Source organism: Arenibacter sp. F20364 (assembly GCF_023015905.1).
GTDB lineage: Bacteria > Bacteroidota > Bacteroidia > Flavobacteriales > Flavobacteriaceae > Arenibacter.
On the sequence record NZ_JALKBD010000019.1, the window covers coordinates 1 to 57,671 of the forward strand.

The 57,671-nt window shown below is 40.0% G+C and carries 49 protein-coding genes (1 of these 49 running past the window's edge); 28 read left to right on the top strand and 21 right to left on the bottom strand.

The features are described 5' to 3' along the window. Positions 1-1,004: 1,004 nt before the first annotated feature. Positions 1,005-4,898 carry a PVC-type heme-binding CxxCH protein gene (locus MWU84_RS15530; RefSeq protein WP_246903130.1) on the top strand — a complete coding sequence of 1,298 codons (3,894 nt, stop codon included), beginning with the start codon at positions 1,005-1,007 and terminating at the stop codon, positions 4,896-4,898. Between the two features lie 360 nt (positions 4,899-5,258). Here the strand turns inward: MWU84_RS15530 and MWU84_RS15535 are convergent, their stop codons facing one another. From MWU84_RS15535 to MWU84_RS15570, 9 genes are all read right to left on the bottom strand, one after another. Then, positions 5,259-5,975 carry a 3-ketoacyl-ACP reductase gene (locus tag MWU84_RS15535; RefSeq protein WP_246903132.1) on the bottom strand — a complete coding sequence of 239 codons (717 nt, stop codon included), beginning with the start codon at positions 5,973-5,975 and terminating at the stop codon, positions 5,259-5,261. A gap of 77 nt (positions 5,976-6,052) precedes the next feature. After that, positions 6,053-7,576, bottom strand: a complete 1,524-nt coding sequence (locus MWU84_RS15540; RefSeq protein ID WP_246903134.1) for a Dabb family protein — start codon at positions 7,574-7,576, stop codon at positions 6,053-6,055. 33 nt (positions 7,577-7,609) lie between these two features. Beyond that, positions 7,610-8,104 (bottom strand): heme-binding protein, encoded by a 495-nt coding sequence (locus MWU84_RS15545; RefSeq protein ID WP_246903136.1) that lies wholly within the window; start codon positions 8,102-8,104, stop codon positions 7,610-7,612. A gap of 77 nt (positions 8,105-8,181) precedes the next feature. After that, the gene (locus MWU84_RS15550) at positions 8,182-8,757 is read right to left on the bottom strand and encodes a Crp/Fnr family transcriptional regulator (RefSeq protein WP_246903138.1); all 576 of its coding nucleotides are present in this window, start codon (positions 8,755-8,757) and stop codon (positions 8,182-8,184) included. Between the two features lie 496 nt (positions 8,758-9,253). Then, complete coding sequence (locus MWU84_RS15555) at positions 9,254-10,339, bottom strand: amidohydrolase family protein (RefSeq protein WP_246903140.1); 1,086 nt, start codon at positions 10,337-10,339, stop codon at positions 9,254-9,256. A 36-nt stretch (positions 10,340-10,375) separates the two neighbouring features. Beyond that, entirely contained in the window at positions 10,376-10,501 is a 126-nt protein-coding gene (locus MWU84_RS24330) for a hypothetical protein (protein WP_281502568.1), read from the bottom strand. 40 nt (positions 10,502-10,541) lie between these two features. Then, entirely contained in the window at positions 10,542-11,846 is a 1,305-nt protein-coding gene (locus tag MWU84_RS15560) for a nucleoside permease (RefSeq protein WP_246903143.1), read from the bottom strand. Positions 11,847-11,977: 131 nt separating this feature from the next. Further along, complete coding sequence (locus tag MWU84_RS15565; RefSeq protein ID WP_246903145.1) at positions 11,978-12,757, bottom strand: DUF1080 domain-containing protein; 780 nt, start codon at positions 12,755-12,757, stop codon at positions 11,978-11,980. A 143-nt stretch (positions 12,758-12,900) separates the two neighbouring features. Further along, a complete protein-coding gene (locus MWU84_RS15570) occupies positions 12,901-14,208 on the bottom strand; it encodes a Gfo/Idh/MocA family oxidoreductase (RefSeq protein WP_246903147.1) in 1,308 nt (435 codons plus the stop codon). Positions 14,209-15,066: 858 nt separating this feature from the next. On the opposite strand from MWU84_RS15570, the gene MWU84_RS15575 reads away from it, so the two are divergent. From MWU84_RS15575 to MWU84_RS15585, 3 genes are all read left to right on the top strand, one after another. Next, on the top strand, positions 15,067-15,990 hold the full coding sequence (locus MWU84_RS15575; RefSeq protein WP_246903150.1) for a Gfo/Idh/MocA family oxidoreductase: 924 nt from the start codon (positions 15,067-15,069) through the stop codon (positions 15,988-15,990). 406 nt (positions 15,991-16,396) lie between these two features. Next, positions 16,397-18,646, top strand: coding sequence for a hypothetical protein (locus MWU84_RS15580; protein ID WP_246903152.1), 2,250 nt, complete (start codon positions 16,397-16,399; stop codon positions 18,644-18,646). Between the two features lie 127 nt (positions 18,647-18,773). Further along, the gene (locus tag MWU84_RS15585; RefSeq protein WP_246903153.1) at positions 18,774-19,589 is read left to right on the top strand and encodes a hypothetical protein; all 816 of its coding nucleotides are present in this window, start codon (positions 18,774-18,776) and stop codon (positions 19,587-19,589) included. Between the two features lie 67 nt (positions 19,590-19,656). Here the strand turns inward: MWU84_RS15585 and MWU84_RS15590 are convergent, their stop codons facing one another. Further along, positions 19,657-20,121: a heme-binding domain-containing protein gene (locus MWU84_RS15590; RefSeq protein ID WP_348647877.1), complete on the bottom strand. Its 465-nt coding sequence runs from the start codon at positions 20,119-20,121 to the stop codon at positions 19,657-19,659. Between the two features lie 225 nt (positions 20,122-20,346). Here MWU84_RS15590 and MWU84_RS15595 point away from each other — a divergent pair, with 225 nt between their 5' ends. Further along, on the top strand, positions 20,347-20,718 hold the full coding sequence (locus MWU84_RS15595; RefSeq protein ID WP_246903157.1) for a DUF3316 domain-containing protein: 372 nt from the start codon (positions 20,347-20,349) through the stop codon (positions 20,716-20,718). A 684-nt stretch (positions 20,719-21,402) separates the two neighbouring features. Further along, positions 21,403-22,827: a dienelactone hydrolase family protein gene (locus MWU84_RS15600; RefSeq protein WP_246903159.1), complete on the top strand. Its 1,425-nt coding sequence runs from the start codon at positions 21,403-21,405 to the stop codon at positions 22,825-22,827. A gap of 88 nt (positions 22,828-22,915) precedes the next feature. On the opposite strand, the gene MWU84_RS15605 is transcribed toward MWU84_RS15600, so the two are convergent. Further along, positions 22,916-24,232 carry a hypothetical protein gene (locus tag MWU84_RS15605; RefSeq protein ID WP_246903161.1) on the bottom strand — a complete coding sequence of 439 codons (1,317 nt, stop codon included), beginning with the start codon at positions 24,230-24,232 and terminating at the stop codon, positions 22,916-22,918. Between the two features lie 287 nt (positions 24,233-24,519). On the opposite strand from MWU84_RS15605, the gene MWU84_RS15610 reads away from it, so the two are divergent. After that, positions 24,520-25,929, top strand: a complete 1,410-nt coding sequence (locus tag MWU84_RS15610; protein WP_246903163.1) for a HAMP domain-containing sensor histidine kinase — start codon at positions 24,520-24,522, stop codon at positions 25,927-25,929. An 82-nt stretch (positions 25,930-26,011) separates the two neighbouring features. On the opposite strand, the gene MWU84_RS15615 is transcribed toward MWU84_RS15610, so the two are convergent. Both MWU84_RS15615 and MWU84_RS15620 read right to left on the bottom strand, forming a co-directional pair. After that, positions 26,012-26,194 carry a hypothetical protein gene (locus tag MWU84_RS15615; RefSeq protein WP_093979542.1) on the bottom strand — a complete coding sequence of 61 codons (183 nt, stop codon included), beginning with the start codon at positions 26,192-26,194 and terminating at the stop codon, positions 26,012-26,014. A 69-nt stretch (positions 26,195-26,263) separates the two neighbouring features. Then, positions 26,264-27,478, bottom strand: coding sequence for a Tm-1-like ATP-binding domain-containing protein (locus tag MWU84_RS15620; protein WP_246903165.1), 1,215 nt, complete (start codon positions 27,476-27,478; stop codon positions 26,264-26,266). Between the two features lie 410 nt (positions 27,479-27,888). Between MWU84_RS15620 and MWU84_RS15625 the strand changes: the two genes are divergently transcribed. Further along, a complete protein-coding gene (locus tag MWU84_RS15625) occupies positions 27,889-28,179 on the top strand; it encodes a sigma-70 family RNA polymerase sigma factor (RefSeq protein WP_246903167.1) in 291 nt (96 codons plus the stop codon). Positions 28,180-28,211: 32 nt separating this feature from the next. Here MWU84_RS15625 and MWU84_RS15630 read toward each other — a convergent pair whose 3' ends face one another. Continuing rightward, positions 28,212-28,421 (bottom strand): hypothetical protein, encoded by a 210-nt coding sequence (locus tag MWU84_RS15630; RefSeq protein WP_246903169.1) that lies wholly within the window; start codon positions 28,419-28,421, stop codon positions 28,212-28,214. 436 nt (positions 28,422-28,857) lie between these two features. Here MWU84_RS15630 and MWU84_RS15635 point away from each other — a divergent pair, with 436 nt between their 5' ends. From MWU84_RS15635 to MWU84_RS15685, 11 genes are all read left to right on the top strand, one after another. Then, the gene (locus tag MWU84_RS15635; RefSeq protein ID WP_246903179.1) at positions 28,858-29,361 is read left to right on the top strand and encodes a hypothetical protein; all 504 of its coding nucleotides are present in this window, start codon (positions 28,858-28,860) and stop codon (positions 29,359-29,361) included. A gap of 76 nt (positions 29,362-29,437) precedes the next feature. Continuing rightward, a complete protein-coding gene (locus tag MWU84_RS15640) occupies positions 29,438-29,896 on the top strand; it encodes a hypothetical protein (RefSeq protein WP_246903181.1) in 459 nt (152 codons plus the stop codon). A gap of 185 nt (positions 29,897-30,081) precedes the next feature. Continuing rightward, positions 30,082-31,809, top strand: coding sequence for an amidohydrolase (locus MWU84_RS15645; RefSeq protein WP_246903190.1), 1,728 nt, complete (start codon positions 30,082-30,084; stop codon positions 31,807-31,809). 88 nt (positions 31,810-31,897) lie between these two features. Then, a complete protein-coding gene (locus MWU84_RS15650; RefSeq protein ID WP_246903191.1) occupies positions 31,898-32,233 on the top strand; it encodes a n-acetylglutamate synthase in 336 nt (111 codons plus the stop codon). A gap of 205 nt (positions 32,234-32,438) precedes the next feature. Next, positions 32,439-34,124, top strand: coding sequence for a response regulator (locus MWU84_RS15655; RefSeq protein WP_246903193.1), 1,686 nt, complete (start codon positions 32,439-32,441; stop codon positions 34,122-34,124). A 615-nt stretch (positions 34,125-34,739) separates the two neighbouring features. Further along, positions 34,740-37,376 (top strand): glucosidase, encoded by a 2,637-nt coding sequence (locus tag MWU84_RS15660; protein ID WP_246903195.1) that lies wholly within the window; start codon positions 34,740-34,742, stop codon positions 37,374-37,376. Positions 37,377-37,566: 190 nt separating this feature from the next. Next, positions 37,567-38,859 (top strand): acetylxylan esterase, encoded by a 1,293-nt coding sequence (locus MWU84_RS15665; RefSeq protein ID WP_246903197.1) that lies wholly within the window; start codon positions 37,567-37,569, stop codon positions 38,857-38,859. Between the two features lie 43 nt (positions 38,860-38,902). Next, on the top strand, positions 38,903-40,192 hold the full coding sequence (locus MWU84_RS15670; protein WP_246903199.1) for a Gfo/Idh/MocA family oxidoreductase: 1,290 nt from the start codon (positions 38,903-38,905) through the stop codon (positions 40,190-40,192). A 52-nt stretch (positions 40,193-40,244) separates the two neighbouring features. Beyond that, complete coding sequence (locus MWU84_RS15675) at positions 40,245-40,625, top strand: hypothetical protein (RefSeq protein ID WP_246903201.1); 381 nt, start codon at positions 40,245-40,247, stop codon at positions 40,623-40,625. 242 nt (positions 40,626-40,867) lie between these two features. Next, entirely contained in the window at positions 40,868-41,629 is a 762-nt protein-coding gene (locus MWU84_RS15680) for an SDR family oxidoreductase (RefSeq protein WP_246903202.1), read from the top strand. A 157-nt stretch (positions 41,630-41,786) separates the two neighbouring features. Then, positions 41,787-42,521, top strand: coding sequence for a peroxiredoxin (locus MWU84_RS15685; RefSeq protein WP_246903204.1), 735 nt, complete (start codon positions 41,787-41,789; stop codon positions 42,519-42,521). A gap of 68 nt (positions 42,522-42,589) precedes the next feature. Here MWU84_RS15685 and MWU84_RS15690 read toward each other — a convergent pair whose 3' ends face one another. Both MWU84_RS15690 and MWU84_RS15695 read right to left on the bottom strand, forming a co-directional pair. Continuing rightward, on the bottom strand, positions 42,590-43,174 hold the full coding sequence (locus tag MWU84_RS15690) for a DUF4494 domain-containing protein (protein WP_246903206.1): 585 nt from the start codon (positions 43,172-43,174) through the stop codon (positions 42,590-42,592). Positions 43,175-43,479: 305 nt separating this feature from the next. Beyond that, a complete protein-coding gene (locus MWU84_RS15695; RefSeq protein ID WP_246903208.1) occupies positions 43,480-44,664 on the bottom strand; it encodes a hypothetical protein in 1,185 nt (394 codons plus the stop codon). A gap of 199 nt (positions 44,665-44,863) precedes the next feature. Between MWU84_RS15695 and MWU84_RS15700 the strand changes: the two genes are divergently transcribed. The 6 genes from MWU84_RS15700 to MWU84_RS15725 are packed head-to-tail and all read left to right on the top strand — an operon-like array spanning position 44,864 to position 48,742. Next, complete coding sequence (locus tag MWU84_RS15700) at positions 44,864-45,169, top strand: metalloregulator ArsR/SmtB family transcription factor (RefSeq protein WP_246903210.1); 306 nt, start codon at positions 44,864-44,866, stop codon at positions 45,167-45,169. A gap of 51 nt (positions 45,170-45,220) precedes the next feature. After that, positions 45,221-45,457 (top strand): thioredoxin family protein, encoded by a 237-nt coding sequence (locus MWU84_RS15705; RefSeq protein WP_281502569.1) that lies wholly within the window; start codon positions 45,221-45,223, stop codon positions 45,455-45,457. A gap of 14 nt (positions 45,458-45,471) precedes the next feature. Beyond that, the gene (locus MWU84_RS15710) at positions 45,472-45,879 is read left to right on the top strand and encodes an OsmC family protein (RefSeq protein WP_246903215.1); all 408 of its coding nucleotides are present in this window, start codon (positions 45,472-45,474) and stop codon (positions 45,877-45,879) included. Then, a complete protein-coding gene (locus tag MWU84_RS15715) occupies positions 45,872-46,846 on the top strand; it encodes a permease (RefSeq protein ID WP_246903217.1) in 975 nt (324 codons plus the stop codon). Before MWU84_RS15710 ends, MWU84_RS15715 begins: the two co-directional genes overlap by 8 nt. A gap of 16 nt (positions 46,847-46,862) precedes the next feature. Then, a complete protein-coding gene (locus tag MWU84_RS15720) occupies positions 46,863-48,170 on the top strand; it encodes an FmdE family protein (RefSeq protein WP_246903219.1) in 1,308 nt (435 codons plus the stop codon). A gap of 17 nt (positions 48,171-48,187) precedes the next feature. Continuing rightward, entirely contained in the window at positions 48,188-48,742 is a 555-nt protein-coding gene (locus MWU84_RS15725) for a DsrE family protein (RefSeq protein WP_246903221.1), read from the top strand. A 177-nt stretch (positions 48,743-48,919) separates the two neighbouring features. On the opposite strand, the gene MWU84_RS15730 is transcribed toward MWU84_RS15725, so the two are convergent. From MWU84_RS15730 to MWU84_RS15745, 4 genes are all read right to left on the bottom strand, one after another. Beyond that, entirely contained in the window at positions 48,920-50,203 is a 1,284-nt protein-coding gene (locus tag MWU84_RS15730; protein WP_246903223.1) for a cation:proton antiporter, read from the bottom strand. 194 nt (positions 50,204-50,397) lie between these two features. Continuing rightward, complete coding sequence (locus MWU84_RS15735) at positions 50,398-51,222, bottom strand: universal stress protein (RefSeq protein WP_246903225.1); 825 nt, start codon at positions 51,220-51,222, stop codon at positions 50,398-50,400. Between the two features lie 98 nt (positions 51,223-51,320). After that, positions 51,321-52,160 carry a universal stress protein gene (locus tag MWU84_RS15740; protein ID WP_246903227.1) on the bottom strand — a complete coding sequence of 280 codons (840 nt, stop codon included), beginning with the start codon at positions 52,158-52,160 and terminating at the stop codon, positions 51,321-51,323. A gap of 304 nt (positions 52,161-52,464) precedes the next feature. Next, on the bottom strand, positions 52,465-53,712 hold the full coding sequence (locus MWU84_RS15745; protein ID WP_246903229.1) for an amino acid permease: 1,248 nt from the start codon (positions 53,710-53,712) through the stop codon (positions 52,465-52,467). Between the two features lie 420 nt (positions 53,713-54,132). Between MWU84_RS15745 and MWU84_RS15750 the strand changes: the two genes are divergently transcribed. Next, positions 54,133-54,810 (top strand): methyltransferase domain-containing protein, encoded by a 678-nt coding sequence (locus tag MWU84_RS15750; RefSeq protein WP_246903232.1) that lies wholly within the window; start codon positions 54,133-54,135, stop codon positions 54,808-54,810. Between the two features lie 217 nt (positions 54,811-55,027). Next, the gene (locus MWU84_RS15755) at positions 55,028-56,032 is read left to right on the top strand and encodes a DUF1080 domain-containing protein (protein ID WP_246903239.1); all 1,005 of its coding nucleotides are present in this window, start codon (positions 55,028-55,030) and stop codon (positions 56,030-56,032) included. 47 nt (positions 56,033-56,079) lie between these two features. Here MWU84_RS15755 and MWU84_RS15760 read toward each other — a convergent pair whose 3' ends face one another. Then, the gene (locus MWU84_RS15760; RefSeq protein ID WP_246903241.1) at positions 56,080-57,216 is read right to left on the bottom strand and encodes a hypothetical protein; all 1,137 of its coding nucleotides are present in this window, start codon (positions 57,214-57,216) and stop codon (positions 56,080-56,082) included. 313 nt (positions 57,217-57,529) lie between these two features. Here MWU84_RS15760 and MWU84_RS15765 point away from each other — a divergent pair, with 313 nt between their 5' ends. Next, on the top strand, positions 57,530-57,671 hold the beginning of the coding sequence (locus MWU84_RS15765; RefSeq protein WP_142189033.1) for a helix-turn-helix domain-containing protein. The gene runs 353 nt beyond the window's last position; only the first 142 of its 495 coding nucleotides appear in the window; it begins with the start codon at positions 57,530-57,532; its stop codon lies beyond the right edge, outside the window.

A 57,671-nucleotide genomic window follows, 5' to 3' on the forward strand; every position in this document is an offset into this window, starting at 1 on the left:
GTCACCTTTTCTCCCGACTCAAATGTCCCTTGCTTAGGGCTAATAGTTCCTCCTTCTACAGGTAATACATCTCCTGTAAAGTCATAAACGGTAATATCATCTTTTTTGGAGCAAGAACCAATTACAAACAAGAAGAGTGGAATTATGATAATTAAGGTAGATAATATTTTTTTCATTGCACGTTTGGTTAGATAGGTTATTAAACTACAATTCAATAAAAAATATTCTATTGGGGCAATGAATTCTAGGAGTTTGAAGATACTCAAAAATTGGCTAGCATACAATTAACTTTGATGTATTTTTAACAAAAGGATATAGATTTTTTTGCTACCTCCCTAATCTACCATATCAATTATTGATACGGAATGGGAATATTAATAAATACAGTTTATTTTGATTAAATTTTAGTGCTAATACAGTAAACTAACTCTGGGCAAGCCCACAAGGCATTAAAAGGAAATTCAATTTTGATTTCGACGCCCGCCTGAATGGATCGGGCAGGCCCGCCTGAATGGAACAGGCAAGCAAGCGTCGGAGCATTTAAATCTCGATTATCGAGTAAACGATTCCATAAACGTTTTTATAAAATAATATTAAGAACATATTAGAGGGCAATTAGCATTTTTTTCAACAATATAACCCTGGGATCAGGAGTTCAACTGTTGTTCTCGCTGCAAAACTTAAGATTATAAAAATCAACGGATTGCTTACTGCCAATCCGTTTTTTTATGCCTTCGATTTCCGCATCTATTACAATCACATAATTTTTTCAGAGTGTCAACTTTCTAAATTGATGATAGCACAATTTGCAGTAATCCGTACTTCCCAGTTAATAGATTAATCCACAACAAAAATATTGCAGTAACAATCCTAGGTTTATAAAAATAAACAGGACAATACTCATTTACTAATTTTAGTTAATCCACTTAAATTGAATATCTTGAAGATCCAATTGGATAATTGCATGACCCTTTTAAAACCAACCATTACATAAAAAGAAAACTATGCCAAGAATCTTAATAGTACTGATAGGAATTATATGTCTCCTGGCATGCAAGCCTAAGAAGGAAAAAGATGTAGCTCCAGCCGATGTAAAACAATCCAGTTTTCACATTGAACAGACCGATAATGAAATACGTATTGTTCCGGACGGTGGAAATGCTGCAGTGGTAACACAGAACACAAAACCCAATTTTCGTCCCTATATCCATCCCATTTTGGCCCCTGGCTCCAATACAGAACTTACAGAATACAGCCCGGGACATCATAAACACCAGACCGGTCTTTATTGGGGATTTACCCGCATAAACGGTACTGGAGCCGAACCTGAGGAATTAAAAGAATGGTTTTACAATCCTGACAAACCAATACATATCCAAAAAAAAATTGGCCGCGATTATTTTCACCATCCTGATGGGGGCTACTGGCAAAGAGAAGCAGCAGAAGTTCTAATCGCCGAAGGACAAGAGTTGAAATGGACCACAGTTTACCATATGTTGGATGAATCTAAAGCTCCTATCCTAAAAGAAACACAGACCTGGACCTTTACAGAAAAGGACAATAAATATTTATTGACATTGGAATGGCAAGGGGAAGCACTTATCGATCTAACTATCAATCAATTCGATTATGGAGGACTCTTTTTAAGAATGCCATGGAAACAAGGTAATAAGGGTGAAGTAATTAATGCCGCCCGACAAAAGAACGAAAAAGCGGATGGGCAACGAGCCATGTGGGTAGATGTTGGCATGGAAATTAAAGGCCTTGACCACTGGGGCCATATTGCAATTTTTGATCATAAAGATAATAAGGATTATCCGCAACCATGGAGAGTAGACGGGCAATTGGGCGTAGGCCCGGTCCCCGCCCGATTGGGCGATTGGCACATTAAAAAAGGGGAAACAAAAATTTTCCAACACCAAATAGTCGCTTATAGCGGTGAATTGGATGATATGGTGTTGGATGATCTTTGGGGGGACTATGTCGGTGATAAGGGCATGTACAATACGGCATCGCTTTGGGGCATTGCAAAGCAGGAAGGACGCGATGCCAAGCTTTTAAGCCCCAAAGAAGCTGTGGAAGCAATGGCGATCAAACCTGGCTATACGGTGAACAGCTTTGCCTCCGAACCAATGATTACGCAGCCCATGGCGTTTTGTTGGGACGACAAAGGAAGAATGTGGATTGCCGAAAACAGGGACTATGAGTCCCGATCCGAGGGATTTTCCAGTTCAGGGGATAGCCGTATTTTGATATTGGAAGATACCGATCGTGACGGTGTTGCGGACAGTAAAAAAGTATTTTTGGAAGGCATTCCATTCCCATCGGCCATTGCGGTCGGTCATGGTGGGGTATTTATAGGCGCACCACCAAATCTACTTTTCGTACCGGATAGAAATGCGGACGATAAGGCAGATGAAAAGGACACAAAAGTATTGTTGACGGGCTGGGGCATTCGTGACCGGCATGAGACCATCAACAGTTTCCACTGGGGTCCGGATGGTTGGCTGTATGGCCTAGAGGGATTTGCAACCCCTTCCAAAATAAGAAAGCCCAAAGGAGCGGGACGTATCTATAAGCATAGGGATGCTTTTCCAAACGACCTATTGGAAGCTGAAGGAGTAGATATCAACGGCGGAGTCTGGCGTTATCATCCCATAAAGGATAGGTTTGAGGTAGTTGCACACGGCTTTAGTAACCCTTGGGGCATCGATTATGATGCCAAGGGACAGTTGTTTATTACTGCCTGTGTTATCCCCCATATGTTCCACATCATCCAAGGTGGTATATATCACAGGCAGGGCGGCCAACACTTCAATCCATATGTCTATGAAGATATTAAAACTATAGTGGACCACCGCCATCGCTCGGCACACGGTGGGGCAAGGATTTACCAATCAGATGCCTTTCCTGCAGATCAACAAGGGCGACTATTCATGGCCAATATTCATGAACATGCCGTGCTCTCGGATATCCTAACACCTATCGGCTCAGGTTTTACGGCCAGTCACGGGGAAGATTTTATGATGGCAAACAATGCACAATGGGTAGGCTTTAGCATGGAAGTGGGACCAGCAGGCGACCTTTATGTCTTGGATTGGCATGATGCGGAAATATGTGGGGATGCCGTGATAAATAAAGATACGGGCAGGGTATATAGAATTATGCCTGCAGTGTCACAAGCAGTTGACTGGCCCGGAAGATTTGATGACCTCAGTAAAAAAAGTGATCGAGAACTAGTGGAATTGCAATTGAGCAAAAGTAATTGGCATGCACAACGAGCACGGGTCATTTTACAACACAGAGCCTCTAGGAAATCCCTGGACAGTGCAGCAATTTCCCGCCTGAAGGATATATTGGCTCAGCACAAAAACGAGGATATCCGACTACGTGCCCTATGGACCCTTCAAATAACAAACGGCATCAACGTCGACAGACTTACCCAACTCCTGGATGACAGAGACCAATATGTAAGGGGCTGGGCCATCCAGTTCCTGGTCGAAGATGGGCAGCCGTCGCAAAAAGCAATCCATAAGTTGACCGCTATGGCTAAAAATGAATCCTCCGCCGTGGTTCGCCGTTATCTTGCAGCGGCACTTCAACGAATCGCTGAAATTGACCGTTGGGCCATTGCTGAATCTTTGGTCCGTCTCCATGAAGATATAAACGATCCCAACATCCCACTGATGCTATGGTTCGGTATAGAGCCAATGGTCGCGAAGCAGCCAGAGAAAGCATTGATGCTAGCCATGGAAAGTAGAATTCCGTCTATTGCTCAAAAAATTGGGAGGCGACTAGTGGATGGGAACCAATTGGAAAAATTGACCGTTGCAGTAGGGCAAAAATCAGAAGTCCAATCGGATCTATTGCAAGGTATGCTGGCCGGCTTGGAAGGGAATATTGATGTAAAAGAGCCCATCAATTGGGCCAAGGTATATACATTGTTAAAAGAGGATTCCGGTTTATCCTCCATGGCGGATGCAATAGCTCATAAATTTGGGAATGCGGAAGCATCTAAAAAAATGTTGGCCATTATAAAAGATCAGAAGGCAGAACTGGAAGATAAAAGAAAGGGAATCCAGGGCTTGGCAGCGCAACAAAATCCAGCTTTACAAAATGAGCTACCAAAACTATTGGAAGACCCTCATTTGCGACTGCAGGCCATTAAGGCCATAGCAGCCTACGACAGTAAGGAATTGGGCAAGGTTTTGTTCAACCTATATGCAGATCTAACAAGGAAAGAAAAGGAAGAAGCTATAATGACGATGGCTTCAAGACCCATATATGGTCAAATTTTAGGGGATGCCCTAAAAAAGGGTATCATACCCAAATCGGACATTCCCGCCCACGTAGTACTTCAGTTGAGGGCTGTTCTGGGAAATGGTTTTGTGGAAATTTGGGGGCCTATTGATGATATATCCCAGACCTTACAAGTAGAGTACAAAAAATACCAAGGAATATTGACGGACGATGCCCTAAGCACGGCAAGCCCACTTAAAGGCAAGGAAATATTTAAACATACCTGCGCCACATGCCACATTCTGCACGGGGAGGGTGGTAAAATTGGCCCCGAACTTACTGGCTCCAACAGAACCAATATCACCTATTTGTTAAGCAACATATTAAACCCAAGTGGAGATGTACAGGAAGACTATAAACTGGTGGTCATAACCACTCAGGACGGCCGTAGCTATAGCGGAAATGTCATTGCTGAAAACAACAGAAGCGTAACTCTACGAATAGTGGGTCAAGACCCGATTATTATTAACAAATCCCAGATAAGGACAAGGGACGTTTCCGAAAAATCCATGATGCCGGAAGGGCTCTTGAACAACCTTAGTACGGAGGAAGTATTGGATTTGATGGCATATTTAAATAAAATGGAGCCACCCAGCTAAGCCCAAATAAAGTCTTAATTTTTTAAGCCCCTTGCTAGCCCCCTTGCTGGCACAAGTAAGATGTATTGTCCGGCTTAATTCTTTGGGCGTTCCCTCCTTCGTCGGTCGTGCCCTTGGCTATATCCCTTGCCTTGCTGCGGGGATGCCGCCGCGGTCACTAACGCAAATAAAAAAGGTTTATCTGACTATTGAAGTCATTATTTTTTTCCTTCAATGAAATGCCCAGTATTCATAAATACCACTTATAAACGATATACGAGCCTGTTAAAAAAGTATCCAAAAAAATCTAGGCGCCTTTAATATTTCAATACATCCATGCACTTTCCACATTCGCGCTGTCCGGACCGCTTTCATTTCTATTTACGGATTGGTAGTCCATAAGGCGGCACTTTTGAGCATTGCCCTTCTTGGAAGTTTTAGACCGGCTAGGATCAATTCCGCAAAATCTTCCGGTTGCAATACATTTTCTGAGCCTTTGCTTAACATGCCCAGTTCTATGGTCATTTCAGATTCTATGGTACTCGGCGTTAGGGTGATTACCCTAACATTGTTTTTGCGGACTTCCTTCATAAGCGATTCGGACATGCCTATAACAGCGAATTTTGATGCCGAATAGGCCGATACGTTCGCATTTCCGTTTAAACCTGCCGTAGAAGAGAGATTAATTATGTCCCCTTCATTCTTAGCTATTAGATGTGGCAAAACTTCTTTGGTAACATAATACATCCCCATCAGATTGGTCTGGATAATTTTACTCCACGTACCCACTTCCATTTCATTGAACGAGCCTATGGCCGCCATTCCCGCATTGTTGACCAAAATATCAACGGTCCCCAAGGTCTTTATTATGTTTTTGATACTCTTTTGCACTTCCTCATAATTACCTACATCAAATACCGAATAGATGGCCTTAACACCAAAGGTTTCCAATTCGGCAACGGTTTCCTTTAGTACTTTTTCATTCCTACCCGTAATGGCCAAATCTATGCCCTCTTTGGCAAATGCCAGGGCAGTTGCTTTTCCCAACCCTCTACCGCCTCCGGTTATAATGGCCTTTTTATTTCGTAAACTTTTCATTTTTAATCTTTTAATAGGTTCCTGTTCAAATTCTCGCTGCGGTTCACTGGAAATGAATTGACTGTTTTTTTGTACTACTACTCTTCCGTCCAATAATCCATCACCAAAACATCAGCTATTATGGGGCCTATTTTATTTACCAAGGCTATATGTGCCTCGTGAAAAAGGTAAATTTCCCTGGCGTGGTCGTCCTTGAAGGTTAGGGTAAAAGTATGGGTCAGACCTTTGCTGGCCCCTTCCTTACTATCGTTGACCCCCCACTCTATTTTCTCAATTTCTGGGATTTCGTTTTTAAGATTTTCAAAAACGCTAACGGCTTCATCAATTTGCACTTTGGTGGCTTCCTCCTTATACTTTAGGTTTACGATATGCCTTAATACTTTTTCGCCCCTATGTATTTTGGGCAAAACCTTGTAGGTGGCCACCTTCTTTAAATCGAACCTATTGGAGCCCGCAATAAGCAGGTTTACATCCTCTATTTGATGGGATCTTAGACCGTAGTAAATGGAGAACCCGGTTTCCAAATAATTTAAGGGTTTCAGCGTTCCGTTTTCGTCCAATTTGATAAGTTGAATACTGGCATCGTCCCTGGTACCCACTGCCAATACAGCTTCCTTGTCTGTTACAGAAACAATTTCAATTCTTGTTTGCCCTTGCAACTTGGTGTTTTCGTCATCTTTTAAAACAAAATGCGGTACCAAAGCTCCTTTTCTGTTTATTTTAAAAACACTTACCCCATCACCGTGGTATACAAAGTCCGTATTTTTAATAAAACCATTTCTCTCATAATACTTATGGTGTCTATGACCTACAATTACATAATAATTCTCTCCCAAATTTACTCCGGTCACCGGGTAGGCTCCGGTCAAATACCTATCGGTGGTATTGTCCCCAATATGGTTGATATTTTTGAAGGAACCGTTTTCATACACTCTAAAACTACTTACACCATTGTCCTGAAATCCTCCGGTATATAAGAATGTTCTTCCTTTAATTTTATGGGTATACATCCCAATGATACCGTCCGTGTAAATCTTGTCATTATCGGCCATGGATTGTACATGGGTCAGTTTTCCATCGGGCAGAATTTTAAAACTACTTAGGCCGGGTGTTTCTTCCAGGCCTCCAATAAAGAGATAGGACGCCTGTTGCATATGAACTAGTTGTAGGGTAATGGCAATACCAAGGTGGGTTTCATCGGTATCCATGGTTAGGGAAACCTGTTCCAGGGTTCCATTATCCAAGATCTTAAATGTCTCTATGGCGTTACCGTATTTATTGGCTACAAATAAAAAGTCCGTACCCTCAATACTGCCGGCAACCATTCCCCTGGCCGGTCCCTCTTGCTTATAGAGCTCTTGGGTACCTATGGACGTTAGTTTGCCTTCTTTGTCTAGGCTGAAGATATCAATCCCTCCAAAGCCGCCTGCATACACGTAATGGGAGCCGTCTTTTTCATAACTGGTTATGGTAACCGTATTATTGGCGGATACGCTCTTAAAATCCTGCAAATAAGGCATTACGTCATCTGAGCTTTGCGACCAACTAATTTGGAACAACAGTAGTGCAATGAAAACGACGGATATTTTTATGATGTTCATGATATTAAGCTTTTTTATAATGTATTAGATTGTTTAATCCAAGATGGCCATTGCTCCAACAATGGCAATGTCGTGATCTTGCTCTATAGTACCGCCGCTAACCCCAATGGCACCAATGATTTTTCCAGCTTCGTTTTTTATGGGAACTCCCCCTGGAAAGGTAACGAGTCCGTCATTGGAAAGTTCAATATTATAGATAATTCCCCCGGGTTGGGTAAGCTTGCCCAGATCGCCCGTATTGATGTCAAAATAGCGCGATGTTTTCGCTTTTTTGATCGCTACGTCTATGCTTCCCAAATAGGAACCATCCATACGGACAAAAGCCTTTAGGTTAGCTCCTGCATCGACCACTGCAATATTTACCAGCACATCCATTTGTTCCGCTTTTTTCTTAGCGGCCAATACGGCCTTTAAGGCATCCTCGTGTGGTATGTCGGTTACGGATTGCCCAAGAACTGCCCCTGTACTTAGTAGAATTAATAGAACTAAAAAGGTAATACTTTTTGATAATGGAATTTTATTTTTCATCGTTATTTACATTTTATGCAATGCAAATATCCCGAATGAAGATGGCAAAAAAGTTGAACAAGTTCAACTGGGGAATATTATTTTATATTTTTTTTGATCTTGCTTAAAAACTCGTGACTTATCCCCAGATAGCTGGCAATTTGTTTATCCATAAGTTTGGAGGAGATGTCCGGATAGGTCTGTATAAAATGGAAATATCGTTCTTTTGAAGTAAAGCTATGATTGCGCACCAGCCGTCTTTGCCACGAAACCAGTCCCTTTTGAAATATTATCCGAAAGAGTTTTTCCACTATGGGAAGCGATTCATAGAGCGCCATTTTATCCTGCCTATCAATTAAAAGAACCTTGCTGTCTTCCAAGGCCTGTATGTTCAGGTCAGAAGGGGTCTGATTCATAAAACTATCAATATCCATGAGCCACCAATCTTTGGCGGCAAAATATAGGGTGTTCTCATTTCCCTTTTTATCGAAGGTGAAAACTCTAAAACAGCCGTCCAATACAAAGCCCTCCATTTTACAGATACTGCCTTGGGTCAATAAAAATTCCTTTTTCCTTAAACCAGCAGGTTTAAAGTAGCTACAAATAAGGTCTAGATCTGCAGTGGACAGATCTACATGTTTCTTTAAGTTTTGTTTAAGTATATCGTAAGACATAGATTAATAATCTCTTAAACGCGTTAAGGCCGTGTTTTATCATTTAAACTTATAGCCCCTTCACAGGCTTAATTTTTAAAGATATTAAATTGAAAGTTAATTTGGGGCGGCATGGGCAAGTGGCCAAAAAAATAGTACCCCGCTACTCAAAGTCTCCCGACTTTGAGCACTGCTCTACTACCCTACCTCAATGTCTGACCCCTATTTCATCTGATATGCCCAAGGTGCGAACGTTAAAACTTTCAACTTTATAAAATTCAAACTAACTTCTTTGAACCTTGGACCTTGAACATTATAACTCCCCCTCCCGTTTGTCGGATAACCTGTATTTTGTTGATTAAGCAGATTCCAAAACCAATACTTCCTACTTTAGAAAGAGAGAAACAAACTCCTGGTTGTAGCACTCCCTCCGCTGCCTACCACAGAAAATTTTGATAGAATCGATGATATTAGAAATTTTCTTCTTTTTAAGTGGTTCACCGAACTGTTCAAAATATCAAATTCCATTTGTTGGAAACATCTTAAGCCATTTTTTTGCGTTTTGGAAATAAATTTTATCCACTGCCTCCTTAGGAAGTTTTAATCCCCTAAACTCTTCATTTACCAGATCACTGGCCATAAGCTCATCGGTAACGAAAAATCGCCAATCCGTAAGCCACATTTTATGCATATCCTTCTGCATTTCTCCGACATTTTTCTCGCCATCATCGGACAAATCGGTTGCATAGAGGAGCCGATCTTGGTACTTAATAAAAAAGGCACGTACCTTTTCCCTATTTTCTACAGTTTGATAAAAAACTTGCCCCATTCTGGCAGCGAGGTCTATGGACATATTGGGAAACTTGTCCAACCTTTTCGCCAATTCATCCACGCTCCACTCTAGACTCCCCATGTGTGCCCCAATAAACACAAGATCGGGGTGTTTTTCCAGCATACGATCCCGAGCGGCGATCTGTTCTTCATAAGAAGGTAGTTCCGGATGTTGGTACATATGGTATTGCGGATGTTCCGAAAAATATTTTCGATCGTTATTGGTTGTCATTTCATCTAGCGGAAGCCAACAGTTTTTTGGTTCTCCCAAATGACCTACCAATGGGATCTTTTTACTGGCCAAATAATCGAATATCGTATCCAGCTTGGGATTGTCGACCATTATTAGCTCGTTATCCTTATCACGAAAAACCATGCCAATGTTCTTCCAAACCTTTACAGCTATGGCCCCTTCTTCAAAACTCTTGTCCAACCAGGCAATGGTATTCTTTGTGAAGTCAGGGTTATCCCAATCCTCTATGGAAAAGGAGGTAGCGAACTCATAATCCTCAGGATGCCCTTTCTTTTGAGCTAAACAATAATCATATTGTTCTTTAATAAGTTCCTCGCCTTTTGAAAGGTCGACCATAATATTCAGCAAACGAAAATTGTCTTTTTTTGCTTGATTTACAAAACTGTTCCGATCAGCAAAAACATGAATGTGGGTATCAATTTTATCTACCTTGTCAAAATCGTCCAAAGTATAATATTCATTCTTTTCCACACAAGAAATCGTTAATAGTACTAATAAGGCAATCCACGGTTTTTTCATCTGTTTAATTTTTATAGTTTCTATCTGATATTGGTCTTAATTGGTATTCGGGTTAGTAGTTTTCAAAGCTGCTTTAAAATTGTGATAAGCCGTTCCAAGGGATGCGCCCATATTTCCAAACCCCATTACCAGAACAAGCACCGGACTGCTTTTATTGACCATAATATTAATGTTAAATTTTACCAGCACTTATTTTAGGGAATTAACTTTCTGTTTTTGGATCAGCGCTATCGGCCAAATCGCCCACCAAATCCTTTTGACCCCTATTGTCTGTATTAGGCAAAATGTGCGGCATCTTGTTGTCTACTTTTAAAGTTCCTACAAGTTTTTCCCTGAAGAAAAACATGAATAACAAACCCACCAATAAAGCAATTATTGCTGGAACCAGCCAAATGGATTCCCATTGGTAGCTCAATATGCCATTAATGTTGACGAGAAAATTATCGGTTACTGCTCCTGAGACAAATGAGCCAATAAACATTCCCACCCCATAAGTTGCAAAAGTGATAAGCCCCTGGGCGGAATTTCGAAAGGAGGGCTTGGACTTTTTATCAATATAGATCTGACCGGAAACAAAAAAGAAATCATAACATACACCATGTAATATAATTCCAAAATATAACATCCAAATTCCTGGACCTATATCCCCATAAGCAAACAAAAGATAACGTACTACCCAAGCAAAAATACCTATCAGCATCATTTTTTTAATTCCAAGCCTTCTAAAAGCAAGGGGCATCAATAACATGAATAAAAGTTCGGAAACCTGCCCCAAAGTCATTTTAGCGGCAGCATTTTCCATCCCTACGTCATTCAGAAAAGGATTGGCAAAGTTGTAATAAAAAGCCAATGGGATACAAACTAGAATAGAGCTGACAAAAAAAACAACAAATGATCTTTTCTTAAATAAAACCAAGGCATCCAGTCCCAATATGGCAGAAATACTTGCGCTTTTACCGGTAGGCGGGGTACTTGGCAGGAAGAAGCTTAAAATACCAAGCAACAAAGAACAATAGGCCGCAATGCGAAAGGTCATATATGAAGTCTCCAACTCCATAAACCCTATTAAAAGTCCCGCTGCTATCCAGCCCAAGGTTCCTAAAACCCTAATCCGTGGAAATTCCTTATCGGGATCCTCCATTAGCGAAAAGGAAATGGAGTTAACCAAGGACATCGTAGGCATATACAACAATGTGTATAGCAAAATCAACCACCAAAAAATTTGAAAATGCTCCACGGTACTTATAAAATATAAGGTGGCAGCACCCATTAAATGTAATGTTCCCAATACCTTTTGTGCGGAGAAAAATCGGTCAGCAACCAGTCCAACGAAAAAAGGAGAGATAATGGCTGCTATAGAAAGGTTTGCATATGCCGCCCCCACTTGTGTTGCATTTACCTCCAATGAGGACATCAGATAGGTGCCCATGGTAACATACCACGCTCCCCATATAAAATACTCCAAAAGCATTAGAACGGATAAACGTAATCTTACTGAGTTATTCATGGAGGTGGGTTGGTTGGTTATATTATTTTACGCAATGAATTTTAAGGGGTAAACTGAATATGCTTTGGAAACAACGGAAAACCTCACCTTTTAGAATCAGACTTGTTGTTACTCATCCATAGGGTTCACAACTATTTATTAAGCAGAGGAGCTATCTGCTCAGCACTAGTTACCCCTGGCGGTAATTCTATTACTTTTAGATTCCTGAAATGAATCTCCGCACCTTCAGATTCTAGACAGAAATAACCTTTCTTTTGAGTGGATTTAGAAATACCATTCACAAATTTGCCGTTAACAGAAAGTTTAATGACCCCATCTACGCATACTACGTCATAGGTATTCCATTCTCCCTTTCCCTTACATCTATTCTCTACGGACTTACTTCTTTCCCCTCGTGGATTATCTGGTAGGGTCACTACTCCCCCTACACCCCAAACTTCCCCATGAACATAGGCTATGGGTTGCTGAACACCATCTTTTGCATTTATGTTTACCCAGTCCAATTCCAACATCTGGATTTCCACACCGTCCGGCAATGGGGATTTCCCCTTTGGATCGGCACCGCTCCATGCAAATATTCCAGAATTGCCCCCAGCTTCCATATGTCGCCATTCTACGTGAAGAATAAAGTTTTCATATTGTTTCTCCGATCTTACTACCCCAATTGGATGGCCCAAGTTTACCAATACCCCATCTGGACCCACGGTCCAACCCTCTTTAACGGTATTCACATTGATCCATTTAATGGTAGATGCTTCTCCCGACTTCCCAGAAATCAAATTCTCCCAGGTATCCTCCTCGCCAAATTCAAATTCAAATGCTTCGTTCTGCGCCTCGGCCTGGTAGGCAATCATTATAATTAACAATACTGATAAAAGGGCAAATTTTCTATTAATCGAAATTTTCTTCATGTTTATATGGTTCAATTATTTATCAAAATAAAATGGCTGTTCAACAGATTACCGAACGTAGTTTTAGGTTACAGCAGAATAAAGTATTCCCCTAAAAATAGCAATTTTGAGGACTCTTCACCTCTAAAATGCTAAATCTTTAATTAGACCATTTTGGTGATGCCCGGAACCGCTATTCCTGGACCATCATATTTTAAATCCCAACTGTACTCATCGTTCTCGGGACCAAGGGATACGTTGGAGTTCATTGCCTCTTCCCAACTGATCGTTTGTCCGGAATAAGCAGCATCCCTAGCCATTATAGCCATCAAGGTACTATTGGCGGCCATTTCCCCATCGTTTATAGCACTTCCCATACGAATGGATTTGAACAATCCGTCGTGCTCACTTTGGTACATGTCGTTTGACTCCCCTTCATACTTCCATTCATTTTTGCCCCAAATCTCGTGCCTATTTCCCTGATAAAATGCATTTCCTGTTGTACCGGCGACCTCTACAGAGTTTCTGGACGAACCTCCACTGAGTTGCCTTGTGGAAACATTTCCTTTTAAACCACCCCCATAATCAAATTCTACTGCAAAGTGGTCATAAATATTCCCATACTTTTTATCTGTACGCCACTGCCTTCCACCTACCCCGGTTGCACTCAATGGCATTCTTTCTCCCATGGCCCAGGAAATCATGTCTGTACTATGTACGAACATTTCTACAATAAAATCCCCGCTAAGCCAATTGTAATAATACCAGTTGCGCATTTTATATTGCATATCGTTCCAATCCGATTGGCGTTCTTTATGCCAAAGTTCACCCCCATTTCTAACTGAGGAAATGGATTTTATTTCGCCTATATCTCCACCCAATACTTTTCCAAAAAGGGCCTGTTTTGGTAAATCATATCTAAAACAGAGGCCAGAAACTATGGAAAGGTTCTTTTCTTTGGCCCTTTTTGCAGCTCCCAAGACTTTACGTATCCCAGGCGCATCCACGGCAACGGGTTTTTCATAGAACACATGTTTACCAGCGTCTATGGCCGCACTAAAGTGTTTTGGCCTAAATCCCGGGGGCTCGGCCGAAAGCACAACATCTACACCGGAATCAATTAATTTCTGATAAGCGTCAAAACCAACAAATTGCATTTCTTGCTTCACATCTGCTCGTTGCCCATGTTCTTTCTTCAACAATTCCAAAGAACTGGTCAATCTATCCTCAAAAATATCGGCCATGGCATGCAGCACTGTATCCGGGTCTGCACTTAGTGCCTGTGCGGCCGCACCCGTACCTCTACCACCACAACCTATCAAGCCAACCTTTAATACTTTATTCTGCGTAAGGAATGGATTTGCAAGACCAGCGTTTAGGGTCGCTGCACTGAAAAGTGTAGCTGCCCCCGCCTTTTTTATGAAGGATCTTCGGTCTGAGCCTTCTAATGAAACAATACCTTTTTTAGTCATAATTTTTAATTTAAATAGCCCAGATTCTGGGTAATAACATTAATATTCATTTTATACCGGGGAACAAGCCCGCAATAATCCCAGTTTTAATTAAAATTAGCAACCGCTCCATAGGCTAACAATTTCCATTGACCGGAAACAGCCTCTTTATTGTAAATTTTCTTGGTCCACCCTGGTCTTTACATAACCGATTTTCCAACGATCAATATCATATAAGCTCAAACTCTCAAAAGCCAAATTCCTCATTCGTTCAGCTTATGTTCCATTTAGGGTGTCATTGTTATTCCAGACCTAATCTTTCTGTATAGGTTAAGGCCAGAATAGATATAACTATGGTTCAACTTTTTGGTATATGCCATTTCTTTGTAAGTCTGCTACTAACCAAATATAATAATTAATAGTGAACAAGTTGATGACCAATAAGTTATCGAAATAAAATATTTAGACGGCTCGGATGAAGATTATCTTCTCTTTGAACAATTCAATATTTATTGGTTTACTTTTACTAAAGATAGAATATTTGGATGTACCTGTAACTGCGTTTGCATTGGTTTTGCCAAACAATCAAACTTGCCTGGTCCAAAGCGAAATGGAATTAGGTAGCGTGCAACTATTAATAATACATTTATGAAAATATATTTATTTACGTTCATAATTTCAAGCCTGTTTTTGCTACCATGGCCCACTATGATGGGTCCGGTTAAAGGGTCGGTGCCGACCCGGTCCAACTTTCTTTTGCCCAAATAGTCGAACAACATGCTAACTACCAGGATTCATATTCGAATACCTTATCCAAAATAATTAAACCAAATACCACCGCTAATGTATAATCCAATTTAAATTCCTTAGATTCATTATATGTCAAATAAGCCCAAAATTAAAATCGCATTAATTGGATTAGGGAGGATTGCTCAAAAAGCCTATTTACCAATTTTAGCAAATCATTCAAAAGTAGATCCAATTCTTTGTACAAGAAATAATTATACTTTAAACAAACTTTCCAATGAATATAGAATACATAAAACCTGCTCAAGTTTGGATGAACTAATACTCTCAAAACCAGATGCAGCAATGGTTCACAGTTCAACTGAAAGTCATGTACTTATTATACCAAAATTGTTGGAAGCTAAAATTCCAGTTTTTGTAGACAAGCCCTTGAGCTATTCACAGGAAGAATCCGAAAGGATATTGGATATAGCCTCTAAAAATAAATTACCCCTGTATCTAGGATTTAACAGAAGGTTTGCTCCTCTAATAAAAACATTATCAGAAGTACCGAACCCTATTCAAATATCGTGGCAAAAGAATAGGGTTGACCTCGCAGGCAATCCGCGAATTTTTATTTTTGATGATTTCATCCATGTAATAGATAGTCTTCGTTTTTTAGGTAAAGGGCCTATTCGGAATATAAATGTTGTTTCTAGAGTTAAAGACGAAAAGCTAGAAAATATTCAGGTCCAATGGCAACAAGGGGAAACGCTACTACTTGGAGGAATGAATAGAATTAGTGGTATTACTGAAGAAAAGATCGATTTTTTTTCAGTGGGGAATAAATGGGTAATCAATAATTTAAATTCTGGTACCCATTTTACAAAAGAAGAAGAAAATACGTTGAAGTTTGGTGATTGGGAATCTACTTTATACAAACGAGGATTTGTAAATATGATTGAAGATTGGATTAATGTTTTGGAAGAAAGAAGCTATAATCCTGAATCAATAGAGGATATTTGGGAAACTCATCATTTATGCGAAACTATCTTGAACAAAGTATTAATTAGCTAAAGCTACGGGTCACATACCCGCTACGCAAATTCTCCGGACGTTGAGCCCTCCTCTACTTCCCGACCACAATGTCCAGCCCCTTTTTTATCTGGTATACCCAAGGTGCGAACTTTAAAACTTTCAACATTATAACATTCAACTCGTTCCACCCGTTTGTCGGATATAACCGTACTTCATCGATTAAGCAAATACCAAAACCAATATTTGCTAACTTAGAAGGTTAGAAACTAACTCTTGGTTGTAGTACTCCCCCCGCTGCCCACCCACGAAAATTGTATTGGATTTATAGGAATTATAGGACACTAGAAGGTATTTAGGTACTAGATGGTTGGCTTGTAGTTTCATAAAATGGGTATATAGTAATAAGTTACCATATCCGTACGTTGTCCTGCATTAAAAAAATTAAATGGAAGCATCTGAAATACTCTTAGAAAATGTTAAGGAAGAAGTCCCTTCCATTTTGATGAAAAAATTTGAAACATTCCAAATTCGTAGTCTTCAGGATGTGGTTTCAATTGACTTGAATAAGTTCAGTCAAAACCGAGGGATAGGAAGAGCTGTAATAGATCAACTTGCTCAATTTCAGTTGGACATTATTAACAATGTCGATCATTATACTGACCTGCAATTACAGAATACCAAGACGCATCTATTGCCTTTGGATGAAACAGTAGTCGCTACTTCAAATATTTTGGATTTGATATCCGAAATCCTTACTGACTATTTGAATCTACTTCCTAAGGATGAACATCGAGGTATTATTAATCATTTATACGGCTTAAAGGGTTCTGACATTTTCGATTTGGATGATTTATCTCATTATTATCCGCTTTCGAAAGAGCGAATCAGACAAATTAGACATTACCAATTACAAGAGATTAGAAGTCTTTTTTACGGAAATTACATCTCAAGTCTTAGATGTGAAATTCGCCCAGAGTTGGTTGAAGCTTTTTCAAACCTTCAAAAGCATATCGCTTCTAAGAGGGTGTTTGCATTTAACGAATTAGTTGAAACTTTCAAGGACAACTATGCATGTGAAAACGCATCAAGCCATTCCGCACTTATTAATTTTTTAATCGACTTATGGCAATTTTCAAAATGTGGAAAGGTTGAGTCAATTTTCACAAATGCAGATTTAATTGTTGTTGATGAATCCAATAGAGGCAGTTTTATAAAGGCAGCAGACAGAACTATTCGTATGCTTAAAAAGAAGATTATTCCACAGAACAAAATGCAAGCCATTATTGAGATAAAAAAGTCGAATAGATCCCTGCAAAACGCGAATATTCTGGATGCACTTAATGTTTTACCCGAAATTGAAATACTAGAATCTAATGATCAAACCTTTTATCAAATAAAGTTTGAACACCTTTCGAGTGCGGCTGATCGTGCGTACAGAATTTTACTGGAAAATGGTGACCCAATGTACATCGATGATATTGTCTCAGAGATCAACCATCGTCTTGCCCATACTAGCACATCAAAAATCTATGACAGACATAGTTTGGCGATTGCTGCTGATTCTCGTTTTGTTTCTATGGCCAAGACAGGTTTTTGGACATTAAAGGGATGGAAGGGCAATACCGAAAGATTGGAAGATTTGATAAAGAACGCGCTACACAGATTAAACAAGCCATCAACATATGAGGAAATCTATGGATTGATTAAAAGCGAAAGGCCCAACATCAAAGAAAAGTCAGTCCGAGCTATTACAGGCCGGGATTGCCTAAAAGTTGAAGGCAATAAATGGATACTGCCTGAATGGAAACAAAAATATTCTGACTTAGCCTTTGTGAAAAGGAAAAAACGAGTAGTCACATCTGAACCAGAATATAAAACTGAACAGAGAGCCCAGCTTATAAGATACTTGGACAATAAGGATGGAAATAAGGAATTAGCATCTAAGATTATTAAAGATCTAAGCCCACTTGATAGGCATTATACGAAAGTCTCATTCTATAAATTATTTGAACAAGAAGAATATTTCGTCAAGGACGACCAGTCCAAGCTGACCATAAGTTTGAGAAATCAAGAATCAAACGTCAAAATATCTATTGATCAATACAATTGGAAGGAAGTTAGTGTAAAACTGAATCGTGATATTGTTGGAGCTTTCAGCGATCACACTTCTCCCAATTACACAAATTCTTTACAAGAAACCATCCAATTGTTTTATGAATTCATATTGTTAGAAACTAACGAGTCTGAGTTCAAAGCACTTCCTGAGCGAATTCTTGGAAACATGAAAAAGTATTACTTTGACTCAACCGACAACATAGATAAGCTCAATTTTCTCAAGCAATTTTTAACAAGTACCGACCCTCTCTTCAAAAAAGTACTTTTTATTGTAAATCAAGCCGATTATAGCTGGATAAAGACACATAAAAAGGGGCTTGGAGATATTATTGAGAAACTGAATAAACTTGACCCAACTAGAGAGCGATATAAAGATGCTAGGACAGCACGAGCCTTTAAGTTTGGCAAACAAATTCAGTCAGTATACTTCTATCGTAATAATGATACTCACGGTGCTAATGACTGGACGGTGGCAGAATTGACAAAAACCATTACAGATTGCTTTACCTTATACATTTTCGCATGTGCAGAATATTATAGTGAATTAAAACATGAAATAACGCAGCACAACAATAGCTAAGAAAACATGCCATTAGGGACCCCCTCGCTGGCGCGAGCGTCACGCTCGTGCCCCGCTAGTGCAAGCGTTGGGTGTGCCTAACGGCGAGGCAGGCTCGTACTTTCTTTCATTTGCACTATTACCCTCTATGAAATATAAACTAAACCTATTCTTTGGCATCGTCTTTCTCCTTGGGAGTTGTACCAACAATAAAAGTGATGATTTTAGGTGCGCGCCAGAACCCATGCCAAAGTACGAATATAGAGCAAGCATAATTGGAGAAATGACACCTCAATTAGATTCTGTTCTAAGGATAGAAAAAAGAAGGGAAGTCTTTAAACCATGTAGAATTTACGCTTTTGATGCAGCATTCTATAGCGCATCCAATGAATTGTTATCTCAGGAGCGTATTTTATTAATGTCCACAGGGAAGAGATGGGAACATAATCCGGAAAAACAGGACGAGATTCTGGTTAAATATGAATTTGACAAGGAGTCTATTGATAGTATTAATTTATATCAACTCAACAAGAGCGCTGTTTACAATAAATGGAGCCGAACTGTAAGTACAGGAATAAGAGAGAATGTGGAAGAAATATGGATGCATCCATTCAGGTCTAACCAATATAACTTCACAGAGGTAGCTCCATTTCCACAAATTAAATTTCCTTTGAGTGTAGGAAAAAAATGGACGGACAATGATAAAAAATTGCACGAAGGTTGGGGGGATTGGTCCCACATGAATGTAAGAAGTACCTTCGAGGTACTATCCATAGAAACAATACAATCAAACTACGGAGAACTGGAAAATTGTTGGAAAGTTAAGGGCGTATCAACCTTTGACCTTGGCCGATCTGAAGTGACCTATTGGTTTCATGAAAAATATGGGTTTGTAAAGTTGAACTATGTGAATTATGGAGACCAAAAACTAAATATTGAGTTAGCAGAAATAAAAGAAAACTAGCATTTTAAAAAGTCCTTAGCTTTTAACATACAAATTATGACCCTTTTAAAAAACAGGGCCAGTTCAATTAATTCTGGGTGGAATCAATTTCTTGCTCCACTTTTTGCTGCATTTCTTTTGCCCAGTCGGCAAGTTGTTGGTATTGTTTGTCGGTCATTTTGGCTTCCTCATGCAACCATAGGTAAGATTTAAGTGGCATGGTCTGCTCTTTCATAACCAAGTGAAGGGCTTCAAATTTCTTTACCGCAGTATCTGGGGGATACCTGGCGAATTCCGAAAAATTTAAAGCCTGTTTGGCCTGCTTAATATGGCTGTTCATCCACCAACTTACAGGTTGTATATTGTAATACCAGGGATAGTCTTCGGTATAATTGGAATGGCAATCATAGCAGGCAACATACAGATCCATTTGGATATTCATGGGTACCTCATATTTATCCGTGATATCCACCACGGTATCGGCGTCCACATAATTTTTTTTCAGGATTAAATATAGGCATTTGGAGCAGTAGGAATACCACAAGTAATACAAGGACGATCTTTAACCTAGGATTCATAATTTCTTGTACAAAAAAAGCAATACTTTCAATAATAAAAGACCACAAATACCTCTACATCAGGACTAAACTAATGAATTTTTTTAAAATTTTTTTGAAAACAATTCTAGCAATCGCCCCATAATTTCCTTACAATCATACAAATATCTGCCATTTTTATCGTAATTTTAGAAGTAAACCGTTTAACAAAACCATCAACTATGAAACATACAAAAACTCCTTATTTCGGATTATTATTGACGGCTTTTCTTTTTATGTTCTCATCCAACGCTTTTGCCCAAAGCAGTGAAACTATAAAAGGAGAAGTTTTGGACATGTCTTGTTATGTTACGCAAGAAGCTACGGGACAAGGCCACAAAAAATGCGCCCAAGCCTGTTTGGATAAAGGATTACCTGCCGGCATTCTCAGCGAAAACGGAATGGTTTATCTTTTGGTGGAAGACCACAACGCAGCCGATGCCTATAAACAAGCCATTTCAAACGCTGCTGAAACGGTAGAAGTAACCGGAAAAGTGGTGGAAAAAGATGGCATAAAATCTATTGTTGTAGAAAAGGTCATGGTAAAAGGATAATCCACAACTCTTTTTAAGCTTATTTAAAAGCAGTTCTTTGAGGAACTGCTTTTTTTATGGCTATAATTTTTTATGGTCTTAATTTTTCCCAGCTAACGAGAGCTGTGCGTTAGGGCTGGACAGTCCATACTTCTTTGGACTGTCGTTCACACGTATCTTGCACGAACCGTTGGCTGCAACCAAAAAAGAAAAACCTAAATATTTTCAATGAAATAATATATTTTTAAGAATTGATTTTTAACAAATCTATAATTAAATTAAATTATAAAGCATGGCTTTTTTTAGCAAGAAAACAAGAGAACCTCTTTCCGTCCAAGTAAAAGGAAAACAATTAAACTGTGGTGTTTGTGGGAATGACCATTTTTTCAATAAACGTATTCAATTGAATACTTCAATATTCACGTTCCTCAATATTGATTGGCTGAATAAAAATGCGACTTGCTTTGTTTGTAGTAATTGTACTCACATAATATGGTTTGAGAGCTAATAAGTCCTCCGCTAGTGCGAGCGACAGCGATGGGATTAGGGAACATACTTTATAATTATTGGCTGTGCAGCTTTCCAAAAGGAAATCCATAGAATTAACTATCTTAGGACTGGCGGACACCTTTCCTATAGAAAGGTCCGGAACTAATAGGACCTGAGCGGTCGTACAAGCTTTTAATCAATCTTTAGGTAAGTTCAATGAGCACTAAATTGGATTCCAAAAACATATACAACTTCGCCAACTTTCTGATTGGGCTATTTATAGTACTTTCTTTAGTTCAGATTATTGTAGAGGCCCTGGCCGGATATCGCTTTTATTTGTTTAGCCCGTATTATGAACCGTGGATTATTCTACTCACTATGGTCACCATTGCGGTTATGTTGGTGCTGCTTTGGTATTTTTGGATTAAAAACTATAGGATTGCCTTTATAGCCTTTTTAATCTCTTCCGTAACATCATTGGCCTTTACCCTATTCGCGTATTTGGCCTTGTCGGACAGGGATTTGCAAAAATTGGTTCCTTGGGCATTTGTAATACTCCTATGCTCTGGAATTATTTATTCGGTAAGCCTTTTTACGTCCAAGACAAGACATAAACGTTGGTTGTTCTGGGTAGGAGCTATCGGGTTCTCTTTAGAGGTCATTTTATTAGTGCTACAGTTGTGGGCTCTTAATACTGACGATGAGGCTGTTTCAATTATAGTAGGCAAAGTTTTGCTGTGGATATTAGCGCTGATCAATTTCAACATGATCTTCTATATATTGAACTTCAAAGAGGAGTTGGATCTACTGAAAAACAAAGCTAAGGCAAAACCCTCCTATTTATTGACCGGGATACGTGTCGCACTTGGCATTGTGTCCCTATTTGCAGTTTTAATTGTTTTAAATGTTGCTACCTCTGAATATGCTTGGGAAAAGGGAAAAGTTGCCAGATCTAAACTAATGGTTGGGGATTTTGAAGCCAAAATTTATGTAAACGCCCAAAATGATACGCTCCTGTACCGCTTGCAGTTACCAAAAGATTACGATAGCCACAAGGAGTATCCCCTAGTAGTCAATTTACATAATGGCGGGGGTGTAGGAACAGACAACCTGATCCAATTGGATGCCACCACCACCGCCCAACTATTGTCTACTGCTGAGAATCGTGAAAAATATCCTGCTTTTATCTTTTTGCCCCAAAGTCCTACAAACAACGGTTTCGGAGGTATTTCAGATGATCCTGGAGTTTCTGACCTGGTATTCGAGGCCATGAACCAACTGGAAAAAGTATACAATATTGATGATAAACGGCGCTACGTAGTAGGGATGTCGACCGGGGGTTATGGTGCTTGGTATTTTATTGGAGTAAAACCGGAAAAATTTGCTGCGGCCATACCTATTTGCGGAGGAGGGGATCCGAAAATGGCATCTAAAATGACCCATGTTCCTATCTGGGCATTTCATGGTAAAACGGATAAATCGGTACCGGTACATTTAACACAAAATATGATCAAAGCTATAAGGAAAGCCGATGGAAGCCCTAAGTACACAGAATTTTCAGCCGGTCATCTTATCTGGGACAAGGTTCAAAGTACCCCTGGATATTTGGATTGGCTGTTTGCCCAAAAAAGAACTGATTAATAGAGAATGTACTGTGGAAAACCCATGTCACCTAAATAGGCCTGGCCTTCCCCTCTTGATTTATGCTTATGATTTTTAATAAAAACTCTTATTGGCTTAACCAGTTATCAAACCAATCAAAGGCATCGTTCTGCATCTGGACATCAAACTTATGTCCGCCATCATAGAATTTTCCGCTATACTTTTCGGGATGTCCCGCTTTAGTAAAGACTTGGGCGAGAATGTTATCTGCTTTTTTCATTTCGGGTAAGGTGTATAGTCCGTCTTGATTATTGCTCTGCACCATGGTAGGAAGGGGTACCCGCAGCCCAAATATTTCAGGGAAATCCAGATAGTTCGCCAAGCCCGGGGCATAGGTCATCCAGGTATGGGTGTAGGATCTGTTCAGTAGAAAATCTTTCCAAGTAGACATAAAACCTACGCATACGGCACATTTTATGCGCGCATCCATTCCCCCCAAAAAAACAGTACGGAGTCCCCCACCCGAGAGTCCACCGCAACCTATCCGATCGGGATCCACGTCTTTTCTTGCGCTCAGGATATCCAGAGCAATACGGTCTTCGGCCAGTACCATACCGGTGTAGGAGGTACCGGCAGAAAAAAGGGACTTGGCCATTACGTGTTCATGGTGGCCTGCCCATTCGTTATAGGCTTCTATGTTCCTGACATCTTCAGGGTTTTCATCGGTGCGTCCCTCCGCTTTTAACGGCCCCCATTCAATACCTGCCATATCTTCATAGAACACCCGCCGGCTGGCAAAGGAAAAAGCATCATGTACCAAAACGGCATAACCCCTTTTGGCCATCCCATTGGCCCATGCCCTACCCTCATAATCGCTTTTCTGGTGCTCCACGATAAGCGGATGCTGGTTATCTGAAGTCTTGGTAATCTTTCTTTTGCCAAAATATTTTTTCCCGGCATGGTCGTGCAGGCCCAGAATAGCGGGCAACTTTCCAGTACTGTTTTCAGGTTTCATAAAAATAGCCTCCACCGGTCTTCCGTAGGGCAATTGCCAAGTAAGTTCCTCTATGTGGAGTCCGTCGTAATTGAATTTCCTTTTAAGGGTAACTGTAATAGTTTCTTTAATCAAAGGCTCTCCTATCTGTTCCTGGGCCTTGGCATGGGCACTGGGCTTCCAATCCTCGATATTGGACCAAATGTCGTTTCGGAACGACAACTTGGGCGGATCCTGCATTTGTGACGCCAACCAAGGGCCGTATTGGCCTATAAGACTTTTGGAGATATCTACATTCATAGGGAGTGGTTTTGAGGTTAGTGTATTATTGAAAGCCGCGCTTATAGTGCCGGGCAAGAGTGGCAAGGCCACACTGGCCAGCGCCGTCTTGGATAAAAAGTCCCTTCTGGAACCTTGGATTTCGGCATCGGTATTTTTGGATTTTTTCATGTTCTAGGATAAATGGCGGGACATTTAAAGTTAGTATTTATTTTTTAGTATTCACCATGGTTGGGGTTGGGGAGTTAATCAATATCTTGGTTGGTGATCATTGGTTAGGTAGTAGTGGTGTTCTTCTATTTACCTAGCACTTCTTAAATTCAGTTACCACACTTATAATCAACCTAATATGCCATTCCTCTGACATATTTCCATTTAAGCTTCCCAAAAAACATTAAAAAAAGAGAATATTGCGCGATTTTTTTTAATCTTTAACAAATTCTAATGACCAACGACCAATGACCTTAGATTACCCCTCAGTATTGTTTATTTTGGCCCTGAATAATTTATTTATCATTGCATTATTTATCTACCAATATTTTTATCAGCACAAACAATGGTATTTGTTGTTGGTGGCTTTGGGCATTACATCCCAAACCCTTGCCATTCTTATGTATGCCAATAGGGACTTATTTCCTGCTTTGCTCAGTTTGCGTATAAATAATTTTCTTTTGATTTCCTGTTTTGCCTTTACTTCCTTTGGTCTTATCTCTTTTGATGGTAAAATGCGGAAAAAACTTCTATGGCTTTTCGCTGTTTTTGCCTCTCTATTTTATTCCGCCATTTTGATGGTGGAAGAAAACTTCACCATGCTTAGCGTTATACGCATAGCATCTTGTTCATTTTTCTACGGGATAGGTGCTTATTACCTATTTATCAATAAAAATAAATACAAATTTTCCATCCTTTTAAGTGGGGTGCTTCTCTTGTATTCAATATTCCAACTAATTCGTGCTATTCACGTATACCAATTGGGCGACTCATATGTTTTCCTCCAGAACTCTACTTTCAATAATTGGTTTCTGATAATTTCTGTCCTGGTAATCAGTGCTATCAGTATAGGTTTCATAATGCTTTTAAAAGAAGTAGATCAAAAAACGATACTTCGAAAAAATAAGATTATTGAAAAGGATAAACTTGAGTTGGAAGCGTTGAACCAGACCCAAAATAAATTATTTTCAATTATAGCCCACGATTTAAGAAGTCCGTTCAACAACATTTTATGCCTTTCCGAGCTCCTCTCGGAAAAGGTAGCGGCCACCGAAAATTCCGAATCTGAAGAGTTTGTTAATCTAATAAATACCACTGCCAAAAATACACTCAGTTTGCTGGACAATCTTTTAAATTGGGCAAAATCACAAACTGGAGAACTTGGTTTTAGCCCCGAAAAAATTAACTTGTCGAAAGTTATATCGCACATCATTGAACTTAAAACATCCCAGGCAAAAGCCAAGAACATTTCCTTGTATTTTTCCACTACTGATGAAATTGAACTAAGTACTGATGAAAATATTTTAGGAACCGTTTTACGCAATTTAATTTCGAACGCCATAAAGTTCACAAATCCAGGCGGACAAATAGAGGTTGCAGCCATTACAAATCAGGGTTATGTGGAAATTTCTATATCCGACAATGGAGTGGGTATGGACGAAAATACACTTCATAAAATCTTCAATTTAACCACGAATGTAACCTTGCCTGGCACGGCGAACGAAAAAGGTTCCGGTTTAGGTCTGGTCCTTTGCAGGGAATTTGTAAAAAAATTGGATGGACAACTTTGGGTGGAAAGTGAAAAAGGAAAAGGCAGTACTTTCAAATTTACACTGCCCTATAATATTGCAGCACCAAAATTGGCGAAAATTGCTTGATAACTTGATATAGGAAAAGCCCTAGACCATTCCAAAAATTATTTGGACCTTAGGTTTTAACACACTATAACGGAATCATGCTCTAGAGCATACTTAGCATTTGCTTTTTGATATCTCCTTTTTCATAAATTTTCTGTACCCACTCCACATAGAGCTCGGTGAACTGTTTATTTTGAACAAGATCGCCAGACAGGGATTCCTGCCTTATAAAAGCAAGCGAGTCCGTTTTTGTTTGTTGTGCTGCCCGTTGCAATTCGCCACTCATGACATCTATAATCTCAAGGGGTTGCCCATTCTTATCAAGCCCCTTATCACTATAGTAGCACCGTACTCTCTATTCCATTATTTTCAACAAACGCTCCACCAACATCTTCGCAAAGGTTTCGTCGTTGATATGGGCATCCACCTCCATGACTGGCACACGGCCATCCGCGTTTTTCCTTATGGCCGCGAACAAGGCCGAATCCGCTTCGGAATCATAAAAAATATCCCCCGCGCTATCGATCTGGGATATGCCCTTTAGCGGGATGAGGATCTCTACAAGGGCCTTGGCCCCTATCAGCTTGTCCACCAACTGTTTTCCCAAAATCTTGTTCTCCGCCACATTGGTGCGCATCAGGGTCACGTCCGGTGCCCAACTGTAGAGCTGTCTTGATCTATATTTCTCGGGTAGCGTATCCATTTGCGCAAAGTTAACCATGTCCAGACATCCGGGCACCACGATCTGGGGGATCCCCATTTCCGTTGCAGCGGTAAGTCGGTCCGGCCCTGCGCTCAATATGCCCCCGCAGAGCTCATCGGCAAGTTCGGTGGTGGTAACGTCCAGCACCGCGTCGAAGACCCCTTCCCGGATCAGCGATTCCATGGTGGCCCCGCCCACCCCGGTGGCATGGAAGGCCATAACCTCGTAGCCCTTGGACTTTAACAGTTCGGTACATTTGTCCACGCATTTGGTGGTGTTCCCGAACATACTGATGGCGATGCTCTTTTTGGCTTCCTCCGAGGCATCCACCTTGGTATCCGCCATGGCAGTGATTGCCGATGCCGCCTGCCGTATCAACAGCCTACTTATACTGTTGAGCCCTGCCACATCCACTACCGAGGACATCAGGCTAATGTCCTTTACCCCTATCTGTCTGGAAAGGTCCTTGGCCACTACCGTACTGAGGCAGAATTTAGGGATGCCCAAGGGCACCGCCTGCATGGCCTCCAGGATGATATAGGTACCTCCTCCCCCGCCCATGCCGATGACGCCCTTGATCCGGTCCTTGGAAGCAAGCTCAGCCAGGATGGCCGCAGCACCCTTTCCCATCAGCTCTACCGCCCTGCCCCGATCATTGGATTTTCGGATAGTTTCCAGGACAGCGCCAGAAGCCGCGGCTACGGCATCCTGGTCCACATCTATGGGGAAGTCCACGGAAGTGTCCATGACCCCTGTGTTTATGGTGATCACTTGCTGGCCCAGTGCCCTGAGACTTTTTAGGAGATAGGAAAAATCTTCCCCCTTGGTATCAAAGCACCCCAGCATTACTATACTTTTATCGGCCATGGCCATAAGCTTAAATTTTGGTTAATCGTTGAAGTGGTACACTACTTTAATTTTTTTGGTTACAGCCTTTAATTTATTACCGCCCGTTTAGAGCAACAACAACCCCTGAGGCGCATCTTGTCTTCCCTAACTGGATTAAAATCATGAAAGTTACCAACCAATATAACATCTTTTTTCTTCGTTATCACTATCCTTGGAAGTAATGCACATTACTGACCAAAAAATTGTTTAATTAGTCAAAAACGTATTGGGAGGGCTATTGTAATAAAAGGATTAAGGACACAAGGAGTTCTTGAATTTATATAAAAATGTATCAAATCTTATATTATGGCCAGGGATCTAAATTTTAGGAGTAATAAATATGCCAGGTAGCTCAAATCAAATAACTTAAAAAAGAAGAACTTGCCCTATTGGAGATCAAGAATACGGTGCTGATGGATTTTGTTGAAAGAGATGAATCATTATTGGAAGAAAGGATGCAACTGTTGGAATCGGCCATAGATCAACTTCCAAAGAAGAACAGGGAAGTCTTTTTGCTCAGCAAGAAATCGGGGTACAAGCACAAGGAAATAGCTTCCCAATTGGACATCTCCGAAAAGGCCGTGGAAAAGCATATCAGTCGCGCTACCCAAAGCATAAAGAAATGGCTGAAGGAGAAAAAAAATAGTCTGGTGCTCATATTCTTGAATTATATGAGCTAAATCTTCTTTTTAACGTATTACTTGGATTATGTCTACTCCTTTCTAACGGGGAGTTTGGAGACGGCATTGAGGGAATCTGCTTGCATCTCACTAGTTCCTACCGGAGAAACACATCTTAGAGGATTGTTAATACAAGCACAAACTTCTGGTTCTTCTTGACAAGCTTCATTGTCGCTTGCACAGGAATTACCAATAATTGCTAAGGAAAAAATGGCTAGAATAAATAAGAATTTTGTTTTCATGTTCCCTGCTTTATAGTTATATCCGATTTTAACCCTAAAACTATATAAAGCGTTCATTATCAGATGCCACAAATGTAACCAAGTATATAAGAAATGTAACAATTAAAGAATTGCCGGTAACCAACTGTACCCAACTGAAAAATAAGGGTTTATAATTATATATAATTAACTTTAAGGTAGGTTCATAAAGTTCCGATGGCATGGCCAAATTTCAAGAACAAATCACTGCCGAAAAATATGAACTGCCGGCCAGTTTAAGGGATGTGATAAAAAATACTATCTACATTACCTACAATTCAGCTTAGCTTCTACCCTATTTCAAAATTCACTACTTTTAATTCGCCCGATTTATTTACTGGATAGTCCTGTCTCGTCCAAACACATGGCTGAAAGGATTTCCCAGACCGAATTGATAGGTTCTACATTGCACTCAATTATGAAAAACATAGTTTTTATTCCATTAATGCTCTTAATTCCCATATTAACACTTGGACAACATCCTGAGCTTGCCATATTCGATAATCTGGTGGCAAAAATTTGGAAAGCAGAGGGGAATTGGGGCGACGGAAGCAAGTTTAAACAAGAAATAAAGATTGAATATTTATTGGACAGTACAATCGTCATAGCGAAATCTGTCGGATTCATAGATAAAGCACAAACTAAATTAGGGTTGCGAAATCATGGAATAAGACAATTTGACAAAGTATCCAACAGCATTAAATTTTGGGAATTTGATATCTTCGGTGGTTTGACGGAAGGAATCGTATTTGCGGAAGGCAAGAACATAATCTACCAATATAGCTATGGAGATTCTATTGTTACTGATATGTGGGAATATATTGATGGCTCAACCTATAATTTCAAAGTTGGAAATTACCAAAATGGGAATTGGAAACAGGTATATTTGAACACACAATTTATTGAGGTTAAAAAAAATTGAACCATTGCCAGAACAAATTTCTACCTTCCTACTACCCATGGCCCCAATTAGTGAAAAAATTTAAAAGCAAAGTACAATGAAAGTTAATGCTGTAGTAACACAAGGTCATGGTGTTGCCTCTGGGAAGGCAAGAGACCCCCGCTACCCCAAAGGCACCCTAAATGCCCAATTTGAACATTTCATGCAAAAAGGCCTTGACTTAAGTCAATACTTTCCCGGGACCGTCAATTTGGACATTGCCCCTTATTCTTTTAAATTAATTAAGCCGAAATATTTTCTGGGGAACATCAATTGGTCCGAATTTATCCCTCCTGAAAATTTTTATTTTTTTGATGTATCCCTTCAGATTAATAACAACACCTACGAAGGATTGATTTATATGCCAGATCCTGCCACCAAAGCGGAACATTTTCAGAACCCTACCATCATAGAACTTTTGCTTCCAAAAATTGATGGATTGAAATACGGAGATATTGTAATAGTTGAGGTCGATGACAAACAGATTGAACTGCCAACCCATCCTGAAAAAAACTGACTGCCGGAAGGACCATTTAAATCTATTTGAGGAAGTGTTTTTTTTTAGCCTAAGGTAGGCGGTTTGGGTACATCCTTAAGCCGCTATTGTGTTTTAATCAGTATATTGTTATCTAAAAAACAAAAGCACTTAATTGGTTAACCTGCTTACACGATTATTAATTCAGTTTCATAAAACTATTATTTATGCGATTCCCTAATTCTCTCTATCCAGGAGTGTTGATAGCCTTCCTGTTTTTCACTGCCTGTAAAGCCCCTATAAAAGAATCTGCTACCATGCTTATTTATGGAGGTAATATTTATACTGTAGATTCCACTCAGACAATGGTCGAAGCTGTAGCGGTAAAGGACAACACCATACTTTTTGCGGGTAATCTTGCAGAAGCCGAGCAATTCAAAAACGACCAAACGCAACTGTTGAATCTGGATGGTAAAACCATGACACCGGGATTAATAGAGGGGCATGGCCATTTTATGGGAATGGGTTACAGTGAATTGAATTTAGATCTAAATAACACCAGCAGCTATCAGGAAATAGTTGATGCGGTTGCCGAGAGAGTTAAAACAGCGGCACCGGGAGAATGGATTACCGGGAGAGGATGGCATCAAAGCAAATGGAAAGAAATGCCTGCAGAAATGGTAAACGGCTTTCAAACACATGAGCTGCTCAGTGCCGTTTCCCCGAACAATCCCGTTTACTTGGGGCATGCCAGTGGACATGCAGGTTTTGCGAATGCCAAGGCCATGGAAATTGCGGGCCTCATGGTATTGTCCAAAGAAGGAATCAACAAATTTGAGGTTGAAGGAGGGGAAGTAATACGGGACGCTATGGGAAGGCCAACGGGAATTTTCAATGAACTTGCACAAAACCTGATTACAAAACATATTCCAGAGAACACCCCACTAAAAGATATCCAAGCCTTTGAAATGGCAGTTGCTGCGTGCCATAGAAATGGTATTACCGGATTTCACGATGCCGGTATAGGCAGGGAGACCATTGCTCTCTATGAAGAAATGAAAGCCCAGGATAAAATGAAAATTCGCATGTACGGCATGCTATCCGGTGGGGATACCGCGTTGCTGAACGAATGGTACAAAAAAGGTCCCATGATAGATCCTGATAACTTAGTGACCATCCGCTCCGTTAAGTTAAATTGTGATGGTGCTTTGGGATCAAGAGGGGCCTGGCTGTTGGAATCATATACGGATAGACCGGGACATTTTGGTCACGAAACCCTCCCAATGAATTTTGTGGAAGAGACTGCCCTTAATGGCTTAAAACACGGCTTTCAAGTGTGCTCCCACGCCATAGGCGACCGAGCCAACAGGGAAGTGCTGGACCGTTACGAATTGGCCTTTGCAGAATTACCGCAATTAGCAACGGATCACAGATTTCGGATAGAGCACGCACAACACCTGCATCCAGAGGATATTCCCCGTTTTGCCCAACTGAACGTAATTCCTGCCATGCAAGCCATACATATGTCGTCCGATAGATCTTGGGCCATTGATCGTTTGGGGGAACAGCGTATCAAAGAAGGCGCCTATATGTGGCAAAGCTTGTTGAAAAGTGGTATACCTATCGTTAATGGTACCGATGTCCCCGTAGAACCACTAAACCCTATAGCCAGTTTGTACGCCAGTGTTACTAGAAAAACATTGCAAGGAACTCCTGATGGAGGTTATGAGCCTGCAGAGAAAATGACTCGGGAACAAGCTCTGAGATCCTATACCCTGGATGCTGCGTACGGTGCCTTTGAAGAAGACATTAAGGGTTCTATTACCGTTGGCAAATTGGCCGATTTTACTATATATGACCAGGATCTAATGAAGGTAGCAGAAAATGAACTCCTAAATACCGAGATAGTCATGACCATTTTTGATGGCAAAATGGTGTATACCAAAAGGAAGTAATGACATTGAATGCCCTGTTCCTAGAAATGGAATAAATGAGTTGTATCCCAATATTAAAACCTACCGCATATTTAAAGTAAAAGAACACATGAATTATAACAATAAAAAGTTTAGAACCGTTCAAAACTCGGATAACGGGGAGACTTCGGGTGAAACCATTTTTGAATACCGTCAAAAAGACAATATTTTGACTTCCGATTATGAAGGCGGGGAAATTGTAAAAGGACATTTGATCGGTTTGGTGGACAAAGAGGGGAATATCAATATGCGTTATCATCAAATTAATATTAAAGGCGAACTAATGACCGGGGTCTGTAATTCAAGACCCGAGATTTTATCCAACGGAAAAATTAGACTTTATGAAACCTGGAAATGGACATCGGGCAATAAATCCAGTGGAAAATCAGTTATAGAAGAGATTTAGACGTATTCCCCCTATGTTAAGATCAAATGTGGACCATTAAAAATTTATATTCACGGTCCTATTATGTTTTAAACGTAATATGTAAGAAATTACTTGCAATATAAGGAGGGAAAAGTCGTTTTAAAAAATGAACGCCATTAAGCAGTTTTATTATTGTATTTTCTGGTGCACGTAACATTTTAATTTTGCATTAACTTCTGAATCAATGGCTGAATTCTCTTCAAGACGGATAAAACTAGTCTTTTGTCTGTCTATATTAACAACCGTTATTGCTACCACTTGGTTTATTATTGCCAGAAACTTGGACATGACGGACTTGAGCAATTATATCGGGGCCACCGTTCCATTTTTTATTGTTTCAGCGCTAGTTGCAAAAAAGGGTAACCTCACTGTTGCCAGATTTATCTACATGATCGCCTTTAACATAAGTGTTGCCCTCACGGCCTCGTTTATTGGAAAAGCAGGTAGTGTTGAGTTTATTTTAATGTTTGCACTGGCATTGCCCTTCGTTGTTTTTTCCTTTAGACGGGAAAAAATGTATCTAACAATATTTTCGGGACTGTCCATGTTACTGTGGTTCCTCCTATATTTCACCGATTTTGATCTGTTCACCACCAACCATATGGATCCGGAACTGGCAGGGAAGTATGTTTATCCCTTTTCTATAGGCACTACCATTATATTGGTCACCTATCAATTGATCTCTTTCTCCTTAATTAACGCCCAATACTATTCCAGAATCCATAACCAACGTGAAGAAGCCATAGAGGAATCCAATGCCAAATCTCGATTTTTGAGTATGATGAGCCATGAGATCAGGACCCCTCTAAATGCTATTACCGGCCTCTCGCACATATTGGGAGATTCCAATCCAAGAAAAGATCAGGAACAGAATATTGATGCATTGAATTATTCAGGAAAAATTTTACTGAACCTGCTGAACAATGTATTGGATTTCAGCAAGATGGAATCCACAACAATTGCGTTGGATCCAATTCCCACGAACATTTTGTTGGCCGTAAAGCAAATAAAAAAAATACATGAACCCAGTTGTTTACGAAAAGGGATTACATTGGATTTAGAGATTGACGATGATCTTCCCCTTGTAAAATTGGATGTAGTGCGCTTTAATCAGGTAATCAATAACCTTGTTTCCAATGCCATAAAATTCACCGATGAAGGTAGTGTAACCCTAAAAATCACAAAACTAAATGAAACTAAGGATACTGTCCTTTTGCACACAGAGATAAAGGATACCGGTATCGGCATTGCCCGGGACCAGCATGACAACGTATGGCAAGCTTTTACTCAAGCCTCTACCAGCACCAATCGCCTATATGGTGGGACAGGCTTAGGGTTGCCTATTGTAAAAAGTATAGTGGAAGCCATGGGGTCTGAAGTTAAAATTGATAGTGAAGTAGGTAGTGGTAGTCGTTTTTATTTTGATTTGGAATTAAAATTGGCTTCAAGTGAAGAACTGGATCAGGCCACCCAAAAGAAAGTACACGATCTGAAAGGAAAAAGGATTCTGTTGGTGGAAGACAATCAGATCAATGTTATGGTGGGCAAACAGATTTTGGAAAAGGCCAACCTTGTCGTAGATGTGGCTTATGACGGACAAGAGGCCGTTAACAAAGTACGGGAAAATGACTATGATGCCGTGCTCATGGATATTCAGATGCCCGTAATGGACGGCTATACCGCATCCAAGGAAATAAGAAAGTTTAATACTGATGTTCCTATCCTGGCCCTATCTGCTTCGGTATTTATGGAGGTAAAGAGTAAGATACGGGAAAGTGGAATGAACGGTTTCATCTTCAAACCTTTTGAACCGGAAAACCTTCTTGACAAGATGGAAGAAGCCGTACATAAGCGAATATCCCTCTATTGAGTTTATTCAGTGACATGGTGTGTAATTAGTTGTGCTCTATTTCCGGTGGACGTAATCACTATTTTTAGTTTACACTTAATAATTGACTTCCTAATAAGTCAGTTGGGTACCACTTCACTACCAATTGGGAATTATTTACCAAAACCCATATCCAAATTGGAAATGATTTTTGAGCAGTATTCTATTTCGGCCCTAATTGAATATAGCGTTGCTATTTTCTATTTTTTGGCTCCGCTCCCCACCATAAAGGGTCTCAAAAGACCAAAAATTTGAGTTTTCGAGCATAATTGCCATTGTAAACAAGAGCTTCTATTTCAGGTAAAACCTTATATACTTTTATTGAAAACAAGACCATTGACCAATTTATGAACAAGAACAACTAATGAGAGTTCCTAAATTATATGCTCCTTTTTTTACGAGATAACAAAAGAATTCCAACTTTAATAACAATTAGGCAATATTCACCACTATAATTATCTATTGAGTCAATAAGCCTTATTTTTACTCATAATCTAGATTTATAAGGACCAAGTTAATACCACATGGAAATGTAAAAATATGGTCTTCCTAATATCTCAGGTTTAAATCCACTTAATACCTTTAAATTATATCTCAATGGCACATTTTACCCCGAAAATTGCTGAGGAAGAAAGACTGGCAGTTCCCGATACCTACAAAAATTGGAAAAAATGGGGGCCCTATTTGGCGGAAAGACAATGGGGCACTGTACGGGAAGACTATAGCGAACATGGAGATGCATGGGATTTTGTAGATCACGAAAATGCACGTAGCAACGCCTATAGATGGGGTGAAGAAGGTATCGCCGGATTTTGCGATTCCAGGGAAATAATGTGCCTGGCCCCAGCCTTTTGGAATGGGACAGATAAAATTTTAAAGGAACGCCTGTTCGGGCTTACCAATAATCAGGGGAATCACGGTGAAGATGTAAAAGAACTTTATTTTCATCAGGTGTCCACCCCGACCCACTCCTACAGCAAATACCTGTATAAGTACCCTCATAAAAAATTCCCTTACTTGGAGCTGGTCAATAAAAATATTCGAAGTCGAGAAGACATGGAATATGAGTTGTTGGACTCCAAAGCTTTTAAGAACAATGCCTATTTTGATTGTTATATAGAATATGCCAAAGCAGATGTGGAGGATATTCTTATGAAAATTACGGTGGTCAATAGAGGTCGAAGGAAAGCTAAGATCCATGTACTACCACACCTCTGGTTCAGAAATTTCTGGAAACATAATACACGATTTTCGCGTCCTACCATTAAATCCGTTGCCGACGATTGTTTGCAATCCAGAAGTATAAGAAACGGTCGACATTATTTTTATCATGAAAATGGAGAACAACTGTTCTGTGAAAACGAGACCAACAACCAACGTATTTATAAGGCACCCAATGAGGTTGATTATGTTAAGGATGGTATAAATGACCATGTGGTAAATGGGAAGTCTACCGTTAATCCGCAAAAGAACGGATCCAAATCGGCCATTTGGTATAAATTTAAACTCAAGGCAGGCGAGGAAAAGAGCATTAGGGTTCGATTGAGCAAAAAAAAATTGAAGGACCCCTGGTCCGATTTTGACGCCGTATTCGATCAAAGAATAAAAGAAAGTGAGGAGTTTTATGGCAATATCCTAAAGACCGATCTGCCAGAAGCCCACCAATCCATTGCAAAAAGTGCTTTTTCAGGTCTGTTATGGACCAAGCAGTTCTACTACTATGATGTTTTTAAATGGCTTTTTGGGGGGCCAGGGGAACCTAAGCCCCACCGTGCGGCCGCTAGAAATTTTAGTTGTCAACACCTTACCAATAGGCATGTAATATCCATGCCCGACAAATGGGAATATCCGTGGTACGCAGCATGGGACCTAGCCTTTCATATGGTTTCCTTTGTGGAAATAGACCCCTATTTTGCCAAAGAACAGTTATTGCTGGTACTTCGGGAGAGTTACATGCATCCCAACGGACAAATTCCGGCCTACGAGTGGAACTTTAGTGATGTTAACCCTCCCGTACATTCTTGGGCGGTTTGGAGTGTTTATGAAAAGGATAAACAACGAACTGGCCAAGGGGATAGCAAATTTTTGGAAAAAGCGTTCCAAAAGCTTCTTATCAATTTTACCTGGTGGGTAAATCAAAAGGATAAACACGGTACCGATCTGTTTGAAGGTGGATTTTTGGGTCTGGACAATATTGGCGTGTTCGACCGGAACCATATGCCGGAAGGGGTGAGTAGAATGCAGCAGGCCGATGCCACAAGTTGGATGGCCATGTTCACGGTTAATATGCTGCGAATGTCACTGGAATTGGCAAAGACGAATAAGGTTTATGAAGAGTCCGCCGCCAAGTTCTTCAGGCATTTCCTTAATATTGCTTGGGCCATGCACCATATAGGAAAAAAAGATATCTCGCTTTGGGATGATGAGGACGACTTTTATTACGATGTGGTGGAGTTGTCCAATGGCACTACCAATAGATTGAAAGTGCGTTCCCTAGTGGGTATAATCCCATTATTTGCGGTTGAAATAATTCATAAGGACCTTTTTGACCAATTGAAGGAGTTTAAATTCAGAGCCGCCGAAATTGTAAGGACCAGACCGGATCTGGCTTCCTTGATCTCCAATATAGAGGAAGCCAACAAGGAGGGCAACTATCTATTTTCGATTATGAGGGCCTATAGACTGGAAAAACTCCTTAAACGGCTCTTGGATGAAGATGAGTTTCTATCCGATTATGGGATTCGCTCACTTTCAAAATATCATAAGGACCATCCTTTTGTATTTCAACACAACGGACACTATACCATTCACTACGAACCTGGTGAAAGTAGGTCCAATATGTTCGGGGGCAACTCCAATTGGCGGGGTCCCATTTGGATGCCGTTGAATTATATGATCATCCAGTCGTTGCGTAAATATTATACCTTTTATGGACCTACCTATCAGTATGAATTCCCGACCGGATCTGGAAAGAAACTAAACTTAAATGAAATAGCTAACGAGCTTACCAAAAGGTTGGTTAGGTTGTTCGAACCCAATTCCGAAGGTAAATTCCAATACCATGCGGATGACCCGAATAAACTTTTCTCCAAAGATGAACATTTCAAAAACCATCATCTGTTCTACGAATTTTTTGATGGTGACAATGGCAAGGGTCTTGGGGCATCACATCAAACGGGGTGGACGGCGTTGATCGCCAATCTCATTATGGAAATGAAGGAATCCGAGTCCTAAGCCTTACATTTTTCAAACACTCTTAACATCTAGACCCCACCTTTTGGGGTCTAGATCATTTATAGCCCAAAATTCCAACCATATTTATTATCTTTCTACAGTGCAAGGAATTATTACCTATTTCCTTCACATCATGATGTGCACATATCCCATGGTATTGCTCAAATTAGAAAATAAACCAACCAAAAAAATGAAAACAAAAATTTTCGTCTCTTTTACTTGCTTCCTCCTTTTTATCCTTAACCTAAGTGCACAACCACGCCAAGAACTGGTAGAGGTCATAGTAAGTCCTGATCACGCCGACTGGACCTACTCCCTGGGGGAACGGGCCGAATTTTCAATTTCGGTCTATCGAAACAATGTACTGCTAGACGGCATCGATATTGAATATGCCATACAACCAGATCCGGGGTACCGAACCTTAGCTATTTGGGATGAAGGCACGCGTACCCTTAAAAATAATACCACCAAAATAAAAGCCAAAAAATTCAACGAGCCCGGATTTCTGCGCTGTACGGCAAAAGTCAAGATAGACGGGAAGGAATATTCATCCTATACCACAGTAGGTTTTGCTCCTGACAAAATACAACCTACTACCACATTACCGAAAGATTTTGAGGCGTTTTGGAAAAAAAATCGGGAGGAATTGAACCAAGTTCCCATGAACGCCGTGCTGACCTTGATGCCAGAACGTTGTACCGACAAGGTTAATGTTTACCATGTGAAGTTGGACAATATTAAAGGAAAAATCTATGGCATCCTTACCAAACCCAAAAAGGCCGGAAAATACCCTGCCATTCTACATGTACCCGGTGCGGGAATACGTCCTTATTACGGAGAAATAGACGAAGCTGCAGAAGGATTTATCTCCTTTACTATCGGTATACACGGTATTCCGGTAAACCTGGATCAAAGTGTTTATAATGATCTGGGCCAAGGGGCCTTAAACGGCTATCAAACCTTTAATTTGGATGATAGGGACAAGGCCTATTACCGCCGTGTATATCTCGGCTGTGTTAGAGCGGTGGATTTTATAGAAAGTGTGGAGGAATTTAACGGGGAGGATATTGCCGTTACCGGTGGTAGCCAAGGTGGAGCACTTTCCATTGTTACCGCTAGTCTGGATGATAGAATAGATTATTTGGCAGCATTTTATCCTGCCCTGTCGGATATGACGGGCTTTTTACATGGGCGTGCCGGAGGATGGCCACAGATTTTCGTAGAGGAATTTACCAATAAGCCCGAGAAAATAAACGTTTCCAAATATTATGATGTCGTGAATTTTGCACGCTTCGTAAAAGTACCGGGCTGGTATAGTTGGGGCTATAACGACAATGTATGTCCACCAGCCTCCACCTATTCCGCCTATAATGTGTTGACAGCCCCTAAGGAGCTACATCTCTTTCAAAAAACACAACATTGGACTTACCCTGAACAGCAGGAATTAAGAAAAGAATGGCTATACTCAAAGCTCAGAAAATAAAATAGATACAACACCAATTTTTAATTAAACCAACTATGTACGCATGAAGAAATCAGACCAAAAACGTAGAGAATTCATAAAACAAAGTGGTTTAGGCCTATTAGGGCTTACCCTATTGCCTTCGGCCTACGGCAAGATTGCGCCCAGTGATCGGCTAAGGGTGGCGCACATTGGCGTAGGTGGTATGGGCAACAGCCATATGAAATGGTTCAGTGCCCTGCCGGAAGTAGATGTGGTGGCGCTTTGTGATGTAGACGAAATGCACCTGGCTAGTAGCCTCAAAACAATGGAAACCCTTCAGCCTGGAAAAAAAGTAAAAGGATACGGGGATTTTAGAAATATTTTGGACCGCCAGGATATTGATGCCATTACCTGTGCTACCCCGGACCATTGGCATGCCCAAATCGCAACTTTGGCCTTCCAGGCCGGGAAGGATGTATACGGTGAAAAACCACTTTCCTATGATGTTAAGGAAGGGAAGATGATGCTCAGAAATTTGGAAAAGCACAACCGAATTTTTCAAATGGGCAACCAGATACATGCTACAGATAACTACCACCGGGTTGTTGAAATTATTAAGTCGGGCGCCATTGGCAAGGTGCATACGGTTCGTTTATGGAAAACCGGGGCACCTCCAAATTTGGGCAATCCAAAAAGTGTAGCCGTCCCCAAGGGGCTTAATTGGGATATGTGGTTGGGACCAGCGCCCTATGTAGATTACATTCCTGAAAAATGTCACTTTACCTATAGATATTTTCTGGATTATTCCGGAGGTTATTTTGCCGATTTTTGGTGCCATATTGCCGATGTGGCTTTCTGGGCCTTGGATCCTAAAGGATTGAAAAGTATTGTTGCCCGTGGGGAAAAGGCCGAAGGTATTGCAGACACCCCTAAATGGTTGGAAGTCGATTACGATTTCGATGATTTAAAAATCTATTGGACCACTGAACCTCCCAATGTTCCCGGTGCTGCCGATCGTGGGATCGGAGCCTATTTTGAAGGGGACAAGGGAAGTCTAATCTGTGATTACAATTCCCGTGAAATTACCATTAATGGAGAAACAATGACAGATATCCCAGAAATACCGCAAAGCATAATCCGATCTCCTGGACATCAACAAAACTTTGTGGATGCCGTAAAATCAAGATCTCAACCGGAATCAAATCTGGCCTATGCGCGCAAAATGACGCTGCCCATGCATTTGGGCTTAATTTCATATAGATTGGGAAGAAAACTTAATTGGGATTCGGAAAAAGAGAAATTTATTGGAGATTCGGAGGCCAATGATCTACTATCCAGAAAAGCACGGAAAGCCTGGCAGTTGGCGACCTAACCTTAATACATTTTAAAAGGGTTGCCTAATATTGATAATGCAAAAAACTATAATGAACAAGAAAGTAGCTATCAAAATCATGTTTTTCCTACTCGGAACCATTTTGATATTTCATTTATTAATTTTCACGCAACAAATACCCTATGACAAAGTCTGGGCCGGCAGATTGAATTCTGTTGAGGAAATGAAAACCTTTGAAGCCTTTTCTATCTTGATGAATGTCTTTATGATCTTGGTACTTTTCATAAAATACAAACTTCTGGGAAGTGGAAAAACCAACAAGGCTATTGATATACTCATTTGGATATTTGCAGGCTTTTTTGCTCTAAACACCATAGGCAATCTTTTTGCCAAAAGTATGTTAGAATTGATTTTAGGAACTTTTTTAACCCTGGTTTCATGCATTCTGTGTTTTATCATTGTTAAAAAATAGAACCAAAAGCTTACCAGTAAACTACCTCGGGGCAAGCCTGCCCTGCAGGCATGTTTTAATATCGATTATCGAATAATCTAAGCCTAACGCCCAGGAATTTGTCAAAATCCAATTGAAGAAGTTAACTCTTTTGCATCTTTAAACACTAAAATTGGAAAATACTTCAACCAGAAGAAAATTGAATTTGCTTACCTCCCTTTCTCAATTATTTCCGAATTTTACTAAAACAAAAATCCAACAAAATGCCAAAAAACAAAATAGCTGTAGTAACCGGAGGAAGCAGAGGCCTAGGTAGGGATATGGCCATTAATATTGCAAAAAAAGGAATCGATGTCATTATTACCTACCACTCCAACAAATCGGCGGCAGATAAGGTTGTTGCCGAGATAAGGAATATGGGGCGAATCGCTTATGCACTACAACTGGATACCGCTAAGATAAATTCCTTTGATGAATTCTTTAGTCAGCTTTCCACTTATCTGAAAACCGAGACAGCACAGGAAAAATTCGATTTTTTAATCAACAACGCTGGTACCGGAATTTATCAACCCTTTATTGAAACCACGGAAGATCAGTTTGATGAAATGGTCAATGTTCATTTCAAAGGGGTCTATTTCCTAACACAGAAAGCCTTGCCATATTTAAATGATGGCAGCAGAATTATAAATATTTCCTCCGGACTAACCAGGTTTACTTTTCCAAATTCATCCGCCTATGCTCCAACGAAAGCTGCTGTAGAAGTATTTACCAGATACTTGGCCAAAGAGTTGGCACATAGAAAAATTACTGCGAATGCTGTGGCTCCAGGTGCCGTAGGAACAGATTTTGGTGGAGGAGAAAACAAAACTAATGAGCAAAAAAGAAAGGCGGTTACTGCTGCCACTGCTTTGGGAAGAGTAGGAGAACCCGAGGATATAGGTGGCGTGGTGGCTTTTTTATGCACCGAAGATGCCCAATGGATCAACGGTCAGCGCATAGAAGCTTCAGGAGGAATTCTATTGTAGGCCATTTTCGATTATAAAAGAAGTCCACAATGTTTAGTAATACTTAGCATTGGAATGAAGCACAGGATTTGAAATTTATTGGATTAGTGTAACTTAAGTGACTGTACACCAGAAGTATTACCAATACCTTAGTTCTATAATATTTAAATTTAGAACAATGGAACAAGAACAAGAACAAATCAGTATGCCACGAATAGGTGATGCTGCACCAGAATTTAAGGCTGTTACAACCCAAGGTGATATAAATTTCCCCAGTGATTACAAGGGAAATTGGGTTATCCTATTTAGCCATCCGGCCGACTTCACTCCAGTATGTACCTCGGAGTTTATGACATTTGCCACTATGGAAGATAAGTTTGAAGAAGCAAATTGTAAGCTTGTTGGTCTTTCCATAGACGGATTGTACAGCCACATTGCATGGTTGCGCACTATCAAGGAAAAAATTGAGTACAAGGGGATGAAAAATGTTGAAGTGAATTTTCCTTTAATTGAGGACATCACGATGGATGTCGCCAAGAAATATGGAATGATACAACCCAATGAGGATTCAACAAAAGCGGTTAGAGCTGTTTTTTTTATTGATCCAAAGGGAATTATTAGAACTATAATCTATTATCCGCTAAGTTTGGGAAGAAACTTTGATGAATTGTACCGAGTAATTATTGCATTGCAGGCCGCGGATGAATTTGGAGTTGCCACTCCTGCCGATTGGCGTCCCGGCGATGATGTGATCGTAGGACCAGCTGGTTCCTGCGGAACAGCAAAAGACAGAATGGAAGACAGTGATATAGACTGTAAGGACTGGTTCTTCTGTACCAAAAAATTGGATAAGGATATGGTGCTGGATCGAGTGCTAAAGAAAAGAAAACAACCCGAATCCGCAACCACCTAAAACCGTAAAAAGGGAAAATGAAAAGAGGGCCATAAGGCCCTCTTGCTATTAACAATCTTAAGGAATCTCTATTCCTCCTCCCCTTCCAAAGCTTCAACTGCCAGGGCTTCCTCATTTTCAAAAGTATCCAAGGCCTCCAAGTCTTCCTTCAATGCATTGGCTTCCGAGGTTGATGCCTTTAAGGCATTAAACTTTTCCAATTGATCCAAATCTCCTTCATCTCCAGAAAAATAGGGAAATACGTCCATGATGGGAGATTCCGAAATTACCGGTATAGTGTAGTCGCCCATCGTGCCTTTCATGGCCTGTACAGTATTGTCATAGGCTTCCTTTACATCATTGGCCTGTACCAGAAGATAAATATTTGTTTTTCTTTCCTTACCGCTATTTTCATCGAAGGCAATTAAAGCTACTTTCGACTTAAACCAGCGATCCGAATTTTCAAAGGGATGTACCTCGGAAAAATTGGCAACTTTTATATTTGTAATAAAGAATTCTTCGCTGGTATAAGCGGCCATTTCTTCGTTAATTCTCGCTTCTGCTTCAGTATAGGATATCGCATCCAACAAATAGGATTCTGTGGTCACCTTTTGTTCCCCAGTTTCATGTGTTTTTCTGTATTTTACTTTGCACTCGTACCAAGTCTGGCTCATATCTATATTTTTTAAGGATGCCAAAAATAGACCTTACAGAAAAATTTATCTACCCATTCATAAAATAGATATTCACAATTTCCCCATGTAGACCAAACGACAAGTCCATTTGGATACAAATATTTTCTAGGGTATATTTCCCGTTTTCTTATAACTAACCTATGCACAATAGTTTATAGATCTGAACATCCTAAAGGCATCAATAAAAAAATTGAACTGGACCCTCAGGAAAAATTATTCCCTACTGCTTAATAGATCATTATTACTTTCAACATCCCTCTTAAAACGAGTAGAAATATGGAATACTATAAATCGTCAAGGTCATAGCAATAAATATGGCCCAACTCATCCGAGAAAAATATAAGTTTGGCCTCATTGGGTAAAAAACTGGCCTTACTGGAGGTTACATCACCGTTTTTCCCATTTATTTTGGTTTTTAATTGGATGAGTTCCTTAAACTCCCAGCCATTTTTCTTTTTTACTATTTCATTGACCGAAATAAAATATCGATTGTTCTCCCTATTTTTTACGGCATGTGCTTCAAATATTTTCCCCGATTCAACATGGTTAACAATAGGACGGGAAGGACTTCTTTGTGCAGTGAGGTTCTCGTATGGAATGTTGGTCCATCTGCCCTCCTTATCCCTTATTCTTAATACAAACTGAGGTTGATTTATTTTGTCCACACTGTTCTTGGTAACCAAGGCCAATTCCCCATTTTTAAACACAGTTGCATTCAAGTGATCGTCTGCATTGTTATCTCCCTGTTGAACAATTATGGGCTCCGACCAATTATTGGGCTCCTCCCCATCAATGTGGATCCGCTCCATGATGGATTGGGTATTTTGGTTGGACCAGATAACCGATACCTGCCCCTTTAGCCGGACAATTAAAGATATATCATCTATGTTAATGTTATCTGCGAGTGTAAATGGTTCTGACCAATCCCTACCATTTATGGAGTGCCAAACCATGATTTTTTCATTGATATCCGCACAAACCCAAAATTGGCCCTTCGAATCTTGGCTAATGGTGGCAGTTTCAAGGGAGCGACAGTCCTGAGGAATGGGCAGGGATATCTTCCATTCATGATTGTATTGCTCGCTGTGGTGAGAATACTTTAGTTGAACCACATTCAAAACACATTCTCCAGCCAAGACTATATGAACCTCATCACCCATACAATATACATCGGCCTTGCTCGGTAAGTTGTGCCATGTACGATTAACCCTAGATTGATCCTTCCATCCAGAAGTCTCTTTTTTTAATAGTTTGGGACCATCTTTATCACCTACTATTAGCCATTGTCCATGATTGGTTGTCCATGATTTTGACTGGGGCTTATCGGCAGTAGCGTCCCCATAGATAACTTTAAAGATAGGCTCTAAATAAAGTTCCGGTGTGTTGGTCACTTGGGAAAATGCCACAGATCCATATAGTAAGAGAAAAAAAAGTGGCGAGAATGGTAGTAAAATGCCTTTTAGTTTCATGCTGTTGGTAATTGCCAACGAAATTAAGCTTTTGAGCTTATGTAACAAAAGTAACATCCTTTTCAAAAATCAATCGTATATTTGCGATAAGCAATTGAAGATTGAGTATAAGAGTTGAACTGATAACGTCCCCTTTGTAATTTAGGGTCTTAAACCAAGCGGCAGGGCGGAGCGATCTAAAAAAAATATACTTGTATAGATGAAAAGAAGTTTAGAACAAATAGAGTACCGGGAAGATACCGAAGCGTTGGCAAAATATGCAAAGGCTTTAGGGCATCCTACGCGTATTGCCATACTAAAACATCTTGTTAATCAATCCTGTTGTTTCACAGGTGATTTGGTAGATGTTTTTCCTTTGGCACAATCTACAATTTCACAACATCTTAAAGAACTAAAAAATGCGGGTCTTATTCAAGGAGAATTAAAACCGCCCAAAATAAAGTACTGTATCAATCAAGAAAACTGGAAGGTCGCAAAATCATTGTTCCAGAATTTTTTTGACTAATATTTTTTAATAATCCTATCGTATATAGGCGATAAACTTAAAGCGAATAATATGACCAAAATAGTTAAAATATTGGGGACAGGTTGTCCAAAATGTCAATCAATGACAGGAGTAGTTAAAGATGTGATCTACGAAAACAACATTGATGCCACCATCGAAAAAATTGAGGATATCATGGAAATTATGAAGTTCAACGTAATGACAACGCCGGCATTGGTAATAGATGATGTTATCACCATAAAAGGAAGGGTACCTTCAAAAGATGAAGTGCTAGCACTTTTAAACTAAATAAAATAAGTCTTATGAATTATCAAATCAAGGCTTCCTCCATTTCAGATCAGGATGCCATTGTTCATATCAAACAATCCAATATAGATTTTGGTACAACTGCAAATACTGCAGATATTTTGCCCAATCCAGCCGAATTGTTTTTGGGTTCATTTTCTGCCTGTATACTGAAAAATGTGGAGCGTTTTTCCGGTATGATGAAATTCAGCTATTCCAAGGCCACGTTGGAAGTCAATGCAACACGTCTTGAAAACCCGCCTAGGATGGACAATATTCATTACGATCTAACAATTTATAGCAATGACAAAAAACTAAATACGGACTTGTTAAAAAAGAACATCGAAAAGTATGGTACTATCTACAACACCGTAAAACAATCATGCACTATTTCGGGAACTATTAGTACGGTAGAAAATGTTTGATTGGTTACAACATTTTGCCGATTGGCTCATTTACTCGGTTTTTAATATTGGGGCAGAAACTCATTTGGGAACTGCCCTGAATTTCTTTGTGTTTGATACGCTTAAAATTCTCATTTTATTGTTCTTCATTGTTTTTTTAATGGGCATAATCAATGCTTATTTTCCTATTGAGCGACTAAAGGGTTATCTGAATAGAAAGAAGCTTTACGGATTGGAATACTTTTTTTCTTCCGTTTTTGGGGCAATAACCCCCTTTTGTTCTTGCTCCTCGGTACCTCTATTTATTGGTTTTGTGCAAGGTGGCATTCCCTTAGGGGTAACCTTTTCCTTTTTGGTCACCTCCCCTTTAGTGAATGAGGTAGCTGTGGCGATGTTTCTTGGCATGTTCGGTATAAAAGCTACTCTGATTTATGCTGTTTCAGGTATTTTATTAGGTACCATTGGCGGGTGGCTGCTTGGTAAATTTAAGCTCGAACCTTTACTTTCAGATTGGGTTAAGAAGATTCTTGATAATAAGATGCAACAAGGTGAATATGAAGAAGTGAAACAAACTTTCTACCAACGATTGCCCGGAATTTCCCGTGGGGCCTGGGATATTGTAAAAGGTGTTCTTCTTTATGTGGTCCTAGGGATTGCTATTGGGGCAGCCATGCACGGCTATGTTCCGGAAAATTTTTTCAACACCTATTTAGGTGGGGGCCAGTGGTGGACAGTTCCACTTGCTGTCCTGGTTGCCGTTCCCATGTACGCCAATGCCGCAGGAATAGTTCCCATTGTTCAGGTTTTTGTAGCCAAAGGGGTGCCACTTGGCACTGCTATTGCTTTTATGATGGCAACGGTAGGTCTATCCATTCCCGAAGCTACCTTGCTTAAAAAAGTTATGTCCCTAAAGTTAATTGCCATCTTTTTTGGCATTGTCACGCTCTGTATCATCATTTCAGGGTATCTTTTTAATCTAGTGCTCTAATAAATTCTACAAAATCATGAATAAATTAATTTTAATTTTTGCATTGACCTTTTTACCATTGCCCAGCTTAATGGCACAAATAATTCCTAAAGTATATACAAAAGGTGCGATGAAAGATATGGGAACCGCCTATGACCTAAAGGTATGGCTGGATAGCCTGCCCGATAAATCCAATTTGTTTGCCATGGGACCCTATGATAAAATGAAAGGCGAGATAACAGTTTTTGATGGTAAGCCCTTCTTTGCCACGGCATTTGTTAAGGACAAAGCTGTGGTAAGTCAAAACTGGGATATCCGTTCTCCTTTTCTTGTTTATAGCAATGTAAAGGATTGGGAAGAATTTAATTTAAACGGTCCCATAAATAGTACTCAGGAAATAGAGGAAAAAGTGGCTGCATTGGCTAAGGATAAAGGTTATGATTTAAAAGAACCCTTTGCTTTTCGAATTGCTGGGGAATTTGCTCAAATCACCGCTCATATTGTTACGCCAAGAAGCCCGAAAATAGAAGGCTACAAACCAGATGTGAAATCCCAGAAGTTTTTCTTGGAAAACAATAAGGGAGAATTATTAGGTTTCTACTCAGAAAACCATCAAGGAATATTCACCGGTTCCAAAAGCTTTGTCCATATACACTTTTTGAAGGAAGACCAGACGTTTATGGGACATTTGGATGAAATTAGCACAGGGAACCAAACATTAAAACTCTACCTGCCAAGAAAGCAGCCGGTGGTTAGAACTGCTGTGCAGGTAAATGATACCGATTTTTCAAAAGGGCGTTTGGGGAATATTCAATATATAGATTTGAATGACCTGGTAAAATTTCATGGCCATCTTTGTGACGGGCTGGTGGTAGGGCATCTGGCTTTGCAAAGCGCACTAAATGAATTATATCCTGATGGTTTAGTAGATAGGACAAATACCCGAATTGTAAGCAAACCTTCCCCCTGCCTGACCGATGCAGCTATTTATACAACGGGAGGCAGATATCAGTTCAATACATTCTATGTGTCCGATAATATGGATGGATTATTTACGGTTCAACGTATTGATACGCGAGAAGCCATAGCCGTAAAAATGAAAAAAGGTGTAAAACCCCAAGAAATTGACCAACTTGGATCTCTAGCCGTAAAAGGAGAATTGTCGGCCTGCGATTTGGATAAATTAAAGGGAATGGAAGATAATTTTACGGAAATGTTACTTTCCGCCGATCCAAAAGATAATTTCACCCTAAGTGAATTACCCGATTTTAAATGGAACCCTGTTTTGAAGAACGATTATATAAAAACGGATATTCTCAATAAAAATATATCAAAATGTCAATAATTAAATCTTTAATTAAAATGCAAAATAGATCTCCACTCCTATTTTTTTTGGCCGTGTTTCTTATTCAAACCACCTTGTCGTATGGGCAGGATAATGAACCAACGACTGGGCCTGTCTTTTATAATATCGGTGCTGTATACTCTATTGATAGTTTGGATTACATACCCGATACCTCCCAACAATTAAAGGCAATTTTTGACGTCGACCGAAAGCACACAGACCCAAGTGCAAGCAATTCCATCATCTCTAGTTTACATCGCTATTATAATATGCACGTACGATACGGAGTCCCCAAGGAACAGATTTACCTAGCTATTGTATTACATGGCGGTTCAACAAAAGATGCCCTGTCCCCTACCGTTTACAAAGAAAAATTCAATACGGACAACCCCAATAAGGACTTAATAAAAACACTTTCCGATATGGGTGTACACATCTATTTATGCGGGCAATCCATGTCTTATAGCGGCTACAGTAAGGAAGATTTACTTCCCGAAGTAAAAGTTGCCCTGTCAGCTATGACGGTGTTAACGGTATATCAAATGAATAATTATGCCCTAATTAAATTCTAGACCCAAAACCAACGATTCCCAAACAGCCAGATAATACTTGTTATCAACGACATCAGAAGCAATTAAGAAATGACAAAACCTCCTTCCTCAATATCAAGAACATATAAGAATTAAGACCATTGCTTTAAGTTGGGCGTTTGTTCCTTTCTACCCGACCCTTCCAATAAATATTCAGGTTTAGGGTTTATCTTTCGTATGCAGAGCGCTTGTACTTTTCCCGATCCCAAGGCGACGTGCTTGGATTCCAATTAGGGGACCAGCAAGAATTGAAGATAGCAGAGCCGAAAATACTATGGCCACAAATATAGCCTGACCAATAAGTTCCAATTCAATTGCCAGCGTGGCAACCACAATCTCCATGGCCCCGCCCGGAATGAAGATCAAGCCCAATAAAATAGAGGTTTGTTGGGATTGCTTGCCCATTCTTGCTCCTAACCAGGCGCCTACAAACTTGCCCAAAATGGCAACTGCACAAAAGATAACAGTAGGCCATAGTTCCAGCCCTACCAAGAAATCAATTTTAAGGCCAAGTGTAGCAAAAAATAGGGGAACAAAGATAGCGTGTAAGGTGTCGGAGACACTGTTGCGTAAATCCTCTGTTACCCTTTTGGCACTCCCTGCCATGGTACCGGCAAGGAAGAATCCCAGAATAGCATGGATTCCCATCCACTGAGTGATAGCTCCACAAAGCAGACCAACACTCACAATTAGGGTTTGTGCCGCTGCAGGCTGAGGTAATGAAGTAGCTTGGACACGTTTTAGGGCAAAATTCAATATTTTGGCCCCAACGATAATACTTAAGGTAATAAAGCTTATTACAAGTAATGCCTTTCCGCCCAGATCAATAAAACTCATTGTATGGGCGGTTACCAAGGACATCACCACAGTGAATAATAACCACCCAAAAATATCATTGATAGCACAGGCCGAAAGGGCTAGCGATGCCTGAGGCGTTTTACTGATTCCGAGATCGCCTAAGGCACGTGCAACAACAGTTATTGCCGTAATTGAGGCTGCTACGGACAAAAACAGAGGGAATGAGACTGCCGTTGCAGCATCTCCCCAATAGCTGGTGTTAAAAGTACTGAATACTGGAAATCCAACGGCAATGGGAAACAGCACACCAACAATACCTATTAGGATGGATGAACGCCCGCTGCGCAGTGCCTGATCCACATTAACATGAAAGCCTGAGGAGAGCAATAGAAAGAAGACCCCTAGCCAGGAAACTGTTTCAAGCATTATGTATTGGGCCTCATTATTGGGAAAGAGCATATTTTGCAGGTCCGGAGATACCCGGCCCAGAAGTGTTGGCCCCAAAAGAACGCCCGCTAGAATCTCACCTGCTATGGCCGGAATCTTCAGAGATTCACAAAGCACACCAAGGGTTCTTGCAAATCCAAGAAGAACAAGGACTTGTACAAGAAATAGAAGGATGTGGCTTTCGTTTAGGTAATGCACGTGACTATTTTATCCTATTGGACTTTAATTATGTTCTAAAAATATTACGGATCATTGAAATTGGCGAAGCTCGAACACTAAGTTTTTCTCCAGCGAATTTTGGGATAAAAATTAGTTCTTTCAACCTTTTGACATCAAAAAATAAAAAAAGGCTAAAATCATTTGGTTCTCCCCCAGATAGTAATCCTCAGAATTTATGACTCCTTTTGAAAGGTAAAAAGAGGTATTCTAGTTTGAAATGCCGTATTTTGGGTAACGCTCTTTTGAAAAACCTTTTCTAAAAAATTGGTGTGATGGGTGAACATAATCACCATATCTGCATCAACGTCTGCCACAAATTTGTTGATTCCTTGAATAACAGAGTCAATTTTAAGTTCAGTAAACTTTATTTTTTGATAGGAAAAATCCTTTCGCAAACTCATTTCTTTTTGTTCTATATCTCCTTCAAAACGTTCGTTATCCTTATCGATGTGTAGAATTTGAATCCATGAATCCATTAATTTTGCAAATGGGACAATTAGGGCGATCTCATTTTCAAGATTGTACATATCACTGGAATAGACAATATTCTCAATACCTTTATACCGGGCAAATTCGGGAATAGTGAGGACAGGGATGCTACTGTTTTGTATAATACCGGCCGCGTTACTTCCAAAGAGAATCTTTTTTAAACCACTGGCACCTTTGGTTCCGATACAGATCATATCTATATCGTTTTTTACTGCGAACATTTCCACATATTTTTCAATTGAAGCGCCAGAGGTAATTTCAGTGCTTATTTCGATATTATGGCTATTATCTTTTTTGATAGACGCTATAAGTTCTTTCATTGATCTTTCAGAACTGGATTGTATAGCCTCATGCAGCTTACTGGAGCCGATCCTGGCCATTGAAGGCACATTGGTGTCTATCACATGTAGCAAAATGAGCTCTACGTCTACATCCTTACTAAAATCCAAGGCATAATTGATCGCTACTTTAGATAATTCAGAAAAATCTGTGGGAATTAAAATTCTCATGGAGTATTATTTTATGTTTGAATATTAAAAATATTTTACAAAACATTTTTATCCTATGATATTGGTCATATCCCATATCATATCGATCGGTTCAAGGATCATCTTGCTAAGTCGTGTAAGGACAATACAGGGATATTATTATAATAATTAAGATTTTTTACCATTGGCCGTGACAATATCATTCCCAAGAAACTGTGCTTTCTATTAATAAAGGCAACCATATCACTTCCGCGACTTTGTATGAAGGCATTAATTGCTGCTTGCACATCCTTGTTCTTAAAGGTATGAAATGAATAATCCAATTCCTCAAAATAATCTTGTAACAGATGTTTATTGGTAATTTGATCCCTATCAAGGTCTTCATCATTGGTATCGACATATAAAACACTGATTGCCGAATTAGCGATTTTTGCAATGTCCACCAGGGACTGAAATTCACTTCTTTTAAAGGTTGTTCGGTAGTCCGTTGGAAAAACAATTTCCTTTATCTCTTTAAAGAGTGTTTTTGCCGGTATGGCAAGTACCGGACAGTTCCTGATTTTTTCCATGGCTAGCACAGTTTGGCTGCCAAAAATTTCTATTCTGGAATTGGTAGCTCCTTTGGTACCCATAACAACCAAATCTATATCTTGTTTGGCTATTATGGTTTTCATTGTGTCCAATAAATTACCGCACTCCGATACCATTCGGAACTTATGATTTTTAGAATTATCGTCAGCTGACAGCCACTCAAGAATAATACCCAGACCATTATTCGATTTTTTCTGTAACTCCTCCAAATCCCTGGCAATGGCAAGCTCCATCGTATAGGCTTCGGCCTGATATGTGTTGAGAATATAAAAATCACAGGTTTCGTTCTTGAATAATTCAACGGCATACTTAATGGCGTTTTGAGCATTCTTTGAAAAATCTGTAGGACATAATATTCTTCGGGTCATAATAACGAAATATTTAAGCTTGTGAATTCAAATATATCCTTTTAATAAAAGGACAACAATGATATTTGTCAGTCCAATTTTGGTAAAAAACTATGAAGAATAACTTACATATGCTAGATTAGAATGGGTTATGGCCCATCTTTAGCGGTTGCCAATTCCAATCATTTTGAAGTGGGGTGCCCCATGTCCAAATAATATGCCCAATATTAGCATGGATTCATAAAAATGTGAACACCCAATTTTTCACAACCCTTCTAATTGGAACTATAACTTCGCTCTAAATCAATATTTTTAATGAAGGAAGCTACACCTCCGCCAAGATTTTATAGCCAAGGAATACAATACATAGCAGGGCAGCGAGCAATGGTAGGATAAACTTACGGCTCCTCCAACATTTCTTTTTTCCAATATCGCTAAAAGCCAACTTGCTCTGTGAGAGATTGACCAGTGTAAAAACGCTTATAATTACGTAACTGGTAGCATTGGCCAAGTCGACTATCGGAACGAAAATAGCCAAGACTACAATCCCAAGAGCTATTACGATGGTGGCCAGCAAAGGAGTACGGTACTTCTTATGGACCTTATGGAACATTTTGGGAGCGCTGTTCTGGCCGGCCAATCCGTAAAGAACCCTTGAACCCATTATAACCTGTGCCAATACCCCATTCAGGACAGCCACCAAACTAATGACACTAATAATATAGGCATATTGTTCCCCCTTTTGAGCGACTATTTCCGCCATTGGGGCATCCGTGGAATAAAGTTCATTAAGGGGCAAGGAAATCACGGCTACTACGGCAACAGCGATATATAGGAACAAGGCGATGAACAAACTGCCCATAATAGCTACGGGCATGCTCTTTTTTGGGTTTTTGGCCTCCTCAGCAACATTGGCCAGATCTTCAAAACCAACAAAGGCATAAAAAGCCAGGAACGCACCTTGAAAAACTGCAAATACGTCATAGCCCGGTGCCTTAATGAACATTTCGGAAAACTGCGAAGTAAATTTCTCCATATCGATACCTGCCACAAAAATGACAAAGATGAGACCCCCAACTTCAATCAATGTAATTAAACCGATCACGTTCAAGGATTCGCCAATACCCAATATGGCAAGTATACATAGAAGCGTTAAACTAACGATGATAACCAAGGCATCGGGTATTTCTATGAACACGTCCAGATAACCAACAAATCCTTTGATAATTGCTGCGGCTGAAATAAAGCCCGTAAAAATCACCCCCCAACCAACCAAGGAGGCCAACCGTTTGGAATTAAAGGCGCTTTTTACATAGACAATTTCTCCACCGCTTTTTGGAAATCTTGGGGAAAGAAGGGAATATGAGTATGCAGTCAATCCTGCTAAAATCCCTGCAATAAGGAAGGAAAGAGGCGCCAACGTTCCCGCATAACCCGCTACTTTACCTACCAGCACATAAATACCCGCACCCAGCATGGTTCCAACTCCATACAATAGAATTTGCACTGTACCGAGTTGTTTCTTGAGCCCTACGGCTTCCTTTTCAACGCTCATAATTTCATGATTTCCCATAAAGTTAAGGGATTGTTACACGTGAATTATAAAAGAACCTATTTTTTCCAGTGGCTTGCTGGATTAACCTAAAGAATTTGCGCCTTTAAACTATACCTCTCAATAACATTCCCTTTCAAAAAAGATATTATGGAATTTGAATTCAACAACAGTATCACCTACGCCATTGCTTGGATGGTCCTCATGTTGATTCTGGGACAAATCATTTTTATGATCAATTTGGTTTATGGCATTATAAAAAGGAAATAACTTGGACTGAAAATTAAAATTTTGAATTTGAGATATTCATTTCAGGGCTTCTTACTATTGAAATAAAAATGCATAGTGAAAATAACCCGTATCACTATCTTTATAAAAGAACTTAAATTTAACGGACATATGAAAAAGGTTGCTCACACTTTAGTTTTAATATTGGTTTTTATGCCAATCTACACCGGGGTTGCACAAATCGATACCCCTAATGGATTCTATACCTATAAAAAAGGTGACCCCAATGGTATAGGCAAATGGTATATGGGAAGGGAAATTGCACATGTGATGGGATATCAGGGAATGCAATGGTTAGATCGTCCAGAGCGTGAAGAAGAGGAGAACACCACTACCCTATTGCTAAATATGGCTATCGGCCCAGAGGACATTATAGCCGATATTGGTGCGGGATCTGGTTACCACGTTTTTAAGATGGCGAAATTGGCCCGGCATGGGCTTATCTATGCCGTTGATATCCAAGATGAAATGCTCCAAGTGATCAATAGTCGTAAAGATCGGGGCCAAATTAAAAATGTAAGGGTTATAAAAGGTGGGGAAAAAAGTGTAAACCTGGCCGAAAACTCATTGGACAAGGTGCTCATGGTGGATGTATACCATGAATTTAATCATCCTGCAGAAATATTGGCCTCCATTAAAAAAGCCCTTAGATCCGATGGAGAAATATTTTTAATTGAATACCGGGGTGAAGATGAGTCGGTACCTATAAAAAAATTGCATAAAATGACGGAAGCACAGGCAGTGAAGGAAATGAAAGCGGCGGGTATGAAGCTTAAGCGAAACATAGATAACCTACCTTGGCAACATTGTATGGTCTTTGTAAAGAATTGATTCCATGCTATGACCTGTTCACAATATCATGTCCCTTATTCAATTAGCAGAGCGACCAAAACGACAACTGTTGAAACGGATCATAGCAGTATAGGCTCGAAAGTTTGGTTGAATTTATCGTGTTCAAATGAATCTTCTTTTCAAATAATTGATTATCTTCAAAAGATAACACCAATCTCTGTTGGACAGAATTTAACCCATACTAAAACACAGTAAAATGAAACGGACAATTACTTCTCTAATATTGCTAATTATGGCACTTAACAGCTTTGCAAATAGTACGGCACAACCACTTTTGGCCAATCCTTTTATGGGCATGTGGGGCCTTGATATTGAAGGTGGCGGTGCAGGCTGGCTAAACGTACACGAAGACCAAGGCTTTTTGGATGCAGAGCTTTTATGGATCGGTGGTAGTGTAGTTCCTGTATCCAACGTTTATCTGCTAAACGACAACACACTTAGAGTAACACGTACCAATCAGGTAAAAAGAAGTTCGGATCGTAGCCATACAGTGACCTATACCATAGAGGTCAAAAAAGTGGGCGATGTCTTAATGGGTACCATGAGCAGCCCCAATAGGGCCGGGAATGGAGTATCCATCAAAAATTTTACTGGAAAACGCATGCCTCCCATGCCGGACACACCTGATCTGTCCAAACTGAAATACGAAAAGCCGATCAAACTATTTAACGGAAAGGATTTGAGTGGCTGGGAATTAATGGACCCAAATAAGGCCAACGGCTTCAAGGTGGTAGACGGCACGCTGACAAACGATCCCGTTCAACCTGAAGATGGCGAACATATTTCTTATGGAAACATTAGAACCGTGCAGGACTTTGGCGACTTCAACCTGAAGTTGGAAGTCATGGTTCCAGAAGGTAACAATAGTGGTGTTTACCTACGCGGACTTTATGAAATTCAGGTGGTGGATTCCTACGGAAAAGAATTGGATTCCCATAATATGGGAGCCTTATACAGCCGTATTACGCCCAGTGAAGCAGCTGAAAAACCCGCTGGGGAATGGCAGACATTTGATATTACCTTGGTGGACCGACATGTAACGGTAATCTTTAACGGCAAAAAAATAATTGATAATCAACCTGCTTGGGGTCCTACGGGCGGGGCTATGTCATCGAATGTATTGAGCCCAGGGCCAATCTATCTGCAGGGAGATCATGGCAATGTGGCCTATAGGAATATTGTACTTAGCCCTATCAAATAGATATTGGGATTAAAAGAAAGGCCCCCTTAAAAGGAGGCCTTAGCTTTTTATTTTTCCATTTTCAGGACGGCAAATTTGCCTTTGTTCCATCCGTGCACTAGTAGATACAAATGCTTCGATCCATTTTCTGTCACAATGTGTGGCCAAACCTGATGAATATTTGTTAATACCGGTATATCCAAATCTCCAGGAATAATGGTCGAAAGTAACTCTTCACCAGTATGCACATATATAGGTGCCGATTTTTGTTCCCCTAAGGCCGATAGGGCATTTAGGAAGTAATGCTCATCCTTATAAGAAACATTACAAACAAGACTTCCCTCTGGAATATCATTAAAAGTCTCTACAAACTTACCCTTTTTGGTAAATTTCACCACCTGTCCGGCCGCCCTGTTGGCCACTAGAATATGGTTTTCGTGGGCATAGATACCATGTGCCGTCTGGAACTGACCTGGATTATCACCTTTTCCTCCCCAGGCCAATTTTCCCCAACTCCATGCTCCATTCTTTTCCTTTATGGTCATTACAAAATCCCCAGCAGAATAACCGTGGGCTACATAAAGAGTGCCATTGAGGTAGGTAACATCCGTAACCCCAAAATTACTGTCCTTTGATCTGAAAAAATCATTGGCTTCCGCAAACTTGAATTCATTACCGGTGGGCTTCAAAACTTCACTTACGATTCTACCATCCAAGGTTAAGACCAATACTCTTTTTCCTTCCTGTGCTACGGCAAGGTATTTTTTTCCTTTGTGTACAAAGAAAACAATACCGTGAATATTATCCTTTAAACGCTGATCGGTACCAATAGTAGACCATTCTTTCAGGTCGGGGCTTATGGAGCAAAGTCCGTAGCCTGGTATCCCGGTATAAACGATTCCTGTTTCAGGATCTTCATTAAATCCACCGTGCATTCCCGGTTCAAATTCATGGGCTTCTTTTGGAAAGGCCGCTGTTAATTCTTGGTCCCAGGAAAAAATGTATTCACCCTGACCCGTTACCAGTTTCGCCTGCAAAGGAATATCATCCGAGGGCATAGGGCCATGGTGGTGATGATGTGCTACATCATTGTTTTCATGCGCATGATGCGTATGATCGTCCGAGCTACTCTGCGCCATTAAGGCGCTGGAAAACCCTAAATAGGATACAATTGTAATTACTGTAAGCGTGATTTCTTTTACCATGGTGGTCGTTTATTATTTTTTTGAAAGTTAAACATTCTTCCTATAATATTCAACTGATAAAAGATCCTCTATTTAGTTAATCAATTATTCTCTATTTTAATCAAATACCTTTTGGATCTCAGGAGTTAGATAGATTTCTACTTCAATAGAACACTTTCGTGATATGGGCACAGTAAATTCAACACAGGTCATTTCATATATTGCATAAGTCGGATACAATGCAGAACCATTAACTATTAAAAAATTAAAAATTACGTAACTAGTTACTAAAATTTAAATATATTTGTGTAACCAGTTACTTAAATTGAAAATTATGAAAGATTTTTTAACCGAAATAGAATTTGTTGGACTTACCAGTAGGCTTAAGAGACTAAGTGATGCCCTACTCTATAGTACTAAAGAGTTGTATAAATCAGAAGGACTGGATATTGAACCCAATTGGAACTTGATCTTCA

Coding starts and splice junctions, on each gene's coding strand:
- MWU84_RS15670 (WP_246903199.1), top strand. CDS start 38,903: ATGAAGAAATCAGACCAAAAACGTAGAGAATTCATAAAACAAAGTGGT.
- MWU84_RS15750 (WP_246903232.1), top strand. CDS start 54,133: ATGCCAATCTACACCGGGGTTGCACAAATCGATACCCCTAATGGATTC.
- MWU84_RS15570 (WP_246903147.1), bottom strand. CDS start 14,208: ATGACTAAAAAAGGTATTGTTTCATTAGAAGGCTCAGACCGAAGATCC.
- MWU84_RS15700 (WP_246903210.1), top strand. CDS start 44,864: ATGAAAAGAAGTTTAGAACAAATAGAGTACCGGGAAGATACCGAAGCG.
- MWU84_RS24330 (WP_281502568.1), bottom strand. CDS start 10,501: ATGGTCAATAAAAGCAGTCCGGTGCTTGTTCTGGTAATGGGGTTTGGA.
- MWU84_RS15695 (WP_246903208.1), bottom strand. CDS start 44,664: ATGAAACTAAAAGGCATTTTACTACCATTCTCGCCACTTTTTTTTCTC.
- MWU84_RS15740 (WP_246903227.1), bottom strand. CDS start 52,160: ATGACCCGAAGAATATTATGTCCTACAGATTTTTCAAAGAATGCTCAA.
- MWU84_RS15660 (WP_246903195.1), top strand. CDS start 34,740: ATGGCACATTTTACCCCGAAAATTGCTGAGGAAGAAAGACTGGCAGTT.
- MWU84_RS15725 (WP_246903221.1), top strand. CDS start 48,188: ATGCAAAATAGATCTCCACTCCTATTTTTTTTGGCCGTGTTTCTTATT.
- MWU84_RS15640 (WP_246903181.1), top strand. CDS start 29,438: ATGAAAGTTAATGCTGTAGTAACACAAGGTCATGGTGTTGCCTCTGGG.
- MWU84_RS15555 (WP_246903140.1), bottom strand. CDS start 10,339: ATGAAAAAACCGTGGATTGCCTTATTAGTACTATTAACGATTTCTTGT.
- MWU84_RS15720 (WP_246903219.1), top strand. CDS start 46,863: ATGAATAAATTAATTTTAATTTTTGCATTGACCTTTTTACCATTGCCC.
- MWU84_RS15610 (WP_246903163.1), top strand. CDS start 24,520: ATGACCTTAGATTACCCCTCAGTATTGTTTATTTTGGCCCTGAATAAT.
- MWU84_RS15760 (WP_246903241.1), bottom strand. CDS start 57,216: ATGGTAAAAGAAATCACGCTTACAGTAATTACAATTGTATCCTATTTA.
- MWU84_RS15715 (WP_246903217.1), top strand. CDS start 45,872: ATGTTTGATTGGTTACAACATTTTGCCGATTGGCTCATTTACTCGGTT.
- MWU84_RS15535 (WP_246903132.1), bottom strand. CDS start 5,975: ATGAAAAGTTTACGAAATAAAAAGGCCATTATAACCGGAGGCGGTAGA.
- MWU84_RS15650 (WP_246903191.1), top strand. CDS start 31,898: ATGAATTATAACAATAAAAAGTTTAGAACCGTTCAAAACTCGGATAAC.
- MWU84_RS15645 (WP_246903190.1), top strand. CDS start 30,082: ATGCGATTCCCTAATTCTCTCTATCCAGGAGTGTTGATAGCCTTCCTG.
- MWU84_RS15615 (WP_093979542.1), bottom strand. CDS start 26,194: ATGAGTGGCGAATTGCAACGGGCAGCACAACAAACAAAAACGGACTCG.
- MWU84_RS15585 (WP_246903153.1), top strand. CDS start 18,774: ATGAAATATAAACTAAACCTATTCTTTGGCATCGTCTTTCTCCTTGGG.
- MWU84_RS15605 (WP_246903161.1), bottom strand. CDS start 24,232: ATGAAAAAATCCAAAAATACCGATGCCGAAATCCAAGGTTCCAGAAGG.
- MWU84_RS15705 (WP_281502569.1), top strand. CDS start 45,221: ATGACCAAAATAGTTAAAATATTGGGGACAGGTTGTCCAAAATGTCAA.
- MWU84_RS15595 (WP_246903157.1), top strand. CDS start 20,347: ATGAAACATACAAAAACTCCTTATTTCGGATTATTATTGACGGCTTTT.
- MWU84_RS15575 (WP_246903150.1), top strand. CDS start 15,067: ATGTCAAATAAGCCCAAAATTAAAATCGCATTAATTGGATTAGGGAGG.
- MWU84_RS15530 (WP_246903130.1), top strand. CDS start 1,005: ATGCCAAGAATCTTAATAGTACTGATAGGAATTATATGTCTCCTGGCA.
- MWU84_RS15735 (WP_246903225.1), bottom strand. CDS start 51,222: ATGAGAATTTTAATTCCCACAGATTTTTCTGAATTATCTAAAGTAGCG.
- MWU84_RS15635 (WP_246903179.1), top strand. CDS start 28,858: ATGAAAAACATAGTTTTTATTCCATTAATGCTCTTAATTCCCATATTA.
- MWU84_RS15685 (WP_246903204.1), top strand. CDS start 41,787: ATGGAACAAGAACAAGAACAAATCAGTATGCCACGAATAGGTGATGCT.
- MWU84_RS15600 (WP_246903159.1), top strand. CDS start 21,403: ATGAGCACTAAATTGGATTCCAAAAACATATACAACTTCGCCAACTTT.
- MWU84_RS15580 (WP_246903152.1), top strand. CDS start 16,397: ATGGAAGCATCTGAAATACTCTTAGAAAATGTTAAGGAAGAAGTCCCT.
- MWU84_RS15550 (WP_246903138.1), bottom strand. CDS start 8,757: ATGTCTTACGATATACTTAAACAAAACTTAAAGAAACATGTAGATCTG.
- MWU84_RS15680 (WP_246903202.1), top strand. CDS start 40,868: ATGCCAAAAAACAAAATAGCTGTAGTAACCGGAGGAAGCAGAGGCCTA.
- MWU84_RS15675 (WP_246903201.1), top strand. CDS start 40,245: ATGAACAAGAAAGTAGCTATCAAAATCATGTTTTTCCTACTCGGAACC.
- MWU84_RS15745 (WP_246903229.1), bottom strand. CDS start 53,712: ATGGGAAATCATGAAATTATGAGCGTTGAAAAGGAAGCCGTAGGGCTC.
- MWU84_RS15545 (WP_246903136.1), bottom strand. CDS start 8,104: ATGAAAAATAAAATTCCATTATCAAAAAGTATTACCTTTTTAGTTCTA.
- MWU84_RS15690 (WP_246903206.1), bottom strand. CDS start 43,174: ATGAGCCAGACTTGGTACGAGTGCAAAGTAAAATACAGAAAAACACAT.
- MWU84_RS15755 (WP_246903239.1), top strand. CDS start 55,028: ATGAAACGGACAATTACTTCTCTAATATTGCTAATTATGGCACTTAAC.
- MWU84_RS15710 (WP_246903215.1), top strand. CDS start 45,472: ATGAATTATCAAATCAAGGCTTCCTCCATTTCAGATCAGGATGCCATT.
- MWU84_RS15655 (WP_246903193.1), top strand. CDS start 32,439: ATGGCTGAATTCTCTTCAAGACGGATAAAACTAGTCTTTTGTCTGTCT.
- MWU84_RS15665 (WP_246903197.1), top strand. CDS start 37,567: ATGAAAACAAAAATTTTCGTCTCTTTTACTTGCTTCCTCCTTTTTATC.
- MWU84_RS15620 (WP_246903165.1), bottom strand. CDS start 27,478: ATGGCCGATAAAAGTATAGTAATGCTGGGGTGCTTTGATACCAAGGGG.
- MWU84_RS15565 (WP_246903145.1), bottom strand. CDS start 12,757: ATGAAGAAAATTTCGATTAATAGAAAATTTGCCCTTTTATCAGTATTG.
- MWU84_RS15630 (WP_246903169.1), bottom strand. CDS start 28,421: ATGAAAACAAAATTCTTATTTATTCTAGCCATTTTTTCCTTAGCAATT.
- MWU84_RS15540 (WP_246903134.1), bottom strand. CDS start 7,576: ATGAACATCATAAAAATATCCGTCGTTTTCATTGCACTACTGTTGTTC.
- MWU84_RS15560 (WP_246903143.1), bottom strand. CDS start 11,846: ATGAATAACTCAGTAAGATTACGTTTATCCGTTCTAATGCTTTTGGAG.